59 protein-coding genes and 1 riboswitch (1 of these 60 only partly in view) are annotated in these 57,671 nt (G+C 34.8%); of the genes, 28 read left to right on the forward strand and 31 right to left on the reverse strand.

All coding sequences use genetic code 11. The features are described 5' to 3' along the window. Positions 1-91: 91 nt before the first annotated feature. From WR164_RS00285 to WR164_RS00315, 7 genes are all read right to left on the reverse strand, one after another. Complete coding sequence (locus tag WR164_RS00285) at positions 92-460, reverse strand: DUF1516 family protein (protein ID WP_286135540.1); 369 nt, start codon at positions 458-460, stop codon at positions 92-94. A gap of 97 nt (positions 461-557) precedes the next feature. Beyond that, positions 558-914 (reverse strand): DUF1516 family protein, encoded by a 357-nt coding sequence (locus WR164_RS00290; protein ID WP_286135541.1) that lies wholly within the window; start codon positions 912-914, stop codon positions 558-560. A gap of 136 nt (positions 915-1,050) precedes the next feature. Then, on the reverse strand, positions 1,051-2,373 hold the full coding sequence (locus WR164_RS00295) for a C1 family peptidase (protein ID WP_286135542.1): 1,323 nt from the start codon (positions 2,371-2,373) through the stop codon (positions 1,051-1,053). Positions 2,374-2,405: 32 nt separating this feature from the next. After that, entirely contained in the window at positions 2,406-3,722 is a 1,317-nt protein-coding gene (locus tag WR164_RS00300; RefSeq protein ID WP_286135543.1) for a C1 family peptidase, read from the reverse strand. A 97-nt stretch (positions 3,723-3,819) separates the two neighbouring features. Then, positions 3,820-3,996: a hypothetical protein gene (locus tag WR164_RS00305; protein ID WP_286135544.1), complete on the reverse strand. Its 177-nt coding sequence runs from the start codon at positions 3,994-3,996 to the stop codon at positions 3,820-3,822. Position 3,997: 1 nt separating this feature from the next. After that, positions 3,998-5,410 carry an MFS transporter gene (locus WR164_RS00310; RefSeq protein ID WP_286135545.1) on the reverse strand — a complete coding sequence of 471 codons (1,413 nt, stop codon included), beginning with the start codon at positions 5,408-5,410 and terminating at the stop codon, positions 3,998-4,000. Between the two features lie 69 nt (positions 5,411-5,479). Then, positions 5,480-7,258 (reverse strand): MFS transporter, encoded by a 1,779-nt coding sequence (locus tag WR164_RS00315; RefSeq protein WP_286135547.1) that lies wholly within the window; start codon positions 7,256-7,258, stop codon positions 5,480-5,482. Between the two features lie 160 nt (positions 7,259-7,418). Here WR164_RS00315 and WR164_RS00320 point away from each other — a divergent pair, with 160 nt between their 5' ends. Then, positions 7,419-7,991, forward strand: coding sequence for a TetR/AcrR family transcriptional regulator (locus WR164_RS00320; protein WP_286135548.1), 573 nt, complete (start codon positions 7,419-7,421; stop codon positions 7,989-7,991). 54 nt (positions 7,992-8,045) lie between these two features. Here the strand turns inward: WR164_RS00320 and lepB (WR164_RS00325) are convergent, their stop codons facing one another. Then, entirely contained in the window at positions 8,046-8,696 is a 651-nt protein-coding gene (gene lepB / locus WR164_RS00325) for a signal peptidase I (RefSeq protein WP_286135549.1), read from the reverse strand. A 192-nt stretch (positions 8,697-8,888) separates the two neighbouring features. On the opposite strand from lepB (WR164_RS00325), the gene WR164_RS00330 reads away from it, so the two are divergent. From WR164_RS00330 to WR164_RS00340, 3 genes are all read left to right on the forward strand, one after another. Next, the gene (locus tag WR164_RS00330) at positions 8,889-9,707 is read left to right on the forward strand and encodes an oxidoreductase (protein ID WP_286135551.1); all 819 of its coding nucleotides are present in this window, start codon (positions 8,889-8,891) and stop codon (positions 9,705-9,707) included. 17 nt (positions 9,708-9,724) lie between these two features. Further along, positions 9,725-10,711, forward strand: a complete 987-nt coding sequence (locus tag WR164_RS00335) for a helix-turn-helix domain-containing protein (RefSeq protein WP_286135552.1) — start codon at positions 9,725-9,727, stop codon at positions 10,709-10,711. Between the two features lie 135 nt (positions 10,712-10,846). Beyond that, a complete protein-coding gene (locus WR164_RS00340) occupies positions 10,847-11,584 on the forward strand; it encodes a dihydrofolate reductase family protein (protein ID WP_286135553.1) in 738 nt (245 codons plus the stop codon). A 105-nt stretch (positions 11,585-11,689) separates the two neighbouring features. On the opposite strand, the gene WR164_RS00345 is transcribed toward WR164_RS00340, so the two are convergent. Continuing rightward, a complete protein-coding gene (locus WR164_RS00345; RefSeq protein ID WP_286135554.1) occupies positions 11,690-12,280 on the reverse strand; it encodes an NADPH-dependent F420 reductase in 591 nt (196 codons plus the stop codon). A gap of 142 nt (positions 12,281-12,422) precedes the next feature. Between WR164_RS00345 and WR164_RS00350 the strand changes: the two genes are divergently transcribed. Then, positions 12,423-12,755 (forward strand): winged helix-turn-helix transcriptional regulator, encoded by a 333-nt coding sequence (locus WR164_RS00350; RefSeq protein ID WP_373876886.1) that lies wholly within the window; start codon positions 12,423-12,425, stop codon positions 12,753-12,755. A gap of 47 nt (positions 12,756-12,802) precedes the next feature. Here WR164_RS00350 and lepB (WR164_RS00355) read toward each other — a convergent pair whose 3' ends face one another. The 7 genes from lepB (WR164_RS00355) to rpmH form a co-directional block, all read right to left on the reverse strand. Continuing rightward, a complete protein-coding gene (lepB, locus tag WR164_RS00355) occupies positions 12,803-13,444 on the reverse strand; it encodes a signal peptidase I (protein WP_286135555.1) in 642 nt (213 codons plus the stop codon). Between the two features lie 96 nt (positions 13,445-13,540). Beyond that, complete coding sequence (mnmG, locus tag WR164_RS00360) at positions 13,541-15,457, reverse strand: tRNA uridine-5-carboxymethylaminomethyl(34) synthesis enzyme MnmG (protein WP_286136859.1); 1,917 nt, start codon at positions 15,455-15,457, stop codon at positions 13,541-13,543. A gap of 66 nt (positions 15,458-15,523) precedes the next feature. After that, complete coding sequence (gene mnmE / locus WR164_RS00365; protein ID WP_286136860.1) at positions 15,524-16,921, reverse strand: tRNA uridine-5-carboxymethylaminomethyl(34) synthesis GTPase MnmE; 1,398 nt, start codon at positions 16,919-16,921, stop codon at positions 15,524-15,526. A gap of 159 nt (positions 16,922-17,080) precedes the next feature. After that, entirely contained in the window at positions 17,081-17,860 is a 780-nt protein-coding gene (gene jag, locus WR164_RS00370) for an RNA-binding cell elongation regulator Jag/EloR (RefSeq protein ID WP_286135556.1), read from the reverse strand. Positions 17,861-17,989: 129 nt separating this feature from the next. Beyond that, on the reverse strand, positions 17,990-18,829 hold the full coding sequence (locus WR164_RS00375; protein WP_373876887.1) for a YidC/Oxa1 family membrane protein insertase: 840 nt from the start codon (positions 18,827-18,829) through the stop codon (positions 17,990-17,992). Between the two features lie 26 nt (positions 18,830-18,855). Continuing rightward, positions 18,856-19,191: a ribonuclease P protein component gene (gene rnpA / locus WR164_RS00380; protein WP_286135557.1), complete on the reverse strand. Its 336-nt coding sequence runs from the start codon at positions 19,189-19,191 to the stop codon at positions 18,856-18,858. A gap of 191 nt (positions 19,192-19,382) precedes the next feature. Continuing rightward, a complete protein-coding gene (gene rpmH / locus WR164_RS00385) occupies positions 19,383-19,517 on the reverse strand; it encodes a 50S ribosomal protein L34 (RefSeq protein WP_286136862.1) in 135 nt (44 codons plus the stop codon). 492 nt (positions 19,518-20,009) lie between these two features. Here rpmH and dnaA point away from each other — a divergent pair, with 492 nt between their 5' ends. The 7 genes from dnaA to WR164_RS00420 all read left to right on the forward strand — a co-directional run bounded on the left by dnaA (position 20,010) and on the right by WR164_RS00420 (position 31,560). Next, positions 20,010-21,341: a chromosomal replication initiator protein DnaA gene (dnaA, locus tag WR164_RS00390; protein ID WP_286135559.1), complete on the forward strand. Its 1,332-nt coding sequence runs from the start codon at positions 20,010-20,012 to the stop codon at positions 21,339-21,341. A gap of 230 nt (positions 21,342-21,571) precedes the next feature. Continuing rightward, positions 21,572-22,705 (forward strand): DNA polymerase III subunit beta, encoded by a 1,134-nt coding sequence (gene dnaN, locus WR164_RS00395; protein WP_286135560.1) that lies wholly within the window; start codon positions 21,572-21,574, stop codon positions 22,703-22,705. 208 nt (positions 22,706-22,913) lie between these two features. Then, positions 22,914-23,141 carry a S4 domain-containing protein YaaA gene (gene yaaA / locus WR164_RS00400; protein WP_286136863.1) on the forward strand — a complete coding sequence of 76 codons (228 nt, stop codon included), beginning with the start codon at positions 22,914-22,916 and terminating at the stop codon, positions 23,139-23,141. A gap of 16 nt (positions 23,142-23,157) precedes the next feature. Next, the gene (recF, locus tag WR164_RS00405; protein WP_286135561.1) at positions 23,158-24,273 is read left to right on the forward strand and encodes a DNA replication/repair protein RecF; all 1,116 of its coding nucleotides are present in this window, start codon (positions 23,158-23,160) and stop codon (positions 24,271-24,273) included. A 26-nt stretch (positions 24,274-24,299) separates the two neighbouring features. Further along, positions 24,300-26,240 (forward strand): DNA topoisomerase (ATP-hydrolyzing) subunit B, encoded by a 1,941-nt coding sequence (gyrB, locus tag WR164_RS00410; protein WP_286135562.1) that lies wholly within the window; start codon positions 24,300-24,302, stop codon positions 26,238-26,240. A gap of 42 nt (positions 26,241-26,282) precedes the next feature. Then, positions 26,283-28,787, forward strand: coding sequence for a DNA gyrase subunit A (gene gyrA / locus WR164_RS00415; protein WP_373876888.1), 2,505 nt, complete (start codon positions 26,283-26,285; stop codon positions 28,785-28,787). A gap of 91 nt (positions 28,788-28,878) precedes the next feature. Further along, a complete protein-coding gene (locus WR164_RS00420; protein WP_286135565.1) occupies positions 28,879-31,560 on the forward strand; it encodes a glycoside hydrolase family 70 protein in 2,682 nt (893 codons plus the stop codon). Between the two features lie 304 nt (positions 31,561-31,864). Here the strand turns inward: WR164_RS00420 and WR164_RS00425 are convergent, their stop codons facing one another. Next, positions 31,865-32,224, reverse strand: coding sequence for a DUF6568 family protein (locus WR164_RS00425; RefSeq protein WP_286135566.1), 360 nt, complete (start codon positions 32,222-32,224; stop codon positions 31,865-31,867). 94 nt (positions 32,225-32,318) lie between these two features. Between WR164_RS00425 and WR164_RS00430 the strand changes: the two genes are divergently transcribed. From WR164_RS00430 to WR164_RS00465, 8 genes are all read left to right on the forward strand, one after another. Beyond that, a complete protein-coding gene (locus WR164_RS00430) occupies positions 32,319-32,900 on the forward strand; it encodes a L,D-transpeptidase (protein WP_286135567.1) in 582 nt (193 codons plus the stop codon). Positions 32,901-33,112: 212 nt separating this feature from the next. Further along, on the forward strand, positions 33,113-34,018 hold the full coding sequence (locus WR164_RS00435) for a GRP family sugar transporter (RefSeq protein WP_286135569.1): 906 nt from the start codon (positions 33,113-33,115) through the stop codon (positions 34,016-34,018). A gap of 154 nt (positions 34,019-34,172) precedes the next feature. Continuing rightward, complete coding sequence (locus WR164_RS00440; protein WP_286135570.1) at positions 34,173-35,087, forward strand: GRP family sugar transporter; 915 nt, start codon at positions 34,173-34,175, stop codon at positions 35,085-35,087. A gap of 218 nt (positions 35,088-35,305) precedes the next feature. Continuing rightward, entirely contained in the window at positions 35,306-35,485 is a 180-nt protein-coding gene (locus tag WR164_RS00445) for a hypothetical protein (protein ID WP_286135571.1), read from the forward strand. A gap of 165 nt (positions 35,486-35,650) precedes the next feature. Further along, positions 35,651-36,064, forward strand: a complete 414-nt coding sequence (locus tag WR164_RS00450) for a MerR family transcriptional regulator (protein ID WP_286135572.1) — start codon at positions 35,651-35,653, stop codon at positions 36,062-36,064. A gap of 6 nt (positions 36,065-36,070) precedes the next feature. Continuing rightward, complete coding sequence (locus tag WR164_RS00455) at positions 36,071-36,505, forward strand: cupin domain-containing protein (protein ID WP_286135573.1); 435 nt, start codon at positions 36,071-36,073, stop codon at positions 36,503-36,505. Then, entirely contained in the window at positions 36,502-36,822 is a 321-nt protein-coding gene (locus WR164_RS00460) for a carboxymuconolactone decarboxylase family protein (protein ID WP_286136864.1), read from the forward strand. Before WR164_RS00455 ends, WR164_RS00460 begins: the two co-directional genes overlap by 4 nt. Positions 36,823-36,932: 110 nt before the next feature. Then, positions 36,933-37,145 carry a hypothetical protein gene (locus tag WR164_RS00465; RefSeq protein ID WP_286135574.1) on the forward strand — a complete coding sequence of 71 codons (213 nt, stop codon included), beginning with the start codon at positions 36,933-36,935 and terminating at the stop codon, positions 37,143-37,145. Positions 37,146-37,233: 88 nt separating this feature from the next. On the opposite strand, the gene yjeM (WR164_RS00470) is transcribed toward WR164_RS00465, so the two are convergent. The 5 genes from yjeM (WR164_RS00470) to WR164_RS00490 form a co-directional block, all read right to left on the reverse strand. Beyond that, entirely contained in the window at positions 37,234-38,763 is a 1,530-nt protein-coding gene (gene yjeM, locus WR164_RS00470) for a glutamate/gamma-aminobutyrate family transporter YjeM (protein ID WP_286135575.1), read from the reverse strand. Positions 38,764-38,782: 19 nt separating this feature from the next. Then, positions 38,783-39,151 carry a hypothetical protein gene (locus tag WR164_RS00475; RefSeq protein ID WP_286135576.1) on the reverse strand — a complete coding sequence of 123 codons (369 nt, stop codon included), beginning with the start codon at positions 39,149-39,151 and terminating at the stop codon, positions 38,783-38,785. Positions 39,152-39,348: 197 nt separating this feature from the next. Further along, a complete protein-coding gene (locus WR164_RS00480; protein ID WP_286135577.1) occupies positions 39,349-39,612 on the reverse strand; it encodes a hypothetical protein in 264 nt (87 codons plus the stop codon). 801 nt (positions 39,613-40,413) lie between these two features. After that, positions 40,414-40,872: a hypothetical protein gene (locus WR164_RS00485; RefSeq protein ID WP_286135579.1), complete on the reverse strand. Its 459-nt coding sequence runs from the start codon at positions 40,870-40,872 to the stop codon at positions 40,414-40,416. 23 nt (positions 40,873-40,895) lie between these two features. Beyond that, on the reverse strand, positions 40,896-41,240 hold the full coding sequence (locus WR164_RS00490; RefSeq protein WP_286135580.1) for a hypothetical protein: 345 nt from the start codon (positions 41,238-41,240) through the stop codon (positions 40,896-40,898). Between the two features lie 184 nt (positions 41,241-41,424). On the opposite strand from WR164_RS00490, the gene WR164_RS00495 reads away from it, so the two are divergent. Beyond that, positions 41,425-42,069, forward strand: a complete 645-nt coding sequence (locus WR164_RS00495) for a helix-turn-helix transcriptional regulator (RefSeq protein WP_286135582.1) — start codon at positions 41,425-41,427, stop codon at positions 42,067-42,069. A 45-nt stretch (positions 42,070-42,114) separates the two neighbouring features. Here WR164_RS00495 and yjeM (WR164_RS00500) read toward each other — a convergent pair whose 3' ends face one another. The 3 genes from yjeM (WR164_RS00500) to WR164_RS00510 all read right to left on the reverse strand — a co-directional run bounded on the left by yjeM (WR164_RS00500) (position 42,115) and on the right by WR164_RS00510 (position 45,736). Beyond that, a complete protein-coding gene (gene yjeM / locus WR164_RS00500) occupies positions 42,115-43,632 on the reverse strand; it encodes a glutamate/gamma-aminobutyrate family transporter YjeM (protein ID WP_286135583.1) in 1,518 nt (505 codons plus the stop codon). Positions 43,633-43,780: 148 nt separating this feature from the next. Then, positions 43,781-43,959: riboswitch (Lysine riboswitch) on the reverse strand. 99 nt (positions 43,960-44,058) lie between these two features. After that, positions 44,059-44,901 carry an aldo/keto reductase gene (locus tag WR164_RS00505; protein WP_286136865.1) on the reverse strand — a complete coding sequence of 281 codons (843 nt, stop codon included), beginning with the start codon at positions 44,899-44,901 and terminating at the stop codon, positions 44,059-44,061. 37 nt (positions 44,902-44,938) lie between these two features. Next, positions 44,939-45,736, reverse strand: a complete 798-nt coding sequence (locus WR164_RS00510) for an aldo/keto reductase (protein ID WP_373876915.1) — start codon at positions 45,734-45,736, stop codon at positions 44,939-44,941. A gap of 91 nt (positions 45,737-45,827) precedes the next feature. Between WR164_RS00510 and WR164_RS00515 the strand changes: the two genes are divergently transcribed. Then, complete coding sequence (locus tag WR164_RS00515) at positions 45,828-46,232, forward strand: MerR family transcriptional regulator (protein WP_286135585.1); 405 nt, start codon at positions 45,828-45,830, stop codon at positions 46,230-46,232. Positions 46,233-46,272: 40 nt separating this feature from the next. On the opposite strand, the gene WR164_RS08405 is transcribed toward WR164_RS00515, so the two are convergent. The 3 genes from WR164_RS08405 to WR164_RS00525 form a co-directional block, all read right to left on the reverse strand. After that, entirely contained in the window at positions 46,273-47,064 is a 792-nt protein-coding gene (locus tag WR164_RS08405; protein WP_373876889.1) for a CPBP family glutamic-type intramembrane protease, read from the reverse strand. Between the two features lie 120 nt (positions 47,065-47,184). After that, positions 47,185-47,772: a helix-turn-helix domain-containing protein gene (locus WR164_RS00520; protein WP_286135586.1), complete on the reverse strand. Its 588-nt coding sequence runs from the start codon at positions 47,770-47,772 to the stop codon at positions 47,185-47,187. 199 nt (positions 47,773-47,971) lie between these two features. Then, positions 47,972-48,430 (reverse strand): MerR family transcriptional regulator, encoded by a 459-nt coding sequence (locus tag WR164_RS00525; RefSeq protein ID WP_286135588.1) that lies wholly within the window; start codon positions 48,428-48,430, stop codon positions 47,972-47,974. Between the two features lie 167 nt (positions 48,431-48,597). Between WR164_RS00525 and WR164_RS00530 the strand changes: the two genes are divergently transcribed. From WR164_RS00530 to WR164_RS00540, 3 genes are all read left to right on the forward strand, one after another. Beyond that, positions 48,598-50,082, forward strand: a complete 1,485-nt coding sequence (locus WR164_RS00530) for an MDR family MFS transporter (protein ID WP_286135589.1) — start codon at positions 48,598-48,600, stop codon at positions 50,080-50,082. Then, positions 50,079-50,876 carry a DUF4811 domain-containing protein gene (locus WR164_RS00535; RefSeq protein WP_286135590.1) on the forward strand — a complete coding sequence of 266 codons (798 nt, stop codon included), beginning with the start codon at positions 50,079-50,081 and terminating at the stop codon, positions 50,874-50,876. Before WR164_RS00530 ends, WR164_RS00535 begins: the two co-directional genes overlap by 4 nt. Before the next feature lie 87 nt (positions 50,877-50,963). Then, positions 50,964-51,215, forward strand: a complete 252-nt coding sequence (locus WR164_RS00540; RefSeq protein WP_286135591.1) for a hypothetical protein — start codon at positions 50,964-50,966, stop codon at positions 51,213-51,215. Between the two features lie 424 nt (positions 51,216-51,639). Here WR164_RS00540 and WR164_RS00545 read toward each other — a convergent pair whose 3' ends face one another. From WR164_RS00545 to WR164_RS00555, 3 genes are all read right to left on the reverse strand, one after another. Continuing rightward, on the reverse strand, positions 51,640-52,293 hold the full coding sequence (locus WR164_RS00545) for a helix-turn-helix domain-containing protein (RefSeq protein ID WP_286135592.1): 654 nt from the start codon (positions 52,291-52,293) through the stop codon (positions 51,640-51,642). A 228-nt stretch (positions 52,294-52,521) separates the two neighbouring features. After that, a complete protein-coding gene (locus WR164_RS00550; RefSeq protein ID WP_286135594.1) occupies positions 52,522-53,970 on the reverse strand; it encodes a catalase in 1,449 nt (482 codons plus the stop codon). An 87-nt stretch (positions 53,971-54,057) separates the two neighbouring features. Next, positions 54,058-55,896: an ABC transporter substrate-binding protein gene (locus WR164_RS00555; protein WP_286135595.1), complete on the reverse strand. Its 1,839-nt coding sequence runs from the start codon at positions 55,894-55,896 to the stop codon at positions 54,058-54,060. Positions 55,897-56,188: 292 nt separating this feature from the next. Between WR164_RS00555 and WR164_RS00560 the strand changes: the two genes are divergently transcribed. The 3 genes from WR164_RS00560 to WR164_RS00570 all read left to right on the forward strand — a co-directional run. Further along, complete coding sequence (locus WR164_RS00560; RefSeq protein WP_286135596.1) at positions 56,189-57,046, forward strand: SDR family oxidoreductase; 858 nt, start codon at positions 56,189-56,191, stop codon at positions 57,044-57,046. 15 nt (positions 57,047-57,061) lie between these two features. Next, complete coding sequence (locus WR164_RS00565) at positions 57,062-57,490, forward strand: Rrf2 family transcriptional regulator (RefSeq protein ID WP_286135597.1); 429 nt, start codon at positions 57,062-57,064, stop codon at positions 57,488-57,490. Positions 57,491-57,615: 125 nt separating this feature from the next. Further along, positions 57,616-57,671 carry the 5' end (the start) of an MFS transporter gene (locus tag WR164_RS00570; protein ID WP_286135598.1) on the forward strand. The gene runs 1,249 nt beyond the window's last position, so 56 of the gene's 1,305 nt are visible here — the first part of the coding sequence; it begins with the start codon at positions 57,616-57,618; its stop codon lies beyond the right edge, outside the window.

Below are 57,671 nucleotides of genomic sequence, written 5' to 3' on the forward strand. Positions count from 1 at the left end.
AAATATTTATCTGAATAAAGGGATTTTCAGCTATAATAAAAGACAAATTATCGCCATCTAAAACGATAATTTGCCTTTTATTTTGATTTTTTTAAATAAACGGTCTGCCCTGAGCTAACATAAAACCAAGGATGAAGACAACAACAAAGCTGCCTAACGTCAGCCATACTTTCTTAGAATTCAGCTGATTCTTCATCTTGCTGGCAAACATCATTTCAATGATTCCAATCAAGCCAATTGCAAAGACCACCTTCACGATTGATAGCGGAATGTTTCTTGAAATGGCTGGGATCAAAATCTTTAAGCCATCTAAAATCATGACGACATACAAAATTCGAGCAGTAATCACGTATGGTGTAATATGATTATCCTTCTTCGTTAATGCAAACATCACAACGAGCAATAATAGAACTGCTGCGATTAAATGAATCCATAAGTACATGTCAATTCCCTCTTTCAATTGAATCTCTTACTTATATTATATTTCAGTTTAATCAGAAAACCAAAAAATCGCCATGAATTAACCATTGAATAAGCTAATTCATAGCGACTTTTTATTATGCACCGATAAATGGACGACCCTGAGCTAAGATAAAGCCAAGGACGAAGACAACGGCTAAACCACCAATGGCAGCTAAAACTCGATTAGTTGTTAACTTACCTTTGGCTTTGCTAACTAAGGCAAATTCGATTAAAGCAATTGTACCGATGGCAGCGATGATTTTAATAAATGACAATGTGATATTCCGTTGAATTGCCGGTACTAAGACACGAAAACCATCTAAAATCATGAAGATATAAAGCATGCGGGCTGCAATCATGTATGGTGCAATTTTATTGTCTTTCTTGGCAAGTGCTAAAATAACAACCAATAGTAATAGGATTCCTGCAATTAAATGTGCCCATAAGAACATCTCAATCACCTCTTTACATTGGTTCCATGCCCTATTATAAGATAATCAATGTCAAACGACAAATTAATTTAAAATGAGTCTAAAAAAAGAATGATAATCAAGTGGATTATCATTCTTTTGGTTTATAAATTATTTTTTATTCTAATGAATCCCACGGCTTCAATTCAACCGGCGTTTGTTCAGTCAATTTTTGTTGAGCAGCGGTCAAGTACTTCTTGTGAACAACGACTTCGTAGACAAAGTTATCCATCCAGTCATCGGTCATCACGAAGTAACCTTTATCGGCGATTTTATCGCCCCAGCTGTTTTCAACCTTCCATTTTGAAGGTTTCTGGTCAATCAAATCGACCCCGGTGAAAGTCATCGCATGGGAGACTTCAGCTTCATGATAGGCAAGGCGTTCAGCCTTCGTCATATTTAATTTAACGTTAAACAGTTTAGCCCGTTGGTATAATTTAGCGTCTAAAATTCCGTCTTTACGGCTCATTTGCTGTAAGACGTCGTTACCGAACCAGACACCTTCGCCGTCCTTCAACTGTTGGATGGCAGCTTTCTTTAAAGTCGACATTGGTAAGTTCAATAGTTCGATGCCTTTACCGCCCACAACGTTGTTTTGACTTGGTAAGCTGTACAACTGGTTCATCTTCTTATCAGGTGAATTCGTAGCAACCACATAGTCATCTAAATCAACGCCAACGTATTTATCGTAAAATTGTTTGGGTGTTAAATGGCGGTCTAAATGATACTTCTTCTTGTCATCACGGTATTCAAAATCAAATTCCTTTGATGGCACGCCAAATGAATAGGCGGTGATGCGGTAAACTTCTGATAGCATCTGTTTTCTAGCTGCTACAATTTCATCGTCAGAAGCGTGGTTTTGAACCATTTTTCTTAAACGAAGGCCATCACGGTGTAGCTTAAGGTTCATGACTTCATCAAAATCAGTCGTATTATTAGTAATGGCGGTTTCTGGAAAGGCACTCTTGGGCATCACACCATACTTTTGTACCAATGCGGCTGCCATGGCCCATTGGCCACCATCACCACCGGGCATTGCTAAGTAGAATGAGACACGACGGTCATTCGTCGGTCGGCCAGCTAAAGCAATCATGCGATCGTAAAAGATGTTAGCTCGTTCAATCTTATCCCAGAAGAAAAGGTAGTTTTGTGAAAGCTCAAAGTCCTTTAAATTCGTTTTTTTAGCAACCTGGTGCTTCAAAGTATTCAATAGTGCAAATAGCCAGCAGCGACCACTATGTTTTTGGTTTGAAACCTTACCAGTCTTAACTTCAACTGAGAAGGTATGGTTTAATTTCTTAGCATCCGGATTCTTAGCAACCGCGTTGATCCCATTATTCATAATGGCACGTGATAACACCTTTGCTTGCGGTTGTTTCTTCAAATCATCGTTCAAAGATTGTAATTCATCCGCAGTTAATTCTGAATTATCCTTACTCATTAATATTTCACTCCCGTTTTATGAATGATTTATTATTCCCAAGGCATTAGGTTAACTGGCTTTTGAGTTAATAATGCCTGCTGTTTTTTAGTTAAGTATTCTTTTCTAACGACCACTTGATAAACATAATCGTTCATCCAGTCATCGGTCATAATGAAGTAGCCATTTTCACCGACTTTGCCGCCCCAACTGTTTTCAACCTTCCACTTAGTGGGTTGGTTATCAACGATATCAACACCAGTAAAGGTCATGGCATGGGATTCAGTCGCTTCATGGATTTCAAAACGATCCTTTTTAGACATCTTCAAATCAACATCAAATAAGTCAGAACGACGGTATAAGTTAGCATCTAAATAGCCATCCTTTTGAGCCATCTGTTGTTCAACGTCGTTACCGAACCAAACGCCTTCACCCTTTTGAATTTGTTTGATGGCGGTTCTCTTAAGATCCTTCATCGGTAGGTTCAAAAATTGAATGGGTGCGCCACCGACAACGTTGTCATCGTCAGGACTAGCGTACAATTGACCCATCTTTTTATCAGGATAGTTACTCAAAACGACGTAATCGTCCAAATCAATATCAATGTACTTTTCATAGAATAATTTGGGTGTTAGACCACGGTCAACGTGGTACTTGTTCTTATCATCACGGTATTCAAAATCGAATTTCTTTGGTGGAACCCCAAAGGCGTAAGCAGACATCCGGTAAACTTCGGAAAGCATTTGATGTCTCGTCTGTTTGATTTCATCATCGGAAGCGTGGTTCTTGACCATCTTTCTTAAAACGATGCCATCGCGACGTAACTTTAATTCTAAAGTCGCACCGAAATCGGAAGTATGATCAGCAACGTAACTTTCTGGAAAAGCACTGGTTGGCATCACACCATATTTTTGAATCAAGCCGATTGCCATTGCCCATTCACCACCATCATCATCAGGTAGTTCTAAGAAGTATGATAGTTCACGGTCATCAGTTGGTCTGTCAGCCGTCTTTAAAATCCGGTCAAAATAAAAATTGGCTCGTTCGACACGGTCCCAGAAAAATAAGTAGCTTTGTGACAATTCGAAGTTTTTAATATTATATTTTTTAGCAACGTGGTGTCTTATAACGTTCAAAGCGGCAAATAACCAGCATCTGCCACTCCGTTTTTGATCACTGACGTTGCCAGTTTTAATTTCATCTGAAAAGACACGGTTCAAACGTTGTTTTTCGTTTGGATCATAAGCAACCTTATTAATGCCATTTTCCATAACGGCATGGGAAATAACACTATTTTGAGGTTGTGCTTGGTACTTTTGTTCTAATGCTTCTAAATCAGCCTTAGTTAATTGTGATTTTTTAGCACTCATTTAATCCACCTCTGTAAAAATACGTTTTAATATTATTTTAATCTTATCATTATAATTTAACAAATTAAATGCTTATGTAAAAAAGAAGCTAAGTCAATTAGCTTCTTTTCTTTAAATATCTAATGACAAACACGGTATATAGTATAACAACCGTAAAAGTGATGGCACTACTTAAGTTACCACTAATTTGGTTTTCAAAAGCCAAACATATTGATTCAGAAATGGATCCAATGATTCCACCAATTATAATTAAAATGATTATATTTTTGTTCATCTTATTCATCCAAACTAATCTGTTTCTTATGATGCATCAACCACGTCAGCATCCCCATCACCGACAACATAATCAGCGCACCAATCCAGTACGTGAAGTGCATTCCGAACAGAAACCACTGGTCATGGCCGAATGGGTAGGTCGTCAACTGGCGGTGGGCTTTAAAGCTCATCCCGGTGTACAGCAGTGACGTTGATAGTGATAATCCGATTGAGAAACCGATGTTCCGGCTCAATGCAAGGACAGAGCCAGCAATTCCCTGCTGATCCTTGCTGGCGTTTTCCATGACCATTGGATTATTTTGAAACAAACCATTGGCGGTCGCGAAGACAACGAAGCCGAATAGTAAGACCCATAGTGACCATCCTGGCTGGACGATGGCAAAAATGACTTCGGCCGCAACAAAGATAATCGAAGCCCGCAATGACATTGGAACCGCCCCATATTTATCACTCAAGACTCCACCTAAATAAGCGGTAAAGACGTTCACAACCGGTAGAATACTCATGATTAAACCGGTATTCGATGGTGAGAATTTCAAATTATCCTGAATATAGAACGGCAGCAAAACATTATTGAAGTAAATAATGATATACATAAACATCAGCGCAATGATGCTAATTGAAAAGCCCGGATTTTTAAACAACGATAGATCTAAAATTGGGTTTTTAACCTTCATTTCAATCCGGATAAAGATGGCAATTAAAATTGCGGTCACAATTAACGCTGCAATCACCGCTGGATTAGCAAAGCCAACCTCTTGACCGGTGAAAATGGCAACGAAGAAAATTCCGATTAAAACGGCTAAGACGGTAAAACCAGCGTAGTCAATTTTAACCTTCAGCGGTCGTTTTGATGAATCCTTTTGGTAGACGAACTCGCCAAAGATAAAGGCCGCAATCCCAATTGGCACGTTAAAAAGGAAGATCCAGTTCCAGTTGGCAATCGATAGAATTAAACCAGCAACTGCTGGTCCGGCAATGTAGCCAAGCTGGCCAATCGTCGTGTTAATGCCTAATGCCCGGCCACGAACGCTAAATGGTACCGATTCAGTAATAATGCCAAGGTTCGTTGCCATGGTCATTGAAGCGCCAAGTCCCTGAAGGCAACGGGCAATCAACAACACGATTAAATTCGGACTGAGCCCGCAAACAAGGGAGCTAAGCGTAAAAAGCAACGTTCCAATTTGAAAGATTTTCGGTTTACTGAATTGATCCCCCAATTTACCGAACAAAATTAACGACATGCAAATCAAAACCAGGTAAGCGGATGAAATCCACTCTGCCTGGTTCATCGGAATTGCCAGACTCTTTGAGATTTGTGGCAACGCCGTGTTAACGATACTCATATCAACCGTTCCAAGGAATGACACGATGGCAACCGATAGAATAATGAGGAATTGTTTGTGATTCATAATTTCCACCCCTTAATAATTCTATTTAATCGGTCATCCCTATGATTGTCAACTACTATTGAATAAATATTAATCCATGGCTTTAACTTTTAAATTTTTACGAACCCGATTCCTTTTCTTTCTAAACTTAAAGATTGGAACAACCAGTAGTGAAATAATGGGAACCCAGATCATAACCTGGTAGACATTCAAGAAGGCGTGTTTCATTTGTGTTTTGGCATGGTGTTTAACTTTTGAAACGAGGTGATCAGCATCGTGTTGGGTCCGATTAACCTTTTGTCTGACTGCTTGATTAACTTTTTGGTCAATTGTCGATGCCAATTTAGTTTTAACTGGGGTTGGAATTTGAGCAACTGGAATTCCAGTCTTCTTTGAAAGCAAAGCCAATTTCTGATTATAAATCAGGTTGATCTTACGGTCAATTGCTGATTGTGAAACGTGAATTTTACTCATCTGAACCTGATGGTTAACGTTATTGACCTTCGTGCTGTTCGGGTTCAATTTGTCTTCTAATTTGTGATTGATTTTATGCTTCACATTGCTTGCCAAATTCATATTTTCTACTTGATTCTGACCATAATTCAAAGTATTCTGTTTGGCTGTCTTAATATTTCCGGAAAGAATCGTCATGAAAATGGCAATTGCTAAGACCAACCCGACCTGGCGAAAAACATTCGCAACGCTTTGCGATTCAGTGAGCAAACTGCCTTTGAAATCAGACACGGCAAGGATATTGGAAGTGGAGACAATCATCCCGTAACCGACTCCTAGAACAATATCACCAATGATTAACTGATTATAATTCTGGTCTAAATTCAAATTGGCCATCATGTAATAACTAATTGCAATAATAATTAAACCGGCGCCAATCAATAGTTTATTATTAATTTTCCTAACTAAGAGTGAAAAGATAATGACAGAAAGCATGACTGAAATTGAATATGGCGTAATCATCAAAGCGGCATCTAATTCACTCATCCCTTGAACCCGGGTCAAGAACGTCGGAATCAAAGCGACCAGTCCACCTAATAGGTATTGGGCTACAATCAGACTAATTCCAGCTCCATCAAAATTCCGACTCTTGAATAGTTTCATATCAATCATCGGATGCTTCGATTTTGTCTCAAAAATAATGAAGAATATAAATGAAACGATTGCAACGACAAATAATGAAACGATAGTGGTTGAATGCCAGTCCCAATCGTTACCACGGACCAAACCGAGTGAAAGCGAGAAGAGCATAATCATACTTAACAGTGAACCAATGTAATCAATCTTAACTGGATTGGTCTTTTCGTGGGTCAGCGGTAGGATCATGGCAAAGATGGCTAAATCTAAGATTACCAACGGAACGTTAATCCAAAAGACCCACTTCCAACTCCAGTATTGAGCAACAAATCCACCCATACTGGGTCCTAATGCAACTGCCAAACCTTGGGCACCGGCTAATGCAGCCACCACCTTGTTTCGGTTCTTCTGATTAGCCTGAGAAATCCCGATCACCATACTGGTCGGAATAATGGCCGCCGCACCAACACTTTGGATGAATCTAGCAAACAGCATGAATGGTAAGTTGGTGGAAGAACCGGAAAGCAAAGATCCAATTCCAAAAACAATCAATCCAGCAAAAACGAATTTATCCTGGCCGACTTTTTCAGCCAAGCGACCAAATGGAATAATCAACGTGGCGAACACAATCGTGTAGACATTAATTGTCCACGATAAGTTATCTAAACTTTGGTTAAATGCTCCCTGAATTTCCGGAAGTAGAATCGTCATGACGGAAACGTCCATCATACAAAGCAGTGTCCCCAGCATCAAAACTGGAATAATAAATTTTTTCTTCATCTTCATCGCTCCTTTTAGCATTAATGAGTTTTAATTACGCATGTGCGCTGAAGTTGCACACTTGTGAATTAATATATTTTGAGTATAATGAGGTTTAAAAATTAAAACAATTAAATCCGCACAAGTGCTACAAAATTCAATCATTGTGCATGAAAGAAGAATGGATATGAATGGAAAAGACCGGATGGTTCAAATGTCTAAGAAATGGTTGACTGACTCCCTATTTGAATTAATGGAAGAAAAGCCGTACCAAGATATTACAGTGACGATGATTACTAACCATGCCCAATTATCAAGGCGGACATTCTACCGTTATTTTAAAGATAAAAATACTTTATTATTGAATTACCGTGAACAAATATGGAATCAGTATTTTGAAATTATTAAGACTAAGATTAAAGCATCAAAAAAGCTTTCATACAATTTAATCATCAATACCGTTTTTGGTTTTCTATGGGAACACAGAGACCGGATGCGAATTTTGATTCAGCAAGATTTATTTTTATCGCTGTTCATTCCAAAGACGTCGGAAATGTTATTTATATACGATCACTTCAACATGCCATGGCACATTCATGGTAACCGGGATCAAATTGTTGCTGTTTTAGATTTCGTGATTGGTGGCTATTTCAACGTGGCCAAACGATGGCTCATGGAGAAGCATCCCAAAGATCCAGGCCAGCTTGCGGTCACACTATCTAAAGCAATTTTTAAATTGAATCAAAATAAATAAAAAAGGATCTGTCAGTTTAAATCACTGACAAATCCCTTTAGTTTTAAATCACGATTAATATGAAATGGAGTTTACATTGTGTCGTTTCTGCTGATTAGTGCTCCAAGCAAAGGTTTTCGCAACGCCCAAAATCTTATTTTTGGGAACGAAGCCCCAGTAACGACTATCGAATGAAACACGGCGGTGATCACCCATGACAAAGTACTTCCCCTTCGGCACCTTAATCGATTGGGTGTCTTGATTCCAGTGCACTGCTAACGATGGCAAGCTCCAGTGAGAAATGGCTTGCGGTGAGATTGAATTAATATAACCGGTTCCCTTCGTTGAGCGTTGGTACGGACTAATGAAGTTTTGATTAATCTGTTTACCATTCACGTAGACCTGATTATTTTTAAAACTGACAGTATCACCAGGCATCCCAATGACTCGCTTGACGTAGTATGTATGCGGTTGACTAGCGTCCGGGCTTTCGCCGTGAGCATCAAATACAACGACACTTAAATGTTTGATTTTGGCTTGCCGCCAAACCATTAATTTTTCACGGTTCTCTAAATTCGGTTGCATCGAATCACCGTCAACATCTGCTGTCGTCACCAGAAATTGTTCACACAAAAGCGCGATGATAACGCCAATTGCAATTGGAACCACCCAGTTTTTTACAATCGACCAAAGACTTCCATTTGATGGTTTAGATTGATTATTCATGCATATTCTCCTCATATTTTTGAATTAATCACATTATATCTTAAATATTTGGATTGATACAAAAATTAAAATGTTTAAGTCAAAAAATGTCATAAAATGATAATTGATTGGCGTAAATTGATGTTATTAAATTTAAAATCAAGATATAAAATATAAACAGAATTAATCAATGACAAAGGAGCTAACAAAAACATGAAAAATAAAGTTGTTTTAATAACCGGAGCAAGTAGTGGCATCGGTTATCAGACCGCTAAAGTTTTATCTCGAAATGGTTATAAAGTTTATGGAGGAGCTAGAAGGGTCGAAAAAATTAAGCCATTAAAGAAATTTGGCGTTAGACCACTAAAATTAGATGTAACTCAAAGTGAATCAGTCAAGAATGCTATTAATACAATTATTGCTAAGGAACACAGTATTTATGGATTGGTTAATAATGCAGGTTATGGATCGTATGGAGCGATTGAAAACGTTAGTATCAGTGAAGCTAAAAAACAGATGGAAGTAAATGTATTTGGAATGATCAGAATCATCAAAATGGTTTTACCATATATGAGAAAAGAACATTCAGGCAAAATCATTAATATTTCTTCTATCGGTGGACGTGTCGTTAGTTATTTCGGTGGTTGGTACCATGCAAGTAAATATTCGGTCGAAGCATTAAGTGATGCTATCAGAATGGAAACTAAACCATTTGGCATCAAAGTATCATTAATTGAACCAGGTGGTATCAAAACAAATTGGGGTCATATTGCTGCCAATCATTTAATCAAATCATCCCAAAATACACCCTATCAAGAAGCAGCATTAAAAGCTGGTAAGGGGATGGATAAACAATACAATAGTAAAATGCTTTCTAATCCAATGGTAGTATCTAAAAGAATTCTTAAAGCAATGAATTCTAATCATCCCAGAACCAGATACGTAATGGGATTTGGTTCAAAATCTGGAATATTATTGCATTCAATTTTACCAACCCCATTATTTGATTTTATGATGATGCATATGTCTTAAATATAGGAGCTTGTAAAATGAAAAATTACATTTTAGATGGACAGTATCTTAAATATTTTCAATCATCCAGTCTAGATATTCATAAAGTATTAAAACAAATGAATTTACCTTTTGACTTCTTTAATCGAAAATATCCGTCTATTAATGAACGTGATTATTATCGGTTTATGAAGTTAATTGGAAACCAAATTAATAATCCTAACTTACCAATTAAATTAGCTACTGATAATAATGTTAAAACATTCTCACCGTCAATTTTTGCATCATATTGCAGTAAAGATGGAATTGCATTTATAAATCGGATTGCACAATATAAACGTTTAATTGCACCGATTAAATATGAAATTAATCAAAATAATTATGAAGTAAATTTAAAAATATTACCTAGTAATAATACTCTTATAATCCCAAAGTTTTTATTGGAAATTGAAATGATTTTTGTTATTCATATAATAAGATCAGCTACTAATAAAGAAATTATTCCCCAAAGTATCACTTCTAATTTTTCATTTGATGATAAATTTTCTGAATATGTTAAATGCAAAATTATAAACGGTGCTCCCAATCAAATTAATTTTAACTATCAAGATTTGAAGAAACCATTTATTAGTTACAATCAAAGCATGCTAGATTTCTTTAAACCCGTTTTAAAGAAACAATTAAATAACTTTAATACCGACAATAGTTGTGCTGCTAATGTTCAGAACGCTCTTGTAAAGCTGCTGCCAAGTGGTCAATATTTAATTGAAAATGTTGCTAATGAATTAAATATCAGCAAAAGAACTTTGCAAAGAGAATTAAAGAATGAAAAAACATCATTTCGTGAACAATTGAATCATACTAGAAAATTATTAGCTGAAAATTATCTAAGAAATACTGACATGTCCACTTACGATGTCGCTTTTCTACTGGGTTACCAAGAATTAAATTCATTTTTACGTGCTTTTTCTTCATGGACTGGCAATACAATTAGCGATTACAAAAAGGGGAATATCAATAAATAATATTGTTTTGGCGTTAAAAGATATTTTTTTGGCATATACTGATGTTCAAAATTTAAATACCCAAATATAAAATGTCAGTATAATGATTAATTAAATTAATCATTACTAAATATAAAAATGAAAGGAGCAATAAACATGGATCGTCCATATGTTTTTTGTTACATGGCACCATCAATTGATGGAAAAATATCAGGCCCATACCAATCAGCAGACTCTGTAAAAAAAAGTGATGCTAGAAAATCATTTTATGCGGAAGCATTTCTCCCGAACGGATATTATTATGATCATCAAGGCATTATGTGTGGCCGTCTAACAACAGAGAAAAATATCACCCATTATAAAAAGCCACAATTAAATCAAAATGTCAAAAATGTACCACAAGGAGATTTTGTAGCTAACACTGAACCTAATCCGTTTTATATTTCAATTGATCCACACGGTAAATTGGATTGGCAATCTAATCAGATTAATTATGGCAACATTAAAATGAATGTTTTAGAAATAATTACAGAAAAAACAAGTAATCCTTACAAGCAATTTTTAAGAGATCAAAACATTTCTTACATTATTGCTGGAAACCAGAAACTAGATTTATCGATTGCATTAAAGAAAATAAAATCATTATTTAAAGTAAATAAAATGATGTTAGGCGGTGGTGGTGTTCTAAACTGGTCATTAGTTCAACAAGGACTATGTGATGAAGTCAGTATTATGATTATGCCATCTGCTGATGGAAGTCAGGATACGCCTTCTCTATTCCAATCTAAGCCTGGAATATCTACCAACCGACCAGTTAATTTTCATCTACAAGATGTTAAAGGAAAGAACAATGTTGCATGGTTAAGATATAAAGTTGAATCAATTAATAAATGATAATATATTTTAAAAAATAAAAAAAAATGAACCTCTAAATAATTTAGAGGTTCATTTTTTATGTTCTCACACTTGCTGTGAATTGTTTTGATTTAAACGATTTATTTACTGTAATTTTAAGAAAGCATCAGCCTTCTTGTTAGCAACAACTGAGTAATAGATCCAAAGAAAAGCGAAGTTTTCAACTTCTGCTGTTCGGCTTAGATCATTAATCGGTTGAGAATCGAATCCCATCTGATTAGCAATCTTAGTTACATGGGACAAAGCATCTTTATCATCACTAACTACAAATTGAAATGCACCCTTCGGATTGCCTAATACTGGTGCATCTACATGATTAAAGGTCTCAACGATGTGGCTATCTGGTAATTCACTTTGTAAGTTTTCGGCACCGGATTGACCATTAAATGTTTGAACACCACTCATGTCTGCCTTAATTGGATTCATCATATCAATGATGGTTTTATTTTTAAGGTCAGCTTTATGATCAGCAACGATTTTCAATGAAGTATCGTATGGTAATGCCAAAATAATTACTTGGCCACTATCTTTGATGGCACTTTCAATTGAAACTGCATTATCCATTTTTTCGGGTGATCTTAAACCAACTTTTACATTGAAATGAGCACCTTTTAAACTATTAATAATACTACTTCCGGCGGCTCCTCCGCCAATAACTGTGATAACTTCTGACATAATGTATATCTCCCTTACTTATATGATGAATTCATAGTATCATGTAAAAATGAAGCTCGTAAGTAGGCACTTTGTGGTAACCTAAGTTACTAAAAAGTAGCATTTGTAGTCAAATCAGGATTTATGTAAGGAGAAAAAAATTATGAAAAAACAATGTCCGGTTGCCACCACCATGAATTTAATCGATAATAAATGGAAGATTTTAATATTAAGAGATATTTTAAAGGGACCGAAACGATTTGGATTTTTAAAAAAATCCGTCGTGGGCATCAGTTCCAAAATGTTATCCCAAAATTTACATGAGATGGAAAGGGATGGCATTTTAAACAGAAAGGTCTTTCCAGAAGTTCCCCCACACGTTGAATATAGTTTAAGTCCATTGGGAGAAAGCATGCGTCCCATCATTCGTTCAATGGAAAAATGGGGAAATAATTATCTTGAAAATGTTAAAGGCAAGCAACAAATTAAATTTTGATCCAAAAAATCCACTGGCAAAAATGCCAGTGGATTTTATTTTTTATATTAATAAGATAATGCATTCACATTATGACGCTTTTGATTATCAGTGCTCCAGGCAAAGGTCTTGACCACCCCTAAAACTTTATTCTTCGGAACAAAGCCCCAGTATCGACTATCGTTTGAAATACTGCGGTGATCACCTAAAACGAAGTATTTACCTTTGGGAACTTTAAATGACTTGGTATCTTTACCCCAATGGGCAGCTAAAGAATGAATGTCCCAGTCGCCATTTTCTTGTGATGGGGTAATTCCAGTTCCCTTTGTTCTTTGATCTTCATTAATAAAGCTGTCATTAAAGGTTTTGCCGTTGACATACAATTGATTATTCTTAAAACTAACTGTATCGCCAGGCATCCCAATGACACGCTTAACGTAATCAGTATTCGGTTTCGTTGCTTCTGGATCTTCACCATGAGCATCAAAAACAATCACGCTCGCATGTTTAATCTTGGATTGACGCCAGACCATGACCCGTTCACTGTTTTCTAAATTAGGTTGCATTGAATCCCCATCAACATTAACGGTTGTAACTAAAAACCTTTCGCATAGAAAGGCTAAAAATAAACCGACTGCGATTGGGATAATCCAATTAACAAGGAAGCTTAACAGTTTGTGTCCAGCACCATCATTGTATTCATTATTCAATTTTTTGGCTCCTTAAATCAATTTATAATTTCATGTCGGTAAGTAAATCGACTAAATCAATTTTAGCATAAATATAAATTAATTGTTGAAGTTCAATTAATCATCAGTTTTAGCGATTTTACCACGTTGAATGTAGACACTTAAGACTGCTAAATCAGATGGGTTAACGCCACTAATTCGAGAAGCCTGGGCAATAGTTCTTGGTCTGATTTTTTCCAATTTCTGGCGAGCTTCAGTCGCAATTTCTTTAACATCTTCATAATCGATATCTTCTGGAATCTTCTTGGCTTCTAGCTTCTTTAAGCGTTTAACACCCTGTTCAGCTTTTTTAATGTAACCAGAGTACTTAGTGCGAATTTCAACTTCTTCAATCACATGGCTCCCTAATGGTTTTGGTGCGGCCGGAATGAATTTAATCAAAGTCCGGTAGGTAACGTAGGGCCTTCTTAAGAAGACAGAAGCTAACACACCATCTTTTAATGGTTTATCGCCATGTTTTTGAATGAAGTCATTGACCTCTTTACCCGGTTTCACTCTGACGCTATTAAGGCGCTTAACTTCGTCTTCGATTGCCTTTCGTTTAGCTTGGAAACGAGCCCAGCGTTCATCAGAAATTAGACCCACTTTACGACCAATCGGTGTTAAACGTAAGTCGGCGTTATCGGTTCTGAGTAAAAGTCGATATTCAGCACGGCTTGTCAATAACCTGTAAGGTTCATTGGTTCCTTTAGTGACTAAATCATCAGCTAAGACACCAATGTACGCTTCATTTCTTTTAAGAACAATGCCAGGTTTGCCTTGAGCCCGCAATCCGGCATTGATTCCAGCATAAATTCCTTGGCCAGCAGCTTCTTCGTAACCAGAAGTTCCGTTGGTCTGACCAGCAGTAAACAAATTCTTAAGAATCTTCGTTTCAAACGTTGGTTTTAATTGGTATGGATCAATAACATCATATTCAATGGCGTAACCAGGACGCATCATTTTAGCGTGTTGCAATCCCTTAATGGTATGCACCATTTTCTGTTGGATTTCTTCCGGCATTGAAGTTGATAGTTCATCAACGTAGTATTCGCTAGTGTCACGGCCTTCAGGTTCTAAGAAGATTTGATGATGATCCTTATCAGCAAATCGAACCACTTTATCTTCGATCGATGGGCAGTAACGGGGGCCGACCCCTTGAATTTCACCATTATACATTGGGGTTCGATCCAAGTTATTCAAAATTAAATCATGGGTCTTTTGATTGGTATACGTTAACCAGCATGATAGTTGCTTTTTAACGTCTAAATAGTCACTGTCTTTGGTATCAAAACTAAAGGCATGGGGAGTCTTATCACCTGGCTGCTCCTTGGTTTGATCATAATCAATCGTATTGCCGTTTACTCGTGGCGGGGTTCCCGTCTTAAAACGACGAAGGTGGAAGCCGTAATCCTTCAAATTCTTCGTTAATTCCATTGCGGGAATTGAATTGTTCGGACCGGATGAATACTGTAATTCACCGATTAAAATCTTACCACGGGCAGCGGTACCAGCACAGACAACCACGGCTTTAGCATGGTATTCAGCACCGGTATTAGTCACAACCCCTTTGCAAACGCCATCTTCAACGATTAAATCATCAACAATTCCCTGTCGAAGGGTTAAATTCGGTGTGTTTTCAATTGTTAACTTCATTTGACGATGGTAGGCATGTTTATCAGCTTGAGCACGTAATGCTCGGACTGCGGGGCCCTTCCCGGTATTCAACATTCGCATTTGAATGTAGGTTTTATCAATATTATGACCCATTTCGCCGCCAAGGGCATCAACTTCTCTAACGACGGTTCCCTTTGCAGGTCCACCAACGGATGGGTTACATGGCATAAAAGCAACCATGTCTAAATTAATGGTTAAAAGCAGCGTCCGATTACCCATCCGAGCAGCAGCCAATGCCGCTTCTGAACCGGCATGACCAGCACCAACAACGATAACATCGTAGTCTTCGCCGCGGTAGCGCTTTTTCACTTCACTTATATTTTCACTCATGAAAAACAATTCCTCCAATAATGTTTCACGTGAAACAATTTGATATGTTTCAGATTATTTTCCTAAACAGAATTGACTAAATAATTGGTCTAGTAGTTCCCCAGTGTAGGTATCACCAGTGATTTCACCAAGGTATTTCCAGCAACGTTTCATATCGATTTGAACCAAATCAACGGGCATCCCTTCGTGAATTCCCTTCATAACATCATCTAAAGCATCACTAGCTTTGTGTAACAAACTAACGTGACGAGCATTTGTAACCATAACGTTATTCTGGGTACTTTCTATTCCTTGATCAAAGAATAGGTTAGCAATTTTATTCTCTAATTTTTCCGTTCCATTCGACTTAATGGCAGCGGTTGTAATTAAGTCCTTTTCACCAACTAATTGCTTAATTTTATCAACATCAACTTTAATTGGTAAATCGGTCTTGTTTAAAATTACAATTCGTTTGGAATGATCAGTTAATTTGATCAACTTCATATCTTCATCGGTCAATGGTTCACTGGCATTCAAGACCAATAGGACTAAATCGGAACTTTTAATCGATTTCTTAGAACGGTCAACACCCATTTTTTCAATCTGGTTCTTAGCATCGCGAATTCCAGCGGTATCAATTAATTTCAGCGGAACACCACGAACGTTAACGTATTCTTCTAAAACGTCACGGGTAGTCCCTGGAATATTAGTAACAATCGCTTTATCTTCATGCAACAAGTTATTTAGCAAACTTGATTTTCCAACATTTGGTCTTCCCACAATTGAAGTTGCTAAACCATTTCTCAAAATTTTCCCTTGTTTAGCAGTCTTCAATAGTTGTTGGATACTGGCCTTAACTTCTCTAGCTTTACTTAAAAGCATTTTAGTCGTCATCGTTTCAGCATCATCGTATTCAGGATAATCAATGTTCACTTCAACGTTAGCCAATACTTTCAGGATTTGATGCCTTAAATTTTTAATTAAATGGGATAAATTTCCATCCAATTGGTTTAAGGCGGCCTTCATTGATTGGTCAGTCTTGGCTTCAATCAAATCCATGACGGCTTCTGATTGTGATAAATCAATCCGGCCGTTTAGAAAGGCGCGTTCGGTGAATTCACCGGGGTGTGCCATGCGAGCGCCATTACTTAAGACGATTTGTAAGATCCGGTTGGTAATCACTAAACCGCCATGACAGTTAATTTCAACAACGTCTTCACGCGTGTAAGTTTTAGGAGCCCGCATAATTGAAACCATCACTTCATCGACTTCACTATTATGATCTTTAGGATCAATGATATGGCCATAGTTAATGGTATCAGAAGCAACCTTATCAAGATTTTTACCACGGTAAATCTTCTTAATCACTTTGAATGCATATTCACCACTAATTCGGACAATTGAAATGCCACCTTCACCAGGTGGGGTTGAAATGGCAGCAATCGTATCAAATTGAGTTGTTTCCAATTCGATTCTTCCTTTCGTATAAAATTCTCATGGTATTAAAAAAAGCGCAATACCACGTAAACGTTCTACGTAATAAAGCACTTTCACTACTTTATCATATTAAATTAGACACTGATATTTTATATCATAGAAGTATTCATACTATTTGTCAATAAATGGATTTAATTATTTAGCAGGAGCCACAACGACGGCACGATGGGGTTCTCTGCCTGCAGAATATGTCTCCACATGGTCACTATGAGCTAACGTGGCATGGATTTTCTTTCTTTCAAATGATGGCATCGGATCAAGATAGACTGGTTTCCCATCAGCCACTACCTTCCTTGCAGTTCTTTGAGCGAGTCCTTCTAAGACTTCCATTCTCCGTTCGCGGTAATTAGCAGTATCCAATTCCACATAATAGTGATGGATGCCATATCGGTTCAAATAAATTTGGGATAATTCTTGTAACGCATTGATTGTTAGGCCATGGCGGCCAATTAATAAACCTTCCTTATCTGTTTCAAAATCCAGTTTAATGTGCTTACTATTTTGAGCGTCAATATTCACACTGGCATTGATACCTAGTTGTTCAACAATGCTCTCCAAATAGTCAATTAAATTGTTAACAACTGTTTTTTTATCCAATTTTTGGTAATTTGAATGTTCGTTCTGATGATGATTCGATTTATTTTGCTGATTTGATTCTTCACGATTATTTTTTTCAGTATGTTCCGGTTTAACGTTTTCTTGAGATTGATGAACAGTCTTTGATGATTCATTATTTTCGGGATTTGATTCCGGTTTTTTAGCAACTTCAACTTTAGCGTAGCGTCTGCCAATGCCAAAGAAACCGTGACGATTAACTTGAATGATATTGATTTCAGCTTCGGATTGTTTGATTTCTAAGCTTTTTAATCCCTTTTGAATTGCGTCATCAACTGTTTTTCCAGTAAAGGTTGTCATTTATAAACATTCCTCCATTTAGTATCACAATAACTATGATAGCACATCATACGGTTGATAAACGAAAAAAATAAGCCTTGGATGTTATTTTTTTAATTAATCCAAGACTTATTTCTTTAATTTAATGATTTAACGACGTTTTTTACGACTTCGCTTGGCTTTTCTCATTTCTTTTTGAATTGTCCGTTCATGATTTCGCTTAGCTTTTTCTTTGGCTTCTCGTTCATGTTTAATCTTCCAAGGATTTTGAATAATCAATGTTTGACCAGCTTGGAAAATGTTAGTAACAACCCAGTACAAAACAATCGCAGCTGAGAACCGAAGTGCCATGATGAAAATAATAATTGGCATTCCAATCGTCATCATACTAGTCATTCCGTTTGATTCAGGTTGCGATTTCATTGCTAACCATGAACTAAAGAAGGTAAAGACTGCGGCAAGAACTGGCAAGATGAAGTATGGATCCTTATCACCTAATTGGAACCAAAGAAAATGTCCAGTTCTCAAAATATGGGTTCGCCAAATGGCTTGATATAAAGCCCAAATAATTGGCAATTGAACTAACAATGGCAAGCATCCGGCAACTGGATTAACACCAGCTTCAGAATAAAGCTTTTGTTGTTCAACACGTAATTTTTGCATTGTTTCGGTATCTTTAGAAGAATACTTTTTCTGCAATGCTTTCAACTTTGGTTGCAATTCCTGGGTCTTTCTCATGCTTTTAGTTTGATACATCATTAATGGGAAAATAATAATCCTAATGATGATGGTAAAGATGACAATTCCCATTCCATAACTATTACCAAACAGCTTAGAGAGCCAGATAATTGCCCTAGAAAAGTTTAAAACAATTAATCCATCCCAGATTCCAGTACTGTGGTTAGTAATCGGCTGATTACTACAAGCACTTAGAAATAATACCAAACTGAGAATGGAGGTTAGAGTTAGTAGCCTTTTTAATTTTCTCACGATTCTTTTTCCTCGCTATTCTTATTTTAAAGTAATTTAGCTAGTTTTAAGACATGGATCATATTCTTTTTTGCATCTTTCATTGACATGCCATCAGCTCTTGGACGAGCAATTACTAGAAAATCAACATCCTGCTTTAATTGTGGTTTTAGTTCTAATAAAGATTGTCTAATTCGACGCTTAACCCAATTTCTATGCACAGCATTACCAATTTTTTTACCCACAGAAATCCCAACCCGAAAATGCGGTTGGTCAGGTTTATTTAATGTATAAACAATAAAATACCGATTGGCAACGGAATTATGTTGATCAAAAACCTTTTGAAAGTCTGCTTCCTTTTTAACGCGGTAAGATTTTCGCATAATACATCTCCAAATTAAAGGTGCCATATATTGGCATAATAATAATGGGTCTAAAGAATTAAATTCTTTTTTATCTCCAATTATAAATTAAATCTAATTTTCAATCGGGGTCGTCTAAATCCCTTATTTTAAAATTCATCAATAACATAAAAAAGACCACTGAAAATTGAATAACAGTGATCCATATGCATTTATACAGTTAAGCTCTTACGTCCTTTTTTACGACGGTTAGCTAATACCTTACGGCCACCTCTAGTTCGCATTCTTTTGCGGAAGCCAAATACACGTGCACGATGACGTTTCTTAGGTTGATAAGTTCTCTTCATAGCCATAGTAACAACCTCCTTCTGTTTATTTTATATTCATATTCAGTTTCAAACGAATTACTTTAATATCTTAACATAAAACATTTTGTTTTTAAACATGACTTATCCACAAAATCGAGTGTTTTAAAAATGTTTCATAAAAATTTATTCAAAATTTTATGAAGTTATCCACATACTTATCCACAAAATTTTGGTTATCAACAGGGGTGTGGATAACTCATTTTTGATTCCTGTGGATAAGTCAATTTAGATTGTTATATCAAGCTTACAAGAAGCTAGTTATCCACAGATATATGTGGAAAACTCAATATTTTATAAAAGTTATCCACTATATCCACAGGGTGTTGATAACTTTATCCACTGCTTGTGAAACATCGTCTTTTTATCCCCATATCCTGTGGAAAACTTTTTTTATTCATGCTAAAATTTAAAAGTTATCTAACAGAATACGAATTAATTGATTTTAAAATTTCATCAGGAGGACATATTAAAATGGATCAAAATTCTTTATGGAACCAAATTAAAGAAGAATTTAAAAATAATGTCTCCCAAACTACATATTCAACATGGATCAAGCCCGTTAAACCAGTTAGTTACAGCCAAAATCGATTAACGTTGGAACTCCCCTCCCCTCTTCATCGAGACTATTGGAAGGCAAAATTAGCTGATCAATTAGTTGAATACGCATACGGAATTACACAGAAAGATATCAATCCTGACTTTGTTTTAAAAGAGGAAATAAAGCCGAAACAGGAAACATTAGAATTATCTAGTCAAAAGCATCAACAAAAAAATCATCGAAAAAATCATTTAAACCCTGATTATACATTTGATAAATTCGTCATCGGCCGTGGTAATCAGATGGCACATGCCGCCGCATTAGTTGTTTCAGAAGATCCTGGAAAAATGTATAATCCACTTTTCTTTTATGGTGGCGTTGGATTAGGGAAAACCCATTTAATGCAAGCCGTCGGAAATAAAATTTTAAAAGATAAACCCAAGGCACGCGTTAAATACGTTACAAGTGAAACTTTCACTAATGATTTTATCAATGCAATCCAGACTAACCATACTGAAAAATTTAGAAAAGAATATCGAAATGTCGATGTGTTACTTGTTGATGATATTCAATTCTTCTCTAATAAGGGTGGCACCCAAGAAGAATTTTTCCATACTTTTAATGATTTATATGAAAATGGCAAGCAGATTGTATTAACTTCAGATCGTCTGCCAAATGAAGTTCCTAAACTTCAAGACCGGCTGGTTTCAAGATTTGCATGGGGATTATCCGTTGATATCACTGCACCGGATTTAGAAACTAGAATTGCTATTCTCCGTTCTAAAGCCAAGTATGATAATATCCAGATTCCAGAAGACACACTAACTTTCATTGCGGGTCAAATCGACTCAAATGTTAGAGAATTAGAAGGTGCACTAGCTAAAGTCCAGGCATTCGCTGATTTGAAAAAAACCAATATTAATACCCACATTGCTGCAGAAGCCGTCAAGGGATTAGATGATACCGATGACGCTAAAAAAATAACAATCGATAAAATTTTATCAATTGTTGCTTCGTACTTTAATGTAGGGATCGAAGATATGAAAGGCAAAAAAAGGTACAAAGCAATCGTTACCCCAAGGCAGGTTGCAATGTACTTATCGCGGGAATTAACGGATGTTTCCCTCCCTAAGATTGGGTATAAATTTGGTGGTCGTGATCATACGACCGTTATTCACGGTTATGAAAAAATAAAGAAAGCAATTCGAACGAATGCTGAAATCAAAAATGATATTGCTGATTTAAAAAACGAACTTCAAAAATAATCGGTAAAAAAATGGTATAATTTAAGTATTATGGAAATTTAAATTATAAATGATAAAAAAGTTATCCACATTTTATCCACAGGGTTATCCACAAGATATCCACAGGGTTATCCACAGGAGATGTTGTTGTTATATCAACGGATCAGGCTATTTTTGACCAGTTATCCACAGCACCTACTACTATTACTATTATTTATATATAATAAATGAATGAAAAAGGAGTCAGTCAAATGAAATTCTCAATTAAAAGAACTGCTTTTGTTAATTCATTAAATATTGTTTCAAGAGCGATTTCTTCTAAAACAACAATTCCAATTTTAACTGGATTAAAAATCGTTGCTACTAAGGACGGATTAATTTTAACTGGTAGCAATGCCGATATTTCAATCGAAACAAGAATTAAAGCATCTAATGCTGATAATAAACTAGCAATTGCTAGCACTGGTTCAATTGTCCTACCAGCTAGATTCTTTAGTAGTATTGTTAAAAAATTACCACAAGATACAATGACCTTAGATGTTACCGATAATTTTCAAACTAGAATCACTTCTGGTTCCTCTTCATTTGATATCAATGGTTTGGATCCAACTAATTATCCACACCTACCAGAAATTGATTCTGATGATTCAATTACACTATCTGGTGATATCTTCAAAGAAATCATTCAACAAACTGTCATTGCTGTATCTGATCAGGAAAGTCGTCCAATTTTAAATGGAGTTCACTTTGTATTATCAGACAATCAACTAGTGGCCGTTGCAACCGATAGTCATCGCCTAAGTCAACGCAAAGTCAAGATTGATGATAGTGATAAATCATTCGATTTTATTATTCCTGGTGATAGTTTAGTTGAATTATCAAGAATGATTAAAGAACATCAAGACATTCAAATGCGAATTTCTGAAAACCAGGTTTTGTTCACACTTGATGAAACATCATTCTATTCTAGATTGTTAGAAGGTAATTACCCTGATACTTCTAGATTAATTCCAACAACATCATCAACCACCCTTCAATTTGAAGCTCCGGTACTATTATCTGCAATTGAACGTGCTTCTTTACTTTCACATGAATCAAGAAATAACGTTGTTAAATTCACACTGAAACCATCCCAAAAAATTGCTACTATTTCTGGGAACTCCCCTGATGTTGGTAAAGTTGAAGAAAACTTACAACCAGATTCAATGGATGGCGAAGATTTAACAATTTCATATAATCCAGATTATATGAAAGATGCTTTGAGATCATTTGGTAAAACAATGATTAATATCTCATTCACATCACCATTAAGACCATTTACATTGGTTCCAACTGAAGAAAAAGAAAATTTTGTTCAATTAATTACTCCGGTTCGAACATTTTAATTAATCAAACATTAAAAAGAATTGGCATAAATTATGCCAATTCTTTTATTTTTTAAAAAAATAGTGAAAATGATTATTTAATATAATCTTAATGTAATTTATTAAAAATCACTTAAACCCCCTAAAAAGTATCAAAATTTCTCAAATATGTACTTTTAACGTTAAAAAGAGTATAATATAAATAGAAAAGAAAAGGTGGGATTCCATGATTAAGAAAGCAATTCCTATTCATACCCCTTACGTGACCTTAGGCCAATTACTAAAAATGGTTTCTGCAATCGGTACTGGCGGGGAAGCTAAATGGTATTTGAAACAACGGAATGTTTCGGTTAATAGTGAAATTGAACGTCGTCGTGGTAGAAAGCTTTATCCGGGCGATAATATTGAAGTTCCAGACATGGGATTGTTTTTCATTCGTTCAGACAAAGTTTATTAATCTTAAATGATAATTCATGAAATTAAAAAATTTAGAATTACGGCATTTTAGAAACTATGAAAAAATTAACGTTAATTTTTCGGATGGAATTAATGTTTTAATTGGAAACAATGCTCAGGGAAAGACTAATCTATTAGAAGCAATTTACGTTCTGGCACTCGCAAGAAGTCATAGAACTAGAAATAATCGCGATTTAATTAACTGGAAGTATGAGAATGCCCAAATGAAGGGCAGAGTTAGTAAAGCATATGCTGATACTGATTTAGAATTAGATTTGGACCGAAGTGGTAAACGGGCTAAAGTTAATCACATTGAACAAGCCAAACTATCTTCATACGTAGGTCAGTTGAACGTGATTCTTTTTTCGCCTGAAGACCTTTCAATCGTTAAGGGTTCCCCAAGTGTAAGACGTAAATTTATGGATATGGAATTTGGTCAGATTAGTGGTCAATACCTTTATAATCTCTCTCACTATCAGAGAATTTTGGAACAACGGAATCGGTATCTTAAACAATTATATTATCGTAAAGCACACGACCGCTTGTTTTTAGATGTTCTTTCTGATCAGTTGTCTGCTTTTGGAGCTGAAATTATTCACCAAAGAATTCAGCTTTTAGCCGGTTTAGAAAAATCAGCTAGACAAATTCATTGGGATATTTCGCTTCATAAAGAGAAATTAAAATTTAGATATGTAACTGCTCTTAAAGATAAGGATTTAACTTCAACTAATCATATTTATGAATGTTTAAGGGCTTTATATAAAAAAAATCGGAATCGTGAAATTAAGCAACGAACTACTATTTTGGGTCCCCATCGTGATGATATTCATTTTATTGTGAACGGCAAAAACGTTCAGACATTTGGATCACAAGGTCAGCAGCGAACAACAACGTTATCGGTAAAATTAGCTGAAATTGATTTAATGAAATCAGAAACGAACGAGGCGCCAATTTTACTACTTGATGATGTTTTATCCGAATTGGATGGCAATAGACAGACCCATTTGTTAAAGGCAATTCAAGACAAGGTTCAAACTTTCTTGACGACAACGAGTTTAAGTGGAATTACCAAGAAATTAATTGATAATCCAAAGGTGTTTAAAATTTCAAATGGCAAAATCACAATCGATTGATTGGATTGATTTGAAGGAGGAATATAATGACTGACAAGCAAAAAGCTCAAGAAAAGAAAGCCAGTGAATATAACGCTAGTCAGATTCAAGTTTTAGAAGGACTTGAAGCCGTTAGAAAGCGTCCTGGAATGTATATTGGGTCAACAAGTGCTCAAGGTCTTCACCATTTAGTATGGGAAATTATTGATAACGGAATTGATGAAGCATTAGCTGGATTCGCTAATCAAATCGATGTCACCGTTGAAAAAGATAATAGTGTGACCGTCATTGATAATGGACGTGGAATTCCAGTTGATATTCAAAAGAAAACTGGGAAACCAGCATTAGAAACCGTCTTCACCATCTTGCATGCCGGTGGTAAATTCGGCGGTGGCGGATATAAAGTATCCGGTGGACTTCATGGTGTCGGTGCATCAGTAGTTAACGCCCTTTCATCTAATTTAGACGTTACCGTTACCCGTGGTGGTAAAGTCTATTACATGGACTTTGAACGTGGCCATGTTAAGACTCACATGAAGGTAATTGGTAAGGCACCTGAAACTCAGCATGGCACTAAGGTTCACTTTTCACCGGATCCAGATATCTTTACTGAAACCACCGTTTTTAGTGATAAAGTTTTAATTCATCGAATTAGAGAACTTGCATTCTTGAACAAGGGTCTAAGAATTACCTTTAAGGATAATCGACCCGAAAAACCAACAACCCAAAACTTCAAGTATGATGGTGGGATTAAACATTACGTTGAATATCTTGACCGTGATAAAAAGGATATCTTAGATGCTCCAATATATGTTGAAGGTCGAGAAAATGGAATTAACGTCGAAGTTGCATTGGAATATACCGATGATTACACCTCAACGCTAATGACATTTACTAATAATATCCATACGGTAGAAGGTGGAACCCATGAAGAGGGATTTAAACGTGCCCTAACCCGTGTCATTAATGATTACGCTACCAATAAGAAACTATTAAAAGATGGCGAGAAATTATCTGGTAACGATGTTAGAGAAGGCATTACCGCCGTTGTTAGCATTAAGCATCCGGATCCTCAATTTGAAGGTCAAACTAAGACAAAATTAGGAAATTCTGATGCTAGAACTGCTACTGACCATGTCTTTAGTACGGAATTGAAACGATTCTTAATGGAAAATCCAAAGGCTGGTAAGAAAATTGTTGATAAGGGCTCATTAGCTTCTAAGGCTAGAAGTGCTGCCAGACGTGCTAGAGAAATCACACGTCGCAAGAGTGGTTTAGAAATTACTAATTTACCTGGTAAATTAGCTAATAACACTAGTAAAGATCCTAATATTTCTGAATTGTTCATCGTCGAAGGTGATTCAGCCGGTGGTTCTGCTAAACAAGGCCGTTCACGTTTAACCCAAGCAATTTTACCAATTCGTGGTAAGATTTTGAACGTTGAAAAAGCAAGTATGAATAGAATTTTAGCCAATGATGAAATTCGTTCATTATTTACTGCCATGGGAACTGGTTTTGGATCCGACTTTGATATTAGTAAGGTTCATTACCATAAATTAATTTTGATGACCGATGCCGATGTTGATGGTTATCATATTCAGACACTATTATTAACGTTGGTTTATAACTACATGCGTCCATTACTTGATGCTGGATATGTATACATCGCACAGCCACCGTTATACCGTCTTCGTCAAGGTAAAATGACTAAATACATTGGAACTGATGATGAATTACATGAAATGTTAAATGATATTCCAGCATCCCCGAAACCAAATATTCAACGATATAAGGGACTTGGTGAAATGGACCCTAGTCAATTATGGGAGACAACCATGAATCCTGATAACCGTCGTTTATTAAGGGTAACTGAAAAAGGTGCTGAAAATGCTTCCGAAGTCTTTCAAATGTTAATGGGTAACAAGGTTGCTCCAAGACGTGAATTCATTAAAGACAATGCAACTTTCGTTCAAAACTTGGATGTTTAAGTTCATTGTTTCACGTGAAACATTTTGAATTAGAATTTATGAATGGAGGAAAATTACTTGGCAAATGAAGATATTTCAAATCATCGAATCACCAATGTTGACCTATCCAAAAGAATGCGGTCTTCATTCTTAGACTATGCGATGAGTGTTATCGTTGCACGTGCATTGCCAGATGTTCGTGATGGCTTAAAGCCTGTTCATCGTCGGATTTTATATGATATGCATGAATTAGGTGTTACTCCTGAAAAACCATATAAAAAATCAGCTAGAATCGTTGGGGACGTTCTAGGTAAATACCATCCCCATGGTGATAGTGCCGTTTATCAATCCATGGTAAGAATGGCTCAACCATTTAGTTACCGTTACATGTTAGTTGATGGACACGGTAACTTTGGTTCTGTCGATGGTGATGGTGCCGCCGCAATGCGTTATACAGAAGCCCGTTTAAGTAAGATTTCTGTTGAAATGTTGCGTGATATCAACAAAGATACCGTTGACTTTCAAGACAATTATGATGGGACTGAAAGAGAGCCCCAAGTTTTGCCAGCTCGTTTTCCAAACCTATTGGTTAACGGTGCATCTGGAATTGCCGTTGGAATGGCAACCAATATTCCACCACATAATTTAAGCGAAACTATTAATGCACTTCACGTTTTAATGGACAATCCTGATGCTTCAGTGACCGATTTGATGCAAGTTTTACCTGGGCCTGACTTCCCTACTGGTGGAATTGTCATGGGTAAATCTGGAATTAAAAAAGCCTATTCAACTGGTAAGGGAACGATTGTCCTTCGTGCTAAAACTGACATTGTGAAACATAAAAATGGTCGCCAGCAAATTATTGCAACTGAATTACCATACATGGTCAATAAGGCTAAATTAGTTGAACATATCGCTCAATTAGTTCGTGAGAAACGAATTGATGGAATTACCGATATCCATGATGACTCTGATCGAGAAGGATTAAGAGTTACCATTGATGTTAGACGTGATGCCAGTGCTGAAGTGGTTTTAAATAATCTTTATAAGAACACTTTAATGCAGACAACGTTTAGCTTTAACATGTTAGCAATCGTTAAGGGCCGACCGGAAGTATTGAGTTTGAAACAAATTTTGACTTACTACTTAGAACATCAGGTTGACGTTGTCAGAAGAAGAACTCAATACGATTTAACGAAGGCTCAAAACCGTGATCATATTCTTCAAGGTATCTTGGTGGCATTAGATCACATTGATGAAATTGTTCATATCATCAGATCATCTAAGACTGGTGCGGTCGCTAAAGAAACGTTAATTAACCGTTACCCATTGGATGCAAAACAAGCTCAAGCTATTTTAGACATGCGTTTAGTAAGATTGACCGGCCTAGAACGAGGCAAGGTTGAAGATGAACATAAGAAATTAATCGATCGGATTGCTTACTTAAAGGGCATCCTAGCAAGCCGTGATAAAATTAATAATTTAATTTATCAAGAATTATTGAAAGTTAAGAAGCGTTATGGTGACAAGCGTCGAACTAAGTTAATGGTTGGCGAAGCATTAAGCATCGAAGACGAAGACTTAATTGCTCCACAAGATGTCATTGTGACATTAACCCATAACGGTTACGTTAAACGTTTACCAGTTTCTGAATTTAAGACCCAAAACCGTGGTGGCCGCGGTGTTAAAGGAATGAATATTCATAATGATGATTTTATTGAACATTTAATTTCAACTAACACCCATGACACGTTACTATTCTTTACCAATCAAGGTAAGGTTTATAAGATGCGCGGTTATGAAATTCCAGAATACGGTAGAACCGCCAAGGGAATTCCAATTATTAATCTCTTGAAGATTTCTGGCGATGAGAAGATTCAAACTGTAATCAAAATCTCAGAAGATGCTGATGATAGTGATAAATACTTCTTCTTTACAACCGTTGATGGAACGGTTAAGCGAACACCAGTTAATGACTTTAAGAATATTCGAAGCAGTGGTTTGAAAGCCATTCATCTAAGGGATAAGGATGAATTAATTGGCGTATCCGTTGTTAACGAAAAACAGAATGTCATTGTTGGAACCCACTTTGGTTATGCCGTTACATTCAACGTGTCGGATGCACGTTCAATGGGCCGTGGTGCCACTGGAGTTCGTGGAATTAAATTAAGAAAAGATGATTATGTCGTTGGCTCTGCTATCATGCAACATGATCAAGATGTTCTTGTCATTACTGAAAAAGGTTATGGTAAGCGCACTCCCGTTGATGAATACATTATCAAGGGTCGTGGCGGTAAAGGAAGTAAGACTGCTAAAATTAGTAAAAAGAGCGGTCCCCTTGCTGGTTTAACAACCGTTAGTGGGAATGAAGATATCATGTTAACCACTAATAAGGGTGTTATGATCAGAATTGGTGTTAAAGATGTTTCTAAAACCAACCGTGTTACCCTTGGGGTTCATTTAATCCGAATGAACAATAATTCCATTGTTTCATCAGTTGCTAAAATTGATAATGATGACAATGATGGTAAGGATAAGGATCATCATGATTCTAATGACGCTAAATAAAAATTAAAAGTAGTAAAAAGCAGTTTATTAATTCAATTAATAAGCTGCTTCTTTACTATGCGTATAAATAATAAAATGAAGGCAAATTATTATGAATAATAAATATAAATTATATCGTTCTAGTAAAAAAATCGGCCTCATCATGCTAGTAGCTGCATCGTTTGGACTTGAAAATCTTGCGTTCAACCAATTGAATCATCCCATCAATGCTTCTGCTCGATCTAGCCGAAAATATCGAACCAAGTTTCATAAAAAACAAACTAGAAGGAACGTTAAACAGTCAACTAATAGTATTTTTACGACTAATAATCATCCATACCGATATAATAATAAATATATTACAAATGTGAATGGTTATCTAACGGCTAATACGTGGTATCGACCTAAAAAAATTCTGCAAAATGGCGAAAATTGGCGTCAATCTAAATCCAAAGATTTTCGGCCATTATTAATGGTTTGGTGGCCTAGCCAAAAAGTTAAAGCCAATTACGTTAACTACTTTAATCATTTACTTAGTGGCAAGCAAACTTATTATAATGAAAAGACATCTGATGCAACTTTAAATAAAGCATCCGAACAAATTCAAAGTAAAATTGAAAAAAGAATTTCTAATCGCAACGGCAGCATTAAGTGGCTACAAAATACTTTGAATCGATTTATTAATGAACAACCGATTTGGAACATTAAAAGTGAACATCCAGTCTATGCTTGGGGAACCCTTCAAGGTGGCATGTTTAAATACATTAACAGCAGTCGGACCCCATGGGCTAATTCCAAATATCGATACATCGGCAGGATTTTCATTTATCAGCGAAAAAATAATACCAAAAATTATGAACTTTTGCTGGGAAATGATGTTGATAATTCTAATCCAACTGTTCAGGCGGAAGATTTAAATAATGTTCATTACCTATTAAACATTAGTTCAATTCTTCATCAGGGTGCTAGTGGAAATTTCGATGGTGGCCGAGAAGATGCTACCGGTAGTTTAGATTACGATGTCACTCAATTAGTTGAACACTACTTTAAAGATCATTATAAGATGAACAATGATAAATCTGCTGATGCCCATTTGAATATGTTAGAAGATGGAGCTAAAACATCGCGGATTTCAGTAGTGAAAGATCATGACATGGCATTGACCCATGATATGTACAATAGTAATGATTTGCTTCGTGTCTTCACATTAGCTCCTGATAAAAGATTACCTTTGAAACAGACGTTTATGGGTGATTGGCTCGACCGTTCCAGTGATTATACTGAAAATAAACAAATTCCTAACTATTCATATGTTAACGTTCATGATGGGGTTCAAAGTAATGTTGGTAACATCATTTCTGATGTTTTTCATGAACATCCCGATTTGCCAACTCCTGGTGCTTTAAAGAAAGCCATTCAAATTTATGATCAGGATGAATATAATACTGATAAGAAGTATGCTTCATATAATTTGCCATCTGCTTACTCTATCCTGTTAACCAATAAAGATGTGGTTCCAAGAGTTTACTATGGTGATTTATTCATGGATGGTGAACAGTACATGGCTCAAAAATCACCCTATTATGATGCTATTACGAGTTTATTAAAAGCCCGGATGAAGTATGTATCCGGTGGCCAACAGATGCGGATACAATCTGATCATTTATTAACTTCGGTTCGTTTTGGTAAGGATAATTTAAAACCAACTGATAAAAGTAGTCATGGTCGGTTATCAGGAATTGCAACCGTTACCTCAACTGATCCGAATTTAAACCTTGGCAATAATAAGGTTACGATTAATATGGGAGCCGATCATGCTGATCAAGAATACCGTCCGCTTCTGATGACAACTAAGAATGGCCTAAATGTCTATCATAATGACAGTGATGCCAAGAATATGACTGTTAAAACTAATCACCAGGGCCAATTAATTTTAAATCATGATCAAGTCTTTGGTGCAAAGAATCCACAGGTTTCTGGTTATTTATCAACCTGGGTTCCAGTTGGTGCACCATCTAACCAAGATGTTCGCACTAAACCATCAACAAAGCGTCATCACGATGGCAACTTATATCATTCCAATGCCGCTTTGGATTCACACGTTGCCTACGAAGGCTTTTCATCATTGCAACCCGATGCTTCATCTAATGGTGAACGAACCGACGTGATGATTGCCAAGAATGCTAATTTATTCAAACCACTTGGGATTACTGATTTTGAATTTCCTGCTCATTACATGCCAGTTAAAAATGATCAGACATTTGTTGATGGAACTGAACATAATGGATATGCGTTTTCTGACCGCTATAATTTAGGGATGAATGGTCAAGCAACTAAGTATGGAACGGTCAATCAATTGATTAATGCTAATAAGGCACTTCATGCTCAAGGCATTCATACCTTAGGTGATTATGTATTAAACCAGATTTATGACCTCCCTAAATCTGAACTAACATCGGTCAGACGAGTAGATGGTTATGGACATTATGATCGAAAGAATCATGTTTATAATAAGTTATACTATTCCAAGACAATTAGTAGTGGTCATGACTATCAAGCTAAGTATGGTGGTGCTTTTCTAAATCAACTTAGAAAACAGTATCCAGATTTGTTTCACATGAAACAAATTTCTACTGGTCAGCCGATTGATGCAAAACACCATATTAAACAGTGGTCAGCTAAGTACTTTAACGGAACTAACATTCAAGGTCGTGGGATGGATTATATTTTACAAGGTAATCATTCTAAATACTATCGTGTTGGCTCTAATCAGTACTTACCAAAGGGTTTTTAGCAAAATGTTTCATGTGAAACATTTGATTTAAAACGAGTTATCCACAGGCAGCTGTGGATAACTCACAAGATATAGTGGATAAACTATTATTATCTAAAAACAAATACAAAATATAGAATCTCAAATTATAAAAAGTCACATTTTGTGACTTTTTATTTTTAGCCTTTTTGACCTTTTTGATGACTAAAAAAGAATAAAAAATGGAGTTATCCACAAGTGGTTGTGGATAACTCCAATATGTTGTAGATAAAATGATCTTAAAATCATAATTTGCACCAAATATTGAATGTTTCATGTGAAACATCTATTGATGATTCTTTAAGAAATCCTGAAGATCCCGTTTATCAAAATTACCTTGATATTGAACATCTAATTCACCATTATTGTAAACAGCTAGATTTGGAATATTTTTTAAATGAAATTTAGCCATGAAATTTTCTAGAGCATGACTCCGCTTGATTGTATTCACGTAAAAAACGTCTTGATCCATTCCTAACTGACTAACGGTATGAGCTAAATTATTCATGATCCGTTCTGATTTACTGTCATTTGGTTGACCCATGAAAACGATGATGTGTTCATTCACGCCGATGCGGTTATTGATCACATTAATACTTCTTTCATCTAAATGATCAGCGTTTTCTTTGTATTGATCTTGATTCATTTGAGTTTCCCACCTTCATTAATTGTTGTATATTCACGCTTAATATCTTAAACTATAATGTAGCTATGATAAAATATTTAAAGGAGATTTGAATTTGAAAAAGTTTTCTAAAATTACTCTATTAGCTTTTATCGCTGTAATTGCCTTTATTAGTGTTGGCTGTTCTAGCAACCAAAAAGCTAGTAGTAATCACCATGTTACAACGACTAAGCAAACTAAACAAACAACTAAAAAATTAATTAATTGGCGGAAGCCATCTGAAAATAAACCCTATCCATCCATGAAACCAAATTTAAAACGGTGGTTGAAGGTTTCCATTAAGAATCAAAAAGTCTATGTCATGAGTAAACAAAATCAGGTTCTCTATACGATGTATGCATCGACTGGCATTCATAATTCAACCCCACTGGGAACCTATCATATCCAAGCAGAACGTGGCAAGTTCTTCTACAACGCTGCATCTAAAGAAGGTGCTAGATACTGGACTTCTTGGAAGGATCATGGCATCTATCTATTCCACACCGTTCCAACTAATAAACATGGTAAGTACGTTGTTTCAGAAGCTAATCAACTGGGTAAAACGGCCCATTCACATGGCTGCATTCGATTAGCAATTCCAGATGCTAAATGGATTAATCAATATGTTCCATACGGAACAAAAGTGGTTATTAAATAATATTTTCATCTTAAAATATGATTGGACGTGGGTCATAAAAGTGACTCACGTCTTTTTTTATAAAAAATGCATCATGTTCAAAATGATAGCGCTTTAAATTTATAAATGATTGCGCTTACATTTTGACGCTAAATATAGTATTATAAAGTTATAGTGATGAGTAATTAGAATGTGTTGATATCTTAGGAAGTTAATGTAAGGAGGAAGTTATTATGAATATTTTGATTGCATTAGTGCCAGCCCTTACCTGGGGTGTTGGTCCACTAATCGTAAGCAAAGTTGGTGGCCGGCCAATTAATCAGCTCCTTGGAACTTGTTATGGTGAAGTTATTAGTGGATTGGCATTATTCTTCATGTTTCACCCATCCATTTCGTTGAGTGGATTCTTCTGGTGTTTTATTGGTGGATTCTTATGGGCAATCGCTCAATTAATGCAATTTACTTCATTTACTGATTTGGACGTCTCCACTGCCATGCCAATTTCAACCGGACTCCAATTAATTGAAATCCCATTAGCCGGAGTTATTTTCTGGGGTGAATGGGCTGGCGGTAAAGCCAAGTTAATTGGATTTTCAAGCATTTTACTATTGATAATTGGAATTATCTTAACCGGAATTCGTAGTAAAGGTAATAAAGAACATGTTACTAAGAAAATGAACTATAAAGCCGGATTAGCATTACTACTCATCGGTTCACTTGGTTACACTGCATTCTCCGTTTTTCCAAGAATTCCAGATGCTAGTGGAGTTGCTAGCTTACTCCCACAGACATTTGGCCAATTTTTAGGCGCCGTTGCACTAACACCAATCATGAGTAATAGTGATCGGAGACACCATGTCGCAACGGTTCCGACAAAAGCAATCTGGTTAAATAAAAGAACCCTTGGCAGTATCATCGTTGGTCTATTAGGTGGATTAGGAACACTTGCTTACTTAACTTCATTGAAATCAATTGGAGTTGCAACCTCATTTCCATTAACTCAACTAAGTGTCGTTATTTCAACCCTTGGTGGAATTGTGATTTTACATGAACACAAGACTAGAAAGGAACTAACATTTACATTCATTGGCTTAGCTCTTCTAATCATTGCTGCATTTATGATTTCTAAGATTGATTAAGATTTTTTGAAAGGTACCAAATAAAAAATAAGACTTAATCCCAAAAATTAAGCTTTATTTTTTACTGTATTTTAATCAAGCTTTCTATTTACTATCAGTAGTCATTTTTAAGTACAATATAGTTACATAATTTTAAATTAAGGAGTATATTTTTATGAATATTTTAATCGCGTTATTTCCGGCGCTAGTTTGGGGTGCTGGTCCAATTATTGCCACCATCGTTGGTGGAAAACCAATTAACCAGTTATTAGGAACCGGTTATGGTCAAATGATCGTCGGAGTAATCCTATATTTGATTTTTAGACCAGAGATGACTTTGAGCGCTTTCTTCTGGTGTTTCTTAGGTGGAGCTTTATGGTCAATTGCTCAATTAATGCAGTTCACTTCCTTCGTCGAAATGGATGTTTCAACCGCCATGCCAGTTTCAACTGGCCTGCAATTAATTGAAATCCCATTATCCGGTGTCATTTTCTGGGGTGAATGGGCTAGTGGTCAATCAAAATTGATTGGATTTTTAAGCATCGTCCTATTGATTGTTGGAATTACATTTACCAGCCTTCGTAGTAAACGAAATCAGAATAGTGCACCCAAGAAAAAGATGAATTATAAAAAGGGAATGTTGATGTTATTAATTGGTTCATTTGGGTACACGGCCTGCTCCGTTTTTCCAAGAATTCCGAATGCTAGTGGGATGACCGGCCTATTACCACAGACCCTTGGCATGTTCTTCGGTGGTGTGGTTCTAGCTGCAATTATGAATCACCGTAATTCTAATGTTAGTGGATCATCTAATGGTGCAGCTGCTAAACCGATTTGGTATGATAAATGGACTAAGGAAAGTATTACCATTGGTCTTTTAGGTGGATTAGGAACCCTTGCCTATTTAACTTCATTGAAACTAAACGGAGTGGCAACTTCATTCCCATTAACCCAATTAAATGTTGTTGTTTCAACCATTGGTGCGATTGTTATTTTACATGAACATAAGACCCATCAAGAATTAACATTTACCCTTGTTGGATTGATCATGATTATGATTGCGGCATTCATGATTGCAAAAATTAGTTAAAAATATAAATAGAGTGCAATTTAAAAATTTAAAACCTAATCCCGATTGAATATCGGAATTAGGTTTTTTCTTTGAATAAGCTGATAAATGTTAAGTGTTTTAATTAGGATTATTGGTGTTAAAAAGATTAGGATATATATATATGAATAAATGATGAAAATGATTTAACTCACTGGTTCTTGATAATTATGTCATTCATAATTAAAGAAGGCAATTCTATGTTTAATCAATTATTTTTAAATTTCTTAAGCGCTGCTAATATGTTAAAAAGCGCCAATCGTAATATTGGAAAACCACTTACTGCAACGTCTGCTTCATGTCTTACTGTGATAGCCTTAGTTATCTTCTATTTGTACTATGTATTTGGCAAAAAATTTGATCAAAAGCATCATATTTAATCTAAGTAGACTTGATAAATAGTAAACGAAAAAAGCAGACATTAAATTCAAAAATGTCTGCCTTTTATTATATAAATTTTTTTGTTTTATATTTGACTTAGAGTGGACTCTAAGTGCTAACTTATTAAGTAATCAATTGATGTTTTATTTTAAAGGAGTTTTTTCATGAAAAAATATTCCATTGGCGAATTTGCAAATCAGGTTGGATTAACAACCTATACGCTAAGATATTATGAAAAGAAACACTTAATTATTCCGCAACGTGATGCTAATGACCGTCGTTATTATACCGATGATGATATTAAATGGATCGGTTTTCTTTTACATCTGAAGGGAACCGGGATGTCAATGAATGAAATTACTGAGTACGTAAAATTACGTGCTGCTGGTGATTCCTCCATTCCTAAACGAAAGCAGCTTCTAAAAGATGTTCAAGCAAGAAGTTTATCCCAAATTGAAGAGATGAAAGTTCATTTGGGAGTTCTATCGAAAAAGATTGATTGGTATGATGGCAAGTTAAAACACACGATTTCGGAAAGTTTTGGCGATTATTTAAAACGGCTTAGATCAAAGGAGTAATTCAAAATGGCTAAAAATGAAAATGTAAAGAACGGAATTATTTTTGGACGTGGACAAAAAAATGATGCTTTTGCTAAGTACTTTACCGGTCAAAGCTATTTAAAGGGCCTGGTTAGTCCTGAAAAAGAAGTCAATGTTGGCGTTGGAAACGTTACTTTTGAACCCGGATGCCGAAATAATTGGCATATTCACCACAATGGTTACCAAATTTTATTGGTAACCGGTGGTGAAGGATTATACCAAGAAGAAGGTAAAAGAGCCCAGTTGTTAAAACCGGAGGATGTCGTTGTGACGCATGATGGTGTTAAACATTGGCATGGTGCCACTCCTGATAGCTGGTTCTCACATGTTGCCATCACTGCTGGAACTCCAGAATGGTTAGAACCGGTCTCTGATGATCAATTTCAAAAAGCATTTCAACAGGGAAAGGAAGATAAATAATGGCTAAACAAACAGCAGGTCGTAAGAATTTAGGAAAATTTGCACCAAAATTTGCAGAATTAAATGATGATGTTTTATTCGGACAGGTTTGGTCAAGAACTGATCAATTATCAGCACGTGACCGAAGCATGATTACGATTTCAGCAATTATTTCTAGCGGTAATTTTGCCCAGCTTGAAGCCCATTTGAAAATGGGGAAAAAGAATGGCATTATTAAAGAAGAGATTTCTGAAATGATTACCCACCTATCATTTTACGTCGGTTGGCCAAAAGCTTGGTCAGCATTTGGTATTGCTAAGAAAGTATACGGCGAATAAATTATCGAATATAAAAAGAAACAAGTATATCGTTATTGAGCGTTATCCTTGTTTTTACTTTAATAAGACCTATCATGTTCATAAATCATGAATATATTGAGGTGTTTGTAATGACAATTAAAGATATGAAAAAAATATTATTAAACTATGTTGCCTATGATATTCCAGTGATTGGTTTAATCGTTTCATTGTTGGCAATTTTCTTCTTTGTATTCATTAAGGGTGGAAATTTGTTGTCAGTAAGACTGTATTTATTCTTACCATTAATTGTGAGTGACGCAATTGCAATGCCGTTCTGGATATTTAATTTGATTAAAAATTAAGCATGATTTTATCTTAAAACTAAAAAATAGTTCAATCCAATTTTGGATTGAACTATTTTTGTACTTAATTACGTTTTAAATAAAATAATTAATTATTTTGTTCGTAGTCTTCGTTATCAATGATCATTCGTTTAGCACGGTGATGAATTCCAACGTAGTACATTAGAATTGAAACTAATACGAATAATACTGGTCCAGCAAAGGTCCAGAATGCAGTGGAATATTGATGAGACATTAGTGGTGAAATTAAGTTCATCAAAACCGCAAAAGTCATTGCAATCAATAGCACGATGGTTGCTAAGTATGTGGTTCCCATGCTGTGGAAGAAGACAACGCCACGCTTTAAATCAGTTCGCTTCTTGAAGAAGATGAAACCAATTACAACGAAGTAGTATGGGAAGACAGAACCAATATTACCCATATCGGTAATGATTTGGTAGAACTGCTGACCACTATTACCAGTTAATGAAATGAAGATTAAAGCAACCACGATAACACCACATTCAACCCACATCGCACCGGCTGGCATATCGTGTTTATTGAATTTAGCAATTTTCTTTGGCCATAGATCCTTAGAAGAACCAGCGATTAAACCTTTAACTGGTGAATAAATCAATACAACAACTAAACCAATTAATGGAAGTAATGATCCAATTGATAGAACTCTAACTAAGGTACCACTAATGATTTCACCAGTAGCAGTTGACCAGCCAAATGCATGGGCTAAGCCAACTCCTAAGTTACCCATTAAGTAGAAACCATTATTGTATAGGTTAACGTTTGGATTACCCATAACTTTAAGCCAGTTAGTAGCAAGTCCACAAACGAAGATTCCAACGATATAAAGGGTGGTCATAACGATGGCAACCCAAATCATTGCTTTAGGGAAATCCCTTTGTGGGTTCTTCATCTTATCAATGAAACCACTAGATGATTCCATTCCACCAAAGGCAAACATTGCGTAAATAATGAATGACATGATGGCTACCGGTGATTGAAAGGCCGGGTTCGGTGACTTAATAAAGGTATTCATTCCGTGGATCGGTTGTGCTAAATGTCCATTAATAAAGAAAATAATAACTGATGCTAGAATGAAAATAGCAATTACACTTAGTGATACAACTCCAGCAATCGTAGCGGTCATTGCAATTTGTTTAACACCCTTAGTGGCAAAATATGTAGCAGCAATAATAAATACAATTCCCATTAAAGCGGCTACTTCGTTACTATCTAAGGAGCCTAAATGCCACGTTTCACTAATATCTTTTCCAAAAATAGCTCCAGAAAGGTTAACACCAAGTCCAGAAACATTTTGCAATAGATTAATTACCCATAGGCCAACCCAACAAAATGTACCAATAAAAGCCCATTTTTCTCCTAATGAATTAATTAACCAGGTGTAAAAACCACCATGATCTTGTTCAATTGCTCCACTATATTCAGCAAAAATCATTGCTAATGGGAATAGATAGATGATTGCACAGAGTACGTACCAAATGATACTGGCATATCCCATTTGGTTATATCCAGTAACAATATTACTGAAACCAAATTCGGTTGCGATAATAACCAGAACTAATTTAAGGGTCGATATGTTTGCATCCTTCTGATTATTCATATTCTAAATCCTCTTTCTTTTAAAAAATATTCATAAATTTGTGGCGTGGCAATGGTAACTTACCCTTCGCCTTCTTTTGATCGTCAGCGATGGTACCTAAACCAACTTTGATCTTTAGATAGTCATCATCTGACATGACGCTATGCTTACTGACAAAAATAGCAACTTTCATATTATACTTATGATTTTTGTTGTTATAACTGTCTAAGCTGGCATCGACAATTGGCCGCATCCTGGAGGCCTTGTCCATGTCGCCTAAAGCAACACCAATGGTAGCAGTTGCTAAATCAACCGCTGCATTGTCATCAGTCGAATCAGCTTCAGCTAATCGTAAGTCTTGATTAATATAATCGGTCAAATTTTGTAACTTATGATGTAGTTTTGGCATGATTGTTCATCTCCCCTCAACAAATTAAATTATTTCTAGCTTAAAATATACTAAAAAAAATGTCAATTTAATTATAATTATACTTATTATATCATTTTGTTCTTAATTAATTAATATTTTTTACTAATCTTTTGAAAACAAAACCGACAACCCAAAATTAATTGGATTGTCGGTTAAAATATGTATTATTTTAATCCTTATTTATCTGGAATTGCGTGTTGACTTAATCTGTTCCGTAAGTATAAAAACGTAATCAGAAATCCAAATTCAACGATCCACAATACTTTTGCATATATTAAAACACTACAAGGTAAGACAATGGAAATTAGAGCAAAAATGTTATAGAGATAAGCCATCCAGAATATTTTTCTAGAATGTTTATCATAATGGTGATCACTAACGTGTGGCAACGGTACTGTCGTTGATTTCCAACCGATTAGAACGTACTGCTTATAATTCATCTTTTGGCTGTCTTTTAGTGCAAAATATTCGCTGACAAATGCGAATATGACAGCACAGATTAGTAAAATGGCGACCAAAGTAGCTGCAAAAATGTTAATCCTTCCTTTGTGAATTAGATTGTTTCATTTTTATTTAATTAATTATAGTGATTGTAAAATTAAAGATATTACTAGAAAGAATTCAAAAAAATGTATAAATATTATTAACATATCTTTTTTATCTTTATGAAAATCTTTTAAAAAAATATATAAATATGATAACAAAGTTAAAGATAATATAATTATATATAATAAATGCATTATTTATTTCCACCCACCAATGTATAAACTAGATACGGCTGTGTAGCCAATCATGCTGATCATGGTAATTCAACCCGAATCTTAATAGTGTTTTATTAGGATATTATCTAAATCCATTTGAATCTTCAATACCATACGTTGAAAACTTTAAATAGAATATATAAAAAATTGCCAAGAGTGGAACGAATAACCAAAGCCATCTTAGCTTCTGCGTTAACAAACTAACGATTAATGGAATATCTATGAAAACCATGACACTATATTATAACCATACGCTAACCAGAAAATCTTGCTGGAATGTTTATCATAATGGCAATCTGAAATATGGGGCAACGGAATCGTTTGACCGATTGTCCAATGAATATAGCTATGGTTTTCATTTTTATAGTATTTCTTTTGAATTCGTCTGAGTGAATAATATTTTTCCACAAGCGAAATTGTGACTGGAATTGCAATTCAAATAATTAAATATTCGCCCAATGACATTGAATCAACCCCAAGTTAATTAGATTTATTTGCCTTATTAATCATAATTTTAGCGGTTCTTTGATTTAACTTAAATTTAGTCATAATCATTAATTCATGCTGATAAGAAGGGACATGATTAATAATTTTTCTTGCATCGTTAATCTTTTCTGAATTGTTTAAAACATGTTTCCTTTTAAGATAGCCAATGATGAAAACTACTGATATTAATAAGAAGTATGCAAGTAAGATTAATTCATGATTATCAAATGGATTAATTACGATGATAATGCCAATTTCATATAGGAAATATAGTAGCCAAAGAGCACTTTTAGATTCATAATTTGTGTTTGTGAAGTAGAAGTATTCGTTGAAAATGCTAACAAAGTGATTCTTGTTTTTGCTTTGTGATCCTTTAAGTGTGAAGTAAGTAACAAAAAAACTACCGATTAATACAATTAATAATAATGAAAACGTGACAATATAAAATAACACGGTTGTCCTCCCTTAATAATACATTATTCGTCTTTAATTGCGTACCGGCCTAGTTCCTTATAGAAACATGTAAAAATGACTGTAAATGTAATCATTGATAAAATGTAAACATCAAGCCATAATGAATCTAAAACAATTAAGCCAAACGGCAATCCTAAAAAGATAAGACAACTAATATTGTAGCAGTAAGCAATCCAAAATACTTTCTTAGAGTTTTTATCATAGTGATGATCTTGAATGTAGGGGAGGCGGATCGTCATATGACTTACGCTGGATGCTAATTTATAATTATGTTTTTGAATGCTTTTTAATAGGCAGTATTCAAACATGAATAGCAAAAACAATACAACTAATATTAATTTAATCATCGTTTAGTGGTTCCTTTCATTTGATATCGTTAAACTAAATTTTCTTCATTTTTTATTAAACGATGAGCTCAATTAATAATCAATATTTGGAATGTCTTAACTTTTAAGCAAGTATAATTATCGTGAAAAATGCTTGTCTTATAATCGTTACAATTGCTTTTATATCAATGCTTTTCGGTGGGAAGTGATCATCATTAAAATTTATAAAAATATTATTGAATTACGAAAGAAACATCAAATGACCCAGCAGGATCTATCAAATTATCTACATGTTTCTAGAAAAACAGTCTCGGGTTGGGAAAACGAACGCAGTTTTCCAGATATCCAAAGTGTGATGAAAATGAGCCAATTATTTAAGGTTTCAACTGATGATTTGTTAAATGATGATTTATTGATTCAGCATTATGAATCTGAAAATAAAACCCACCTTAAAAATCAAAAAATATTGAAAATTACATACGTTTTAAACATTATCTTGTTGATTCTGACCTATGTTCACATGTTCCAAAAGGTACGGCCTCACACGGCATTTATTCCGATCTTTTTAATAATTAATCTTTTAGTGATGATGATTCATTCTGAAAATAATTCGAGATTTAAACGCCCATTGAATTTGTTTGAATTATTTGGTTCCTTTGTTTTAGCAATGTTAATTAATTTATTTTTTGATAATTTTGACCCCAGTCTTACGTCAGTGCTTTCTAGCTCTAATTATTCTGCCGCATACACATTAGGGTTCGTTGGCAGTCAGTTCACTCTTAACTTAGAAACCAGCATCAGTTTTTTAGTCATATTCTTCATGAATCCGTTCATAAAACACAAAAAATGACCAGCAGATTGCTGATCATTTTTATTTTGTGTAAATTCATTATTTTTAAATGGCTTCATCTTCATCTGGATGAATTTTTCGAACGTGAATATCGATTTCATAGAATAACCATGAACCGCCACCAAATAGAACCGGACCAAAGAATGTCCAGAAAGTGGTTTGATAATCATGCTGCATCATTGGTTGGATGAAATTGAAGATAATTCCAAATAACAATGCAGCCATGACAATTGATGTTCCAGTCCATGTCTTCCATGGTTTGTTATAGAAATTAAATGGACGGTTTAAGTCTTTAATTTTCTTAAACATTGGGAAGGCACCAACGATGAAAATGTATTGGAATGAACTGGAAACATTATTCATATCGGTCAAAATCGTATAGAACTTTTGAGCTCCAGAGCCACCAAAAGTAGTGAAGAATAGAATGAAGACCATGACAGCACATTGGATCCACATTGCATTGGCGGGCATCCCGTGTTTGTTTAACTTAATAATCTTTTTCGGCCACAAACGTTTGGATGAACCTAAAATAAATGACTTTAGTGGTGAGTACAGTAAGACAAAGACTTCACCAACACCACTTAGGAAGGTGGCAAAGCCGGTAAAACGAACGAGCCAGATTCCTAATTCGTTGGTCATCCCAGCGGACAATCCCATTGCATGACCAAGTGCAAAACCAAGGTTGCCCATGATGACAAACATAACGTTTCCTAAGGTAACGCTTGAGCCGCTTAAAGTCTTACTCCAATTAATACTGTATCCACATAGAAAAATGCAGACTGAGTAAGAAATAGTCATCACGACGGTTGAAATCATGACCCCACGTGGAAAAGTTTTGGCGGGATTATGCAACTTATCAATGACCCCACTGATTGATTCAACCCCGGCATACGCGAAAATGGCGTAGACAATAAATGACATGATTGAAACCGGTGATTTGAAGGCCGGATTTGGTGAAATCAAGAAGTCCTTGTAGCTTGTAATCGGTTGAGCTAACTGACCATGGTTTAAAAAGATCATGATGACTGATAATCCAGCAAATAATCCGACAACAATGATTGATAATACTCCGCCGACACTTGCCATCCATTCAATTGATTTAAGGCCATTAACGGCAAATAGGGTGGAAACTACCATGAGCGCAATTGATAGAATCCCGACCGTTTCCGTTGGATTTAAACCAAAGATGGACCAGCTGGTCGTCTCATCTTTACCAAAGATCATGGTTGAAAATGTAATCCACTGGTTGGGTGCAATGTCAATCAATGTCATGACCCATGCACATAGCCAAATGAACGTTCCGATGAAAGCAAATTTTTCGTTAACGGCCACTTTCATCCAGGAATACATTCCACCATTATATTTACTTAATGCTGAACCATATTCAGCAAACATCAGTGATGATGGAAGAAAGAAGGTTAATGCCCCAATGATGTACCAAATGATACTTGCATATCCCATTTGATAGAATGCATTGGTTGAATTAACTAATCCAAAAGCAGTTGAGAGAATCATTAATACCAGCGTGGCTAATGAAATTCTCTTCTTATTTGTCATATCCATAAACTAAAAACCCCTAATTATTTATTCTGATCGAAGGGGGTTAGCGGTTTCAATTAACTAGATTAATAGAATAAAAAAGATGCTTTCATTTGGTGCGCTCGCCAAACAAAAGCATCTCAAATATGATTATTAATTTGAGTCAATTGATAGTTGATCAAGCGCTCCACAAGCGATTAACTTGTGACAGTCCGCAGTTTGTTGAACCACGTCCCAGAACACTGAATCCTGTAAAATTCAGCACTTCGGCAACAACCCCTTTCAAGCTGCTTCAATGATTACAGTCACTCGCAAGCCTTACTGATGGTTGTTGCAACCTCTTCGATTACTTTTAATTTTATAATCTTCGGAAATGATTGTCAAAATGAATTAAAATAAATGTTTTGTAAAAAAATAAGAAGCACCAAAAAGTGCTTCTTATTTTTAATATTAATGTAAATGATTTAATTGATTAGCTGTTTCTGGGGCATGATGATCCAAGAAAAGACTCTTGTTAAGGTCTAAGCCTCTGATGGCATTCATTTCATCATCATTTAATTTAAAGTCCCAGATGGCGAGATTTTGTTTCATTCTTTCAATGTGAGTTGATTTAGGAATGATAACAACGCCACTTTGAGCCAAGAACTTTAATGCAATTTGAGCAGCTGATTTATCATGCTTTTCGCCAATGACCTTTAAAACGGGGTTGGTAAAGAGACCGTTTTTACCTTCAGCAAATGGACCCCATGATTCGATTTGGGTACCATATTTGTTCATCCACTTACGGTCTTCAGTTTGTTGATTAAAGACGTGGGTTTCAACTTGGTTAATGGCCGGGGTAACTTTGACGTTATTAACAAAGTCAACGTAGCGGCCAGCATCAAAATTAGAAATCCCGATGGCTCTAATTTTACCGTCATGGTATAACTTTTCTAAATCACGGTAGGCACCATAATAGTCACTGAATGGTTGGTGCAAAATGACTAAATCAAGGTAATCAACTTTTAATTTCTTCATTGATGCTTCAACTGACTTAGCTGTCTTGTGATCACCAAAGTTTGAAACCCAAACCTTAGTGGTTAAAAAGATATCCTTTCGATCAACATTGCTTTCTTGGATAGCGTCACCGACTGCTTCTTCATTATGATAGGCTTGGGCGGTATCAATGGCACGGTAGCCAGCACTCAAAGCATCCTTAACCGCTTGTTTACATTGATCAAAATCCGGAATTTGAAAAACTCCAAAACCCTCTTGTGGCATTAAAACGCCATTATTTAATTTAACATTTGGAATCTTTGTCATGAGAAAACCTCCAATTTATAATATTTAGTTAAAAGAAAATGCTTCTGTTAGTATTCAGTTGTTTAATTTGTTTCATTTCATCATCTGTTAATTCAAAATCCCAGATGGCAAGATTCTGCTTCATTCTTTCAGGATGAACCGATTTAGGAATGACAACAATTCCATTTTGGACTAAGAATCTCAGTGCCACTTGAGCTGCGGATTTATTGTGATTTTTACCAATTGATACGAGGGTATCATTAGTAAACAAATGGTGATGACCCTCAGCAAGTGGACCCCATGATTCAATCTGGGTGCCGTATTTTTTCATGGCTTGAATTAAATCGGTCTGCTGATTGAAAACGTGGGTTTCAACCTGATTAATGGCCGGGATGACTTGAACTTTTTTAACAAAATCATTATAGGCACTTGCGTTAAAATTCGAAACGCCAATGGCTCTAATTTTGTTTTCACCATATAACTGTTCTAAATCTTGGTATGCACCGTAATAATCACCAAAATGTTGGTGTAAAATAACTAAATCAAGGTAGTTAGTTCCTAATTTGTTCATTGAAGTGTGAATTGACTTAGCAGTGGTTCCCTTACCAAAATTTGAGACCCAGACTTTGGTAGTTAAAAAGATATCCTTTCGGGCAACATTGCTTTCTTTAATGGCATCGCCAACGGCTTGCTCATTTTGGTAAATTTGGGCAGTATCAATTGCGCGATAACCAGCAGCCAAAGCATCTTTAACCGCTTGTTTGCATTGTTCGTAATCTGGAATTTGGTAGACGCCGAAACCTTCTTGAGGCATTAAAACGTCGTTATTTAACTTAACATTTGGAATGTTTACCATAATAAAACCTCCCTTATCCTGATTGCTTGTTTATCATAATACCTTCATGTAACATGAAGGCAAGTAATAAGGGGTGATTTTTTTGTTAGAAATTAAGGAAGCTGCTAAAAAAGTTGGCATGAATGAAAATACGATTAGGTATTATACCGACCAAGGATTAGTGCCAAGTGTAAAAAGGGATGCTAATCACCACCGGTTGTTTGATCAAGCATCGCTGAACTGGCTGATTGGTGACCATCGGATGCGAGCAGCAGGGATGTCGATTAGAGAATTGAGGTATTACGTTAAACTCTGCTTAAAGGGCAATTCAACCGTGAGTGAACGAGCTCAAATTATCGATCAATTAAGAATTAAGGTTGATCAACAATTAAAAGCAGCTCAACAACGAGCCCATTTCTTGAGTGTTAAATCTCAAATTTATCATGACCTTTTAAATCATCACCGGACAAAAGATGTTTTAAATCCAGGGACATGGAAAAATAATTAATTTAATATAATAGTACTTTGTTTTTATGAAAAAATATATATCAAGATTTCGTTCTTATCCTAAATTTTTTTGTAATCTTTTTTGTAGATTTTTTCTTTAATGTAAGTAATGACATAAATATACTGATTATGATTAGAAAAATTAGTATGAATATTAATTCATTAAAAGTATAATTTTGATTTAACAGTTTAGTAGAACTCATTAAATCCCATAAAATATGCATGATTACAGGAACAAGTAAATTAAAAGTTTTTAGATAAACAGTTGAATTTATTATTCCAATTGAGATTGTAAACATTATCTGTACTAATGTAATTATAATATTTTGACTTATTGTTATAATATTTAAAATATGTAAAAAACTGAATAACAGGCTGCTAGAAATAATAGATAAGAAACAATTTGTTCTAATATTATTATTCTTACTATTAAACATTTTTAAAAATAATAATAATATAATTCCTCTGAATACATATTCTTCTAGAATGCCTGCACCTACTGACATTTCTAAATCTCTTATAGATAAAGTTCCAACCCAATTAAATAAAACTGATTTATATATTGTAAATAACGTAAAAAATATTATTAGTAATAATATACTTAGATATTTCTTTATATTTATTAAAAGAATTTTTTGATTTATCACTTTTTGATTTAAATAATATAAATATGTAAATGTAAAAAGATAATTTATAATAATAATAATATTATTGTAATAATTGCTAACAGAATTGAATAATGATTTATGAATAATATTTAATAATAGAATTAAAGAAATTAGAGAAAAATATACAATTGAAATTTTACAAATATAATGTGAATTTTTATTCATAACTTAACGCACCCCCTTTTTAATTTATATTTTTAAATTATATTAAAAATACCATTATATCAAGCTTTTAAGGGTTACATTCTAAAATGTAACCCTTTTTTCTCAATTTAATGTTATATATTAATTGTACGTAAAAAAGATAACATCAAAACCTATAGTTAATGATATCGAATGAACCATTATTCCAAATATTATTTCTAAATTAATCTGGGTAACGCTTTGAGAAATACCTAATTCTAGAAAAAATGTAATAAATAATAAAATTAAAGAAATAATAATAATTTTTAATTTATTGTTTCTTACTTTTTCTTTTAAATCTTTAAAAAATATAAAAAATATACATAAATTAATTATTAATAGTGGAGTTACAAATGCTAAATGATTAGATCCAATAAGAAACGTATTACATATGCTAGCTATAGTTAATATAATATTAAAATAGTAGGAATAATTTAATAGAGTTTTCTTTGATTTGATATTTTTTACGTAATTATTTTTATTCTTTTTTGTTGGAGGCTCTATAAAAAAACTTAATGGCACTTTGTAGATATCACAAATCATATTTAATGATTGAATATCTGGCTTTCCTCTATCATTTTCCCAGTTAGAAATCGTCTTTCTAGATACATGTAACTGTTTAGCTAGTTGTGCTTGTGTTATGTTATTATTTTTTCTTAGTGTTATTATTTTTTCTGAAATATTATTCATGACTTTAATCCTTATTATGTTTATTTTGATCAGTAGATAATATAAACATTCACTGATTAATACATAATATTATATATTGATTTACAAAAACATTAAAATAAAAATATGTTATAAAAAATAAAAGAATCGTAATTTTATTTCATTAATAAATTACGATTCTTTTTGATTTTATGTTAAATGAAAGTATTCTTATTATGATTTATTTTTTGATTTTAGTATCAATGATTTTAGCATCAACCCGGTCTTTTTTAACAATGAACCAAATTTGATGGTGTTCATCAACTTTACCGAAATTTAGGGCCGGATAGTTATCAATAATGTTCATTTCAATCATCCGACCACCAATGGTTTTCCTAACAAGGTTCTTGAATTTATCCATGATGGAAGCCTTTTTGGCAGCTACAGTTAATGTGAAGCCCGAATCTAAATACGATTTAATTAATTTTATTTTTAAATACGTTCCGGTGGTATATTTATGAGTCTTATTTTTTAAAACACTTTTGGATTTAATATACCCACATTTTTCCCAGTAACGAATCTGACTAGGTGTTAACCCCGTATTCTTGGCAATGTCGCCAACGTTCATCAGCATGGATTCACTTTTAAAAATTTGCCGCATTCTTCGGTTTAAGTCCTCAATTTGATCCGATTTTTCCAAATCCTTCACTTCCTTCATTTTTGTTATATTTTAAATAATCATTTTACATATTATGAATTAATTATATAATATTTAAAAAGCATGTCAAATTTATTGACAATAATTAATGACTGTATTATATTAATAATCAGCACTTATTATTAATACGTAAAGAGAGGGGTTTATTAATGGCACAAAATAACGTTACCGTTGATCAAAATGGTAAGTCATATAATCGATTTGCGTTTATCTTACTATTATTAGTCGGAACGTTCTTCGAAATTTTGAACGAAACCGTTTTGGCAACTGCTTATCCAGACTTAATGAAATATTTTAATATTAATACTTCAACTGTCCAATGGTTAACCAGTGCATTTTTAATGGTTAATGGAATTATGATTCCATTATCTGCCTGGTTAATTCGACGGATCAATACCAAGTGGTTGTATCTGATGTCTTTGGTAATTTTCCTAATTGGAACAATCATTGCTTATACATCAACTAGTTTTGGCGTCTTATTGACCGCTAGAATTATCCAAGCCGTTAGTGCCGGATTAGGAATGCCACTACTTCAGACCATTATGTTATACATTTTTCCACCTGATAAACGTGGTGCTTCAATGGGGTTATCCGGTTTAGTAATTGGATTAGCTCCAGCAATTGGCCCGACATTATCCGGTTGGATTGTTGATAATGCCAGTTGGCGTGATTTATTTGGAATGAACATTATTCCATTGATTATTGTCATTCTTTTAGGATTGAAATTTATTAAACCAGTTTTGCCAACCGAAAAGCTCAGCGTTGACTACTTCTCAGCCATTCTATCAACAATTGGTTTTGGGGTTCTTTTATATGGATTCTCATCAGTTGGTAACGATGGATGGGGAAGTTCAACCGTTTTAATTTCATTGTTAATTGGATTTATCTTTGTTGGCTTCTTTATCTGGCGAGACCTTACAGTTTCAGATCCACTAGTTGATTTGAAAGTCTTTAAATCACCACAATTTAGTATTGGAACCATCATTGGTTCATTAGCAATGATGTCCATGGTTGGTTTCGAAATGGTATTACCATTGTACTTACAAACTGTTCGTGGCGATTCTGCTTTCCATTCTGGTTTAACACTACTAGCCGGAGCATTGATGATTGGTATTCTTAGTCCATTTACCGGTCAGATTTTTGATAAATTTGGTGCTAAGAACTTAGTTATTAGTGGTTTCTTAATTTTAGGAATTGGCACCATTCCGTTTATTTACTTAACTAAGGATACGCCAGTAATCTACATTGTCGTTCTATATGCAATTCGATCCGTTGGAATTGCCATGACCATGATGCCAATTACAACTTACAGTATGAACTCATTACCAAATCATTTGATTAATCACGGAACTTCAGCTAATAATACGGTTAGACAGGTTGCTAGTTCAATTGCAACTGCCGTTTTGACTTCCGTTTTATCTAATACAACTAATGATGCTAAACCAGTTAAGCACTTGTTAACAACTAATCCACTATCTTATAAGAACGGCATGATTAACGCAGTTCTAAGTGGTTATCATGCTGCATTCTTAGTGGCCGCATTATTTGCATTAGTTGGAATTATTAGTGCATTCTTCCTAAGGAAAGGAAAAGGGTTTAGTCAGGATAATGCAAAGGAGGTGGCTTCTAAATGATCATCTACCTATTAATTATCATTGCAATTCTATATTTCTTATCATGGAATTTAATTAAGAATCGAACTTTTCACATTGTTGCTTCCACAATTACAAGTTTGCTTTTATTAGGAGCCGTTGTACTTTCAATTATGAACTTTAATGATCATTATGGAATGCATCGGGTAAACCAAACGAAGACTGAGCAGTTAGCTTCAGTTTCACCATCTAAACAAATGAAAATGTTGATTTATCAACCAGTCGGAACTTCCAGTGCTGCTAAAAAGTATCAAGTGGTGATCTATAAAAACCACGATGATCAAAAGAAGACGAGCCATACTAATCCAGATACTAGTGTTATTAATCATATTCATCAAAATAGTAGTGTAAAATCTCCTAAGATGGTTACGACCAAAACAAGATGGGAGTATAAGTCTCATAGTGCTAAATTAATGTTTGATTTAGCGCAAAAGGCTAATACTGATAAGACCGTCAATGATTTTTACGTTCCCAAGAATTGGCTAGTCTTATCTGCTAAACAAGCGAAGGCACTACCTAAAATTATGAAACAAGAACAAAGTAACATGAAAGCTCAAATGAGTTCGCCACAGGCTAAAATGCAGATGCAAAGGCAGGCCCAAAGTTTTATTCAAGCTAAAATGATGCAGGCAATGCAAAAGAATCCGCAAATGCCAGCTCAGCAAAAGGCTAAATTAATGAAACAGCTTCAGGCTGAATTTAAACAACAAGTTCAACAAAAAGCGGCTGCTCAATTAATGCCAAAAGTAATGCAACAAGTTAAACAGGTAAAGTAATAAATGATAAGCATGCATAAATCTAATTTATGCATGCTTATTTTTTGTTATAATTATAATAATTACTGATGAAACGAGATGATTCACATGTTTAGCAATTTAATGGGAATGTTTGCAATTCTATTGGCTGTTTTATTCTTGATTTCTGCATTTATGACGGTTCACTATGCATTAAAACGCAATCGTATTATTTTGAATAATCCTAAAAGCCGTTCGATTATTGATCAGGTCGTAAGTAAATATCCACTTAGCCGTCAGCAAAGTGTTGAAATTCAAAATGTATTTCATTTAAATATGTTGGAAGCATTTTTGCTACTGAGGAGATATAAAAGATATTAAGTTTATTATATTAAAATAAATAATAAATCACTTTTATAATGATTTATTTGCTTATTTTTGCTACAAGAAATAAAAAAGTAAAACTCTTTTTGAGTTTTACTTTTTTAAAGGTGAATTAATTGATATTCAACCGGCTAAATTGAATATTCAAGAGGAGGGAGATGAATATTGTATATTGTCAATAAAAATTAAGGTGTTTTCATAATCATCAATAAATACATTCTACGGCTTTACAATTATGATATTGATTTGGAATATAAAATTTACTTCTCCCTGTTTGTAAATTTTATATTCGAGTTAATAATATCATTAAATTCATTAATTGAAAGATAATACATGTCTGCAATATGTAGACACCGCCATAACAGCATTAAATCAATGTTTTAATTTTTTAAAATTAAGCTTTATTGACTTGAAAATGGCTTTACTTTTTTAATCGGCGGTTTTTAATAAACTGATATTTAAGATAAATCCAAACAATTTCAATCGTTGTACAAATTGTAATTGATAAAATAAAAAGTAATCGACCTGAAATGGAACCCAGAATAAAATCATCATTATTTCGATTGGTTAGTAAAATATCTAAAAACTTTTTGGGAATTCCAAAGATAACATTGAAAATCAAGATAATTGTGAATAATAATAGTAAAGTGATGGTTGTATTTTTATTTTGAAAAAAATGTTGCCTTAACACAAAAATATTAATAATGATGGCATTAATGATTACTAATCCGCCAATGAGCGGAATATGAAATCCATCCGGCTCATATAGTTCAATATAACCAAAAAATATTATGATTGAGGTAAGGTAGAAGAAAATTTTTTGCAGCTTCTCATGAGTCTTACCCTTGTGAATTTTATCGTCATAGTAATTGACAATATTATTATCTTTTAGTAATCGATCAATTGGAATATCATAAATTGTACTAATTTTAACAATGGTTTTGATATCTGGATAATTACGGCCACTTTCCCAACTAGACACAGTTTTTCTAGATACATGTAATTGATCAGCTAGATTTTTCTGTGTAAATTGATTCTGTTTTCTTAGAAATTTGAGCTTATCAGAAAAATTCAATAGTAATCACTCCTTTATGAGGCTGCATATATTATTATATATGTTTATAATATAGATAGAAACAGATTAAATTCTTAATAAATCGAAAGATATGGTGGTGATTACTGTGAGACATATTTGGAATTATTGTAGTGGTTTCATTAATGGCCTATTTAGACTTTAGAAACAGTAAAAAGGACCAATGCTAAATTAATTAGCATTGGCCCTTTTTATTTAATTATTTTTTAATTACTTAGTCTTAATTTCGTCCATCTTTAATCCTAAAGCTTTAGCAACCCGTTCACCATATTCATGGTCAGCGTTATAAAATTGTCTGGTTTCTAGAACTTTGTTTTCATGACTCTTAACGGTACCTAAAGTGCCTTTTATGGTTTCAATCAAACGGTCACGTTCCGCTGGTGAATAAACTCGGTACAATGCACCGGCAGCTGAGTAGTAGTCTGGAGCATAAGTATCATAGCTATCAGCTTTGCCGCTTACATCGTATGGCTTAATCTTAGCATGTGGGTCTTCTTTCGGTCCATTTTCACCATTGGGTTCATAGTTAACAGAACTATCCTGACCTTGAGCCATAAATCCGTCACGTTCATAATTCTTGGGTTTATGAAGTGGTCGGTTAATTGGAAGTGATTCATAGTTAGCTCCTAAACGGTACCTTTCAGCATCTTTATATGCAAAAAGGCGACCTTGTAATAACTTATCTGGAGATGGTTCAATTCCAGGGACCATGTTAGCAGGTGAGAATGCGGCTTCTTCAACGTCATCAAAGTAGTTTTCGGGATTTTCATTTAATACAAATTCACCAATCTGGTGTAATGGATAATCCTTTTTGCTAACAACTTTAGTGACATCAAAGATATCGCGCTTGTAGTGTAATCCTTCTTCATATGGAATAATTTGAACGCAAACTTTCCACTTTGGATAGTGTTTTTGTTCAATTCGATCAAATAAATCATGAATTAAGTAATCGGTGTCCTTGCTGGCTGTCATTGAAGCAGTGTGTTCAGACATATTCTTAACGCCCTGTTCACTGATGAAATGATATTTAACCCAATAGACTTGGCCTTTAGCATTGACCCATTTGAAAGTATGACTCCCATATCCATTCATGGTAGCATAACTTGCTGGATTACCACGGTCACCCATTAAATAGGTAACTTGGTGAACAGATTCAGGAGAGTGAGACCAGAAATCCCATTGCATATCTTGACTTCTTAAATGGGTCTTTGGATCACGCTTCTGTGAATGAATAAAGTCAGGGAACTTAAGTGGATCGTTGACAAAGAAGACCGGTGTATTATTACCGACAATGTCATAGTTACCATCCTGGGTATAGAATTTCATTGCGAAACCACGGACATCACGTAATGTATCAGGATATCCGGCTTCACCAGCAACTTGTGAAAAACGAATGAACATTGGTGTCTTTTTACCTTTGCCATTAAATAAATCGGCTTTAGTGTACTTGCTCATATCATGGGTTAATGTGAAGACACCCTTAGCACCTGCTCCTTTAGCATGGACAACTCTTTCTGGAATTCGTTCACGGTTAAAATGAGCTAATTTTTCTAATAGTTGATAATCTTGCATTAAAACTGGACCACGTTTTCCGGCGGTCAATGAATGATTATTATCCGCCCATGGTTGGCCAGCTTCAGTTCTTAATTTATCTGACATTAAAATGCACCTCCATCTATTGACTACTTCTTATCCTAAATATAACGATAATTTTAATCAATGATTTACCTTTGAAATGAAAGCATTTTATTGCCGATCTTCAGAAGTTAGTGATAAGTTGCTCCAGAATTGGTTATTGTCTGGTGATAGGTCATATCCCTTAATTCGTTTATTCAATGGAACCCAGTTCATACTCATTTCATTTGGAACGTAAGCAGCTTGGCTAGCAAAATATGTTTGCCAGTCTTTGAACTGTTTAACCCGATAATCATTATTCCAAGATTGATTATTGTTCATATTATTTAACAATTCATTATTCCGTTGACTTGCAAAATGACCCATGTTGAATCCTGAATTTTCACCATACAACTGGGTTGGTGTTGGCTCAGGCATTACTGTAAATGACCCGTACCAAATGTCAATTTGCTTTTGGTTGGGGTTCTCTAAAGTCGAGTACATCTTGTTCATTTCCATTGGTTTACCGCCAATTAATTGAGCATTGATGCCTAATTTACGCCATTGCTGAATATAGTAATTGTATCTAGCATCTTGAACCGGCGTTCCTTGTTCACCAGCGAAGTTAACGGTTAATGGCTTACCATTTGGTTGAGTTCGCCATTTACCATGGTATTTATAACCAGCTTCATCTAAAAGTTTCTTCGCTTTACTCATGTCATAAGTGTAGCGTGGGGTCTTACTATTATAGTATTTACCATAATACGGTGAAATGAGGGTATTGGGATACCAACTTAATCCGTAACCAAATTTTTTAGCTAAAGCACCTTGATCTAAAGCATACATCATGGCTTGTCTTAAATTGACATTGCCCATTTTTGAATTCTTGTCCATGATATTCTTTTGGGTCTTTGAATCAGCATGACCAACGCTGAAAGCTAGGTAATGGTACATGGTTCCCATATCACCAACTTCAGTATAATCATTTAAGTTTTTAACTTGTGGGTATTCCTGATTTTCGGAACTATTAATGCTGATTGGAAAATCATATTTTTTAGATCTTAAGGCAGAAGTAAAGTCATTATTAGCAACGACTTGAATATTGATATGTTGAATCTGCGGTTTCTTACCATAATAGTATGGATTTGGAACCCAGCTGGTTGATTCGCCGTTAACAATCTTACTTAGCTTATAAGGACCCACAAAAATGGGGTGGCTTCTAACTTGACTTGACTTAGGCAATTTAGAAATGGGAACATTCTTTTCATATTCATATGGTTCGGCGGTATCCCACATGATTGTATTGCCACTATACTTTAGTGATGGGGCAAAGTGTTCAAAGTGTAAGACCACTTTTTTACCATTCTGACCATTTGGAAATGTAATTCCACTGATGCTGCTTGCTTTACCTTCATGATAAGCTTTTAATCCTTTGATATCTTCCATATCCTGGTTAAATTCAGGGGTGTTACTATCCTTATTTGCTAAAACTTCATAAGCGTATTCAATATCCTTGGCGGTTAATGGCATGCCATTTGACCACTTAGCATTTGATCTAGCAGTGATTGTAGCTGACTTATCTTTTTTATCTAATTTGAGATTTGCTAATCCGCCATTGATAATTTGATTATTGTGATCAACGTTAAATAAATTATTGGCATTGCCAGTCGTTAGAATGCTGGTGCTACCACCATTACCGGGAGCGAACATGTCGATATCTTCCTGCATTGATTGAAAAATGGGATCGGCAACACCAGTAAATGGTGAATTATTAAATTCGGCTAGATTTAAAGTTCCCTTATCGGCTGCTTTTGAAGTCGAATTGGAATTATGATAGCTAGATGACAATTTAACTGATGGTTTATAACCGGATTTTACTTCAGTCGTATTACTGTTAGAACAGGCACTAAGCGTCCCAATTGATAACACGATGATACTGACTAAAAACCATTTAATTCTAATATGCATCATTCCACTCCCTTATTTTTAAAGTATTTATAAATATATTAATAATAATTAACACAACTTACAATTAATTAGTTTAAAAATATATTAAAGATTGCATTTTTTAATCATTTTTTAGAAGGAAACTATTGAAACATAAGTATTTTTAAGATATTATAAAAATTGCATATATAATTATGCAGCTATATCACATTAAAGGCGAAGATTAGTTTCTTTGCCCTTTTTTATTTTATACTTGTATATTTATTAACAACATGTTAATTTATAAATAACAATTTAATCAAAAAGGAGTTTTGTAATGAAATATGCAGTAACTGGTGCCACCGGTAAATTCGGTCAAACTGCCGTTAATGAATTATTGAAATTAATATCTGATGACGACCAAGTCATTGCTTTAGCTAGAAATATTGATAAAGCTAAGCATGAATTATCCCATAATGTTGATATTAGGCCTGGCGATTATACTAAACCGGATGAATTAAAATCATCATTAGCAGGTGTTGATAAATTACTATTCATTTCATCATTACCCGGCCAAAAAGTCGCTCGATTAACGCAACATCAAAATATTGTTCAGGCTGCTGATCAAGCTAATGTTAAATTCATTGCATATACTAGTTTTCCGCATGCCGATGAAGCTCAATCTGGTCTATCATCAGACCATCAAGCAACTGAAAAATTAATTAAGGATCATCATATTCAGCATGCCTTTTTAAGGAATAACTGGTACTTACAAAATGAAATGGCAACCATTCAACCAGCATTGCATGGCCATCCATTTATTTATGCTGCTGGTGATCAAAAAGTGGGATGGGCATTGGAAGCTGATTATGCTAAAGCAGCTGCTAAGGTATTGACATTCGATCAACCCAAATCCGTTTATGAATTTTCTGGAAAAGGCCATACGTATCATGAACTAGCCCAGTCGGTTGCTAAGGTTTCCGGTAAACAATTCGATGTTCAATCACTTAACCTCGATCAATATGAATCGGTAATGAAAAAAGCAGGCATGGATAGTAATGTTGCTAAAATTGTCACATCAATTCAAGAATTGATCAGAAATGGCGAATTAGCTAAAACTAGTGATGATCTAGAACATGTTTTAGGACACCCATTACCATCATTAAAAGATGAATTAAAACAAATTTTAAAATAAATCGGGTGTTTAATCATGAAGTATTCACACAAATTAAGTGATGCAATTCATATCCTAACCTATGTCCAAGTTTTTAAGGATGGCGACCTTTCAAGCCGGGCGATTGCTTCCAGTATCGAAACTAATCCGAGCTTAGTAAGACAATTAATTTCATTGTTATCAAAGGCAGGATTGTTAAATAGTCATCCTGGTAAATCTGGATTATCATTAGCAAAGCCGGCTACTCAAATTAGTATCCTGGATGTTTATGATGCCCTAGGCCACGCTCCTTTACTTCACATTGATCCTAAAACAAATGTGAAATGCATCGTCGGCGGTAATATTCAATCAGTATTGAATCAAGAGTATGATGAAATTCAAAGAGCTGCCGAACGGAAAATGGATGAAATCACAATTCAAGATATTACTAATCATATCCTTGTGCTTCATCAAAATCGAAGATAATAAAATTTAATCCACCAAGGTTAATTTGGTGGATTTTTATTATCCAACTGTTTCTAATTGAATTGCAATATTTTCTAATCAGTTTATAATTAAAAGCAAATTGATTTAAAGGCGGATGGTATTAAATGGCTGAAGACTTAGGCGCTTCACATTCAAAAATAAAAATAACTGATCATGAATC

Source organism: Philodulcilactobacillus myokonensis (genome assembly GCF_027923585.1).
Taxonomy (GTDB): domain Bacteria; phylum Bacillota; class Bacilli; order Lactobacillales; family Lactobacillaceae; genus Philodulcilactobacillus; species Philodulcilactobacillus myokonensis.

What these genes read in the sequence shown, in the direction of transcription:
- WR164_RS00290 (WP_286135541.1), bottom strand. Translation starts at nt 914, where the DNA reads ATGTTCTTATGGGCACATTTAATTGCAGGAATCCTATTACTATTGGTT.
- WR164_RS00295 (WP_286135542.1), bottom strand. Translation starts at nt 2,373, where the DNA reads ATGAGTAAGGATAATTCAGAATTAACTGCGGATGAATTACAATCTTTG.
- WR164_RS00300 (WP_286135543.1), bottom strand. Translation starts at nt 3,722, where the DNA reads ATGAGTGCTAAAAAATCACAATTAACTAAGGCTGATTTAGAAGCATTA.
- WR164_RS00305 (WP_286135544.1), bottom strand. Translation starts at nt 3,996, where the DNA reads ATGAACAAAAATATAATCATTTTAATTATAATTGGTGGAATCATTGGA.
- WR164_RS00310 (WP_286135545.1), bottom strand. Translation starts at nt 5,410, where the DNA reads ATGAATCACAAACAATTCCTCATTATTCTATCGGTTGCCATCGTGTCA.
- WR164_RS00315 (WP_286135547.1), bottom strand. Translation starts at nt 7,258, where the DNA reads ATGAAGAAAAAATTTATTATTCCAGTTTTGATGCTGGGGACACTGCTT.
- WR164_RS00320 (WP_286135548.1), top strand. Translation starts at nt 7,419, where the DNA reads ATGGATATGAATGGAAAAGACCGGATGGTTCAAATGTCTAAGAAATGG.
- lepB (WP_286135549.1), bottom strand. Translation starts at nt 8,696, where the DNA reads ATGAATAATCAATCTAAACCATCAAATGGAAGTCTTTGGTCGATTGTA.
- WR164_RS00330 (WP_286135551.1), top strand. Translation starts at nt 8,889, where the DNA reads ATGAAAAATAAAGTTGTTTTAATAACCGGAGCAAGTAGTGGCATCGGT.
- WR164_RS00335 (WP_286135552.1), top strand. Translation starts at nt 9,725, where the DNA reads ATGAAAAATTACATTTTAGATGGACAGTATCTTAAATATTTTCAATCA.
- WR164_RS00340 (WP_286135553.1), top strand. Translation starts at nt 10,847, where the DNA reads ATGGATCGTCCATATGTTTTTTGTTACATGGCACCATCAATTGATGGA.
- WR164_RS00345 (WP_286135554.1), bottom strand. Translation starts at nt 12,280, where the DNA reads ATGTCAGAAGTTATCACAGTTATTGGCGGAGGAGCCGCCGGAAGTAGT.
- WR164_RS00350 (WP_373876886.1), top strand. Translation starts at nt 12,423, where the DNA reads ATGAAAAAACAATGTCCGGTTGCCACCACCATGAATTTAATCGATAAT.
- jag (WP_286135556.1), bottom strand. Translation starts at nt 17,860, where the DNA reads ATGACAACCTTTACTGGAAAAACAGTTGATGACGCAATTCAAAAGGGA.
- rnpA (WP_286135557.1), bottom strand. Translation starts at nt 19,191, where the DNA reads ATGCGAAAATCTTACCGCGTTAAAAAGGAAGCAGACTTTCAAAAGGTT.
- rpmH (WP_286136862.1), bottom strand. Translation starts at nt 19,517, where the DNA reads ATGAAGAGAACTTATCAACCTAAGAAACGTCATCGTGCACGTGTATTT.
- dnaA (WP_286135559.1), top strand. Translation starts at nt 20,010, where the DNA reads ATGGATCAAAATTCTTTATGGAACCAAATTAAAGAAGAATTTAAAAAT.
- dnaN (WP_286135560.1), top strand. Translation starts at nt 21,572, where the DNA reads ATGAAATTCTCAATTAAAAGAACTGCTTTTGTTAATTCATTAAATATT.
- recF (WP_286135561.1), top strand. Translation starts at nt 23,158, where the DNA reads ATGAAATTAAAAAATTTAGAATTACGGCATTTTAGAAACTATGAAAAA.
- gyrB (WP_286135562.1), top strand. Translation starts at nt 24,300, where the DNA reads ATGACTGACAAGCAAAAAGCTCAAGAAAAGAAAGCCAGTGAATATAAC.
- gyrA (WP_373876888.1), top strand. Translation starts at nt 26,283, where the DNA reads ATGGAGGAAAATTACTTGGCAAATGAAGATATTTCAAATCATCGAATC.
- WR164_RS00420 (WP_286135565.1), top strand. Translation starts at nt 28,879, where the DNA reads ATGAATAATAAATATAAATTATATCGTTCTAGTAAAAAAATCGGCCTC.
- WR164_RS00425 (WP_286135566.1), bottom strand. Translation starts at nt 32,224, where the DNA reads ATGAATCAAGATCAATACAAAGAAAACGCTGATCATTTAGATGAAAGA.
- WR164_RS00435 (WP_286135569.1), top strand. Translation starts at nt 33,113, where the DNA reads ATGAATATTTTGATTGCATTAGTGCCAGCCCTTACCTGGGGTGTTGGT.
- WR164_RS00440 (WP_286135570.1), top strand. Translation starts at nt 34,173, where the DNA reads ATGAATATTTTAATCGCGTTATTTCCGGCGCTAGTTTGGGGTGCTGGT.
- WR164_RS00445 (WP_286135571.1), top strand. Translation starts at nt 35,306, where the DNA reads ATGTTTAATCAATTATTTTTAAATTTCTTAAGCGCTGCTAATATGTTA.
- WR164_RS00450 (WP_286135572.1), top strand. Translation starts at nt 35,651, where the DNA reads ATGAAAAAATATTCCATTGGCGAATTTGCAAATCAGGTTGGATTAACA.
- WR164_RS00455 (WP_286135573.1), top strand. Translation starts at nt 36,071, where the DNA reads ATGGCTAAAAATGAAAATGTAAAGAACGGAATTATTTTTGGACGTGGA.
- WR164_RS00465 (WP_286135574.1), top strand. Translation starts at nt 36,933, where the DNA reads ATGACAATTAAAGATATGAAAAAAATATTATTAAACTATGTTGCCTAT.
- yjeM (WP_286135575.1), bottom strand. Translation starts at nt 38,763, where the DNA reads ATGAATAATCAGAAGGATGCAAACATATCGACCCTTAAATTAGTTCTG.
- WR164_RS00475 (WP_286135576.1), bottom strand. Translation starts at nt 39,151, where the DNA reads ATGCCAAAACTACATCATAAGTTACAAAATTTGACCGATTATATTAAT.
- WR164_RS00480 (WP_286135577.1), bottom strand. Translation starts at nt 39,612, where the DNA reads ATGAATTATAAGCAGTACGTTCTAATCGGTTGGAAATCAACGACAGTA.
- WR164_RS00490 (WP_286135580.1), bottom strand. Translation starts at nt 41,240, where the DNA reads ATGATTAAATTAATATTAGTTGTATTGTTTTTGCTATTCATGTTTGAA.
- yjeM (WP_286135583.1), bottom strand. Translation starts at nt 43,632, where the DNA reads ATGGATATGACAAATAAGAAGAGAATTTCATTAGCCACGCTGGTATTA.
- WR164_RS08405 (WP_373876889.1), bottom strand. Translation starts at nt 47,064, where the DNA reads ATGAATAAAAATTCACATTATATTTGTAAAATTTCAATTGTATATTTT.
- WR164_RS00520 (WP_286135586.1), bottom strand. Translation starts at nt 47,772, where the DNA reads ATGAATAATATTTCAGAAAAAATAATAACACTAAGAAAAAATAATAAC.
- WR164_RS00530 (WP_286135589.1), top strand. Translation starts at nt 48,598, where the DNA reads ATGGCACAAAATAACGTTACCGTTGATCAAAATGGTAAGTCATATAAT.
- WR164_RS00535 (WP_286135590.1), top strand. Translation starts at nt 50,079, where the DNA reads ATGATCATCTACCTATTAATTATCATTGCAATTCTATATTTCTTATCA.
- WR164_RS00540 (WP_286135591.1), top strand. Translation starts at nt 50,964, where the DNA reads ATGTTTAGCAATTTAATGGGAATGTTTGCAATTCTATTGGCTGTTTTA.
- WR164_RS00550 (WP_286135594.1), bottom strand. Translation starts at nt 53,970, where the DNA reads ATGTCAGATAAATTAAGAACTGAAGCTGGCCAACCATGGGCGGATAAT.
- WR164_RS00555 (WP_286135595.1), bottom strand. Translation starts at nt 55,896, where the DNA reads ATGATGCATATTAGAATTAAATGGTTTTTAGTCAGTATCATCGTGTTA.
- WR164_RS00560 (WP_286135596.1), top strand. Translation starts at nt 56,189, where the DNA reads ATGAAATATGCAGTAACTGGTGCCACCGGTAAATTCGGTCAAACTGCC.
- WR164_RS00565 (WP_286135597.1), top strand. Translation starts at nt 57,062, where the DNA reads ATGAAGTATTCACACAAATTAAGTGATGCAATTCATATCCTAACCTAT.